The sequence below is a fragment of the Frankia sp. AvcI1 genome (assembly GCF_001420875.1).
Classification (GTDB): domain Bacteria; phylum Actinomycetota; class Actinomycetes; order Frankiales; family Frankiaceae; genus Frankia; species Frankia alni.
Genome location: NZ_LJFZ01000023.1, coordinates 1 through 57,671 on the forward strand (window position 1 = coordinate 1; position 57,671 = coordinate 57,671).

The 57,671-nt window shown below is 73.5% G+C and carries 37 protein-coding genes and 42 pseudogenes (1 of these 79 running past the window's edge); 31 read left to right on the plus strand and 48 right to left on the minus strand.

Translation table 11 applies throughout. The features are described 5' to 3' along the window. A partial coding sequence (locus UK94_RS60895; protein ID WP_235489098.1) for a winged helix-turn-helix domain-containing protein occupies positions 1-263 on the plus strand: 263 nt, incomplete at both ends. A gap of 1 nt (position 264) precedes the next feature. Further along, positions 265-685: pseudogene (locus tag UK94_RS60900) on the plus strand (FCD domain-containing protein); the annotation flags it as partial. Positions 686-3,289: 2,604 nt separating this feature from the next. Here UK94_RS60900 and UK94_RS21420 read toward each other — a convergent pair. The 11 genes and pseudogenes from UK94_RS21420 to UK94_RS60920 form a co-directional block, all read right to left on the minus strand. Next, complete coding sequence (locus UK94_RS21420; protein WP_055751344.1) at positions 3,290-3,625, minus strand: hypothetical protein; 336 nt, start codon at positions 3,623-3,625, stop codon at positions 3,290-3,292. 298 nt (positions 3,626-3,923) lie between these two features. Beyond that, entirely contained in the window at positions 3,924-5,387 is a 1,464-nt protein-coding gene (locus tag UK94_RS21425; RefSeq protein WP_235489101.1) for a dienelactone hydrolase family protein, read from the minus strand. A gap of 132 nt (positions 5,388-5,519) precedes the next feature. Then, entirely contained in the window at positions 5,520-5,714 is a 195-nt protein-coding gene (locus UK94_RS21430) for a (2Fe-2S)-binding protein (RefSeq protein ID WP_041939521.1), read from the minus strand. A gap of 283 nt (positions 5,715-5,997) precedes the next feature. Further along, the gene (locus tag UK94_RS21435; RefSeq protein ID WP_011605622.1) at positions 5,998-6,819 is read right to left on the minus strand and encodes a family 1 encapsulin nanocompartment shell protein; all 822 of its coding nucleotides are present in this window, start codon (positions 6,817-6,819) and stop codon (positions 5,998-6,000) included. Next, a complete protein-coding gene (locus UK94_RS21440; RefSeq protein WP_011605623.1) occupies positions 6,816-7,226 on the minus strand; it encodes a ferritin-like domain-containing protein in 411 nt (136 codons plus the stop codon). The genes UK94_RS21435 and UK94_RS21440 overlap by 4 nt, the downstream gene beginning before the upstream one ends. 96 nt (positions 7,227-7,322) lie before the next feature. Then, complete coding sequence (locus UK94_RS21445; protein ID WP_055751279.1) at positions 7,323-8,477, minus strand: OmpA family protein; 1,155 nt, start codon at positions 8,475-8,477, stop codon at positions 7,323-7,325. 267 nt (positions 8,478-8,744) lie between these two features. Next, positions 8,745-9,767, minus strand: a 1,023-nt coding sequence (locus UK94_RS21450) for a phosphatase PAP2 family protein (protein ID WP_235489104.1), incomplete at its 5' end; no start/stop codon positions are given. A 1-nt stretch (position 9,768) separates the two neighbouring features. Beyond that, a pseudogene (locus UK94_RS60905) lies at positions 9,769-10,007 on the minus strand (phosphatase PAP2 family protein); the annotation flags it as partial. A 743-nt stretch (positions 10,008-10,750) separates the two neighbouring features. Further along, on the minus strand, positions 10,751-11,420 hold a 670-nt coding region (locus UK94_RS60910; RefSeq protein WP_235489106.1), incomplete at its 5' end, for a L,D-transpeptidase. 1 nt (position 11,421) lies between these two features. Beyond that, a pseudogene (locus UK94_RS60915) lies at positions 11,422-11,779 on the minus strand (Ig-like domain-containing protein); the annotation flags it as partial. A gap of 1 nt (position 11,780) precedes the next feature. Continuing rightward, positions 11,781-12,160: pseudogene (locus tag UK94_RS60920) on the minus strand (hypothetical protein); the annotation flags it as partial. Between the two features lie 790 nt (positions 12,161-12,950). On the opposite strand from UK94_RS60920, the pseudogene UK94_RS60925 reads away from it, so the two are divergent. The 4 pseudogenes from UK94_RS60925 to pucL form a co-directional block, all read left to right on the plus strand. After that, positions 12,951-13,195, plus strand: a pseudogene (locus tag UK94_RS60925) (urate oxidase); the annotation flags it as partial. Position 13,196: 1 nt separating this feature from the next. Then, positions 13,197-13,292 (plus strand): annotated as a pseudogene (locus tag UK94_RS60930) (urate oxidase); the annotation flags it as partial. 1 nt (position 13,293) lies between these two features. After that, a pseudogene (locus UK94_RS60935) lies at positions 13,294-13,361 on the plus strand (hypothetical protein); the annotation flags it as partial. Between the two features lies 1 nt (position 13,362). Further along, positions 13,363-13,844 (plus strand): annotated as a pseudogene (gene pucL, locus UK94_RS60940) (urate oxidase); the annotation flags it as partial. A gap of 21 nt (positions 13,845-13,865) precedes the next feature. On the opposite strand, the gene UK94_RS21465 reads toward pucL, so the two are convergent. Continuing rightward, complete coding sequence (locus UK94_RS21465; protein ID WP_011605628.1) at positions 13,866-14,747, minus strand: SAM-dependent chlorinase/fluorinase; 882 nt, start codon at positions 14,745-14,747, stop codon at positions 13,866-13,868. Beyond that, on the minus strand, positions 14,744-15,394 hold the full coding sequence (locus UK94_RS60945; RefSeq protein ID WP_050997186.1) for a DUF3099 domain-containing protein: 651 nt from the start codon (positions 15,392-15,394) through the stop codon (positions 14,744-14,746). The genes UK94_RS21465 and UK94_RS60945 overlap by 4 nt, the downstream gene beginning before the upstream one ends. Before the next feature lie 256 nt (positions 15,395-15,650). Between UK94_RS60945 and UK94_RS21475 the strand changes: the two genes are divergently transcribed. The 5 genes and pseudogenes from UK94_RS21475 to UK94_RS21490 all read left to right on the plus strand — a co-directional run. Beyond that, positions 15,651-16,805 (plus strand): glycosyltransferase family 1 protein (locus tag UK94_RS21475; RefSeq protein WP_235489108.1); only part of this gene is annotated, 1,155 nt, incomplete at its 3' end. An 8-nt stretch (positions 16,806-16,813) separates the two neighbouring features. Beyond that, a partial coding sequence (locus UK94_RS60950) for a hypothetical protein (RefSeq protein ID WP_235489162.1) occupies positions 16,814-16,930 on the plus strand: 117 nt, incomplete at its 3' end. Position 16,931: 1 nt separating this feature from the next. Then, positions 16,932-18,169 (plus strand): annotated as a pseudogene (locus UK94_RS21480) (glycosyltransferase); the annotation flags it as partial. A 14-nt stretch (positions 18,170-18,183) separates the two neighbouring features. Continuing rightward, positions 18,184-19,032, plus strand: a complete 849-nt coding sequence (locus UK94_RS21485; RefSeq protein ID WP_011605632.1) for an SGNH/GDSL hydrolase family protein — start codon at positions 18,184-18,186, stop codon at positions 19,030-19,032. A gap of 29 nt (positions 19,033-19,061) precedes the next feature. After that, positions 19,062-19,856: a hypothetical protein gene (locus UK94_RS21490; protein ID WP_011605633.1), complete on the plus strand. Its 795-nt coding sequence runs from the start codon at positions 19,062-19,064 to the stop codon at positions 19,854-19,856. A gap of 15 nt (positions 19,857-19,871) precedes the next feature. On the opposite strand, the gene UK94_RS21495 is transcribed toward UK94_RS21490, so the two are convergent. From UK94_RS21495 to UK94_RS60960, 6 genes and pseudogenes are all read right to left on the minus strand, one after another. Further along, the gene (locus UK94_RS21495; protein WP_011605634.1) at positions 19,872-20,387 is read right to left on the minus strand and encodes a DUF3090 domain-containing protein; all 516 of its coding nucleotides are present in this window, start codon (positions 20,385-20,387) and stop codon (positions 19,872-19,874) included. Between the two features lie 16 nt (positions 20,388-20,403). After that, positions 20,404-20,712 (minus strand): annotated as a pseudogene (locus tag UK94_RS60955) (ferrochelatase); the annotation flags it as partial. A 1-nt stretch (position 20,713) separates the two neighbouring features. Continuing rightward, positions 20,714-21,579 (minus strand): annotated as a pseudogene (locus UK94_RS21500) (ferrochelatase); the annotation flags it as partial. Further along, entirely contained in the window at positions 21,576-21,881 is a 306-nt protein-coding gene (locus UK94_RS21505; protein WP_041939524.1) for a hypothetical protein, read from the minus strand. The pseudogene UK94_RS21500 and the gene UK94_RS21505, both read right to left, overlap by 4 nt. A 417-nt stretch (positions 21,882-22,298) precedes the next feature. Further along, the coding region (locus UK94_RS21510) for an SDR family oxidoreductase (RefSeq protein WP_235489112.1) at positions 22,299-22,877 on the minus strand (579 nt) is incomplete at its 5' end. A 1-nt stretch (position 22,878) separates the two neighbouring features. Continuing rightward, positions 22,879-23,015, minus strand: a pseudogene (locus tag UK94_RS60960) (SDR family NAD(P)-dependent oxidoreductase); the annotation flags it as partial. 222 nt (positions 23,016-23,237) lie between these two features. Between UK94_RS60960 and UK94_RS21515 the strand changes: the two are divergent. Then, positions 23,238-23,564 (plus strand): DUF167 domain-containing protein, encoded by a 327-nt coding sequence (locus UK94_RS21515; RefSeq protein ID WP_055751286.1) that lies wholly within the window; start codon positions 23,238-23,240, stop codon positions 23,562-23,564. Between the two features lie 3,579 nt (positions 23,565-27,143). Here the strand turns inward: UK94_RS21515 and fabI are convergent. The 5 genes and pseudogenes from fabI to UK94_RS60985 all read right to left on the minus strand — a co-directional run. Beyond that, entirely contained in the window at positions 27,144-27,917 is a 774-nt protein-coding gene (fabI, locus tag UK94_RS21525) for an enoyl-ACP reductase FabI (protein WP_011605641.1), read from the minus strand. Between the two features lie 177 nt (positions 27,918-28,094). Continuing rightward, the coding region (locus UK94_RS60970; RefSeq protein WP_235489114.1) for a cation:proton antiporter at positions 28,095-28,746 on the minus strand (652 nt) is incomplete at its 5' end. Between the two features lies 1 nt (position 28,747). Continuing rightward, positions 28,748-29,276: pseudogene (locus UK94_RS60975) on the minus strand (cation:proton antiporter); the annotation flags it as partial. 21 nt (positions 29,277-29,297) lie between these two features. Next, a partial coding sequence (locus UK94_RS60980) for a TrkA C-terminal domain-containing protein (protein WP_313949566.1) occupies positions 29,298-29,552 on the minus strand: 255 nt, incomplete at its 5' end. A 33-nt stretch (positions 29,553-29,585) separates the two neighbouring features. After that, positions 29,586-29,780, minus strand: a pseudogene (locus UK94_RS60985) (potassium transporter TrkA); the annotation flags it as partial. Positions 29,781-30,416: 636 nt separating this feature from the next. On the opposite strand from UK94_RS60985, the gene UK94_RS60990 reads away from it, so the two are divergent. Together UK94_RS60990 and UK94_RS21540 are read left to right on the plus strand one after the other, a co-directional pair. Beyond that, the coding region (locus UK94_RS60990) for a PGPGW domain-containing protein (protein WP_313949570.1) at positions 30,417-30,533 on the plus strand (117 nt) is incomplete at its 3' end. 1 nt (position 30,534) lies between these two features. Further along, a pseudogene (locus UK94_RS21540) lies at positions 30,535-30,947 on the plus strand (hypothetical protein); the annotation flags it as partial. A gap of 59 nt (positions 30,948-31,006) precedes the next feature. Here UK94_RS21540 and UK94_RS60995 read toward each other — a convergent pair. Further along, positions 31,007-31,202: pseudogene (locus tag UK94_RS60995) on the minus strand (hypothetical protein); the annotation flags it as partial. A gap of 573 nt (positions 31,203-31,775) precedes the next feature. Here UK94_RS60995 and UK94_RS61000 point away from each other — a divergent pair. The 12 genes and pseudogenes from UK94_RS61000 to UK94_RS21560 form a co-directional block, all read left to right on the plus strand. Then, positions 31,776-32,165, plus strand: a 390-nt coding sequence (locus UK94_RS61000; RefSeq protein WP_235489117.1) for a DUF5911 domain-containing protein, incomplete at its 3' end; no start/stop codon positions are given. A gap of 1 nt (position 32,166) precedes the next feature. After that, positions 32,167-32,429 (plus strand): annotated as a pseudogene (locus UK94_RS61005) (glycoside hydrolase family 15 protein); the annotation flags it as partial. A 1-nt stretch (position 32,430) separates the two neighbouring features. Then, a pseudogene (locus UK94_RS61010) lies at positions 32,431-32,847 on the plus strand (glycoside hydrolase family 15 protein); the annotation flags it as partial. Position 32,848: 1 nt separating this feature from the next. Continuing rightward, positions 32,849-32,970: pseudogene (locus UK94_RS61015) on the plus strand (hypothetical protein); the annotation flags it as partial. Position 32,971: 1 nt separating this feature from the next. After that, a pseudogene (locus UK94_RS61020) lies at positions 32,972-33,662 on the plus strand (glycoside hydrolase family 15 protein); the annotation flags it as partial. A 209-nt stretch (positions 33,663-33,871) separates the two neighbouring features. Further along, positions 33,872-34,066, plus strand: a 195-nt coding sequence (locus UK94_RS61025; RefSeq protein ID WP_235489123.1) for an FAD-dependent oxidoreductase, incomplete at its 3' end; no start/stop codon positions are given. A 1-nt stretch (position 34,067) separates the two neighbouring features. Then, a pseudogene (locus UK94_RS61030) lies at positions 34,068-34,546 on the plus strand (FAD-dependent oxidoreductase); the annotation flags it as partial. A 1-nt stretch (position 34,547) separates the two neighbouring features. Further along, positions 34,548-34,799 (plus strand): annotated as a pseudogene (locus UK94_RS61035) (FAD-dependent oxidoreductase); the annotation flags it as partial. A gap of 1 nt (position 34,800) precedes the next feature. After that, positions 34,801-34,845: pseudogene (locus tag UK94_RS61040) on the plus strand (hypothetical protein); the annotation flags it as partial. A 1-nt stretch (position 34,846) separates the two neighbouring features. Further along, positions 34,847-34,916, plus strand: a pseudogene (locus UK94_RS61045) (hypothetical protein); the annotation flags it as partial. Position 34,917: 1 nt separating this feature from the next. Beyond that, positions 34,918-35,155, plus strand: a pseudogene (locus UK94_RS61050) (L-2-hydroxyglutarate oxidase); the annotation flags it as partial. A gap of 214 nt (positions 35,156-35,369) precedes the next feature. Beyond that, a partial coding sequence (locus UK94_RS21560) for an aminotransferase class V-fold PLP-dependent enzyme (RefSeq protein ID WP_235489126.1) occupies positions 35,370-36,461 on the plus strand: 1,092 nt, incomplete at its 3' end. Between the two features lie 94 nt (positions 36,462-36,555). Here UK94_RS21560 and UK94_RS61055 read toward each other — a convergent pair. The 5 genes and pseudogenes from UK94_RS61055 to UK94_RS61075 form a co-directional block, all read right to left on the minus strand. Continuing rightward, positions 36,556-36,930: an HNH endonuclease signature motif containing protein gene (locus UK94_RS61055; protein WP_268761549.1), complete on the minus strand. Its 375-nt coding sequence runs from the start codon at positions 36,928-36,930 to the stop codon at positions 36,556-36,558. 9 nt (positions 36,931-36,939) lie between these two features. Further along, a pseudogene (locus tag UK94_RS61060) lies at positions 36,940-37,034 on the minus strand (hypothetical protein); the annotation flags it as partial. Between the two features lies 1 nt (position 37,035). Further along, positions 37,036-37,344, minus strand: a pseudogene (locus UK94_RS61065) (HNH endonuclease); the annotation flags it as partial. Between the two features lies 1 nt (position 37,345). Next, positions 37,346-37,543, minus strand: a pseudogene (locus UK94_RS61070) (HNH endonuclease); the annotation flags it as partial. A 1-nt stretch (position 37,544) separates the two neighbouring features. Then, a pseudogene (locus UK94_RS61075) lies at positions 37,545-37,800 on the minus strand (DUF222 domain-containing protein); the annotation flags it as partial. 441 nt (positions 37,801-38,241) lie between these two features. On the opposite strand from UK94_RS61075, the gene UK94_RS21570 reads away from it, so the two are divergent. The 3 genes and pseudogenes from UK94_RS21570 to UK94_RS61085 all read left to right on the plus strand — a co-directional run. After that, on the plus strand, positions 38,242-39,396 hold the full coding sequence (locus UK94_RS21570; protein WP_011605650.1) for a DUF5685 family protein: 1,155 nt from the start codon (positions 38,242-38,244) through the stop codon (positions 39,394-39,396). A 214-nt stretch (positions 39,397-39,610) separates the two neighbouring features. Next, on the plus strand, positions 39,611-39,998 hold a 388-nt coding region (locus UK94_RS61080; RefSeq protein WP_235489129.1), incomplete at its 3' end, for a response regulator. 1 nt (position 39,999) lies between these two features. Next, positions 40,000-40,291 (plus strand): annotated as a pseudogene (locus UK94_RS61085) (LuxR C-terminal-related transcriptional regulator); the annotation flags it as partial. Between the two features lie 5,256 nt (positions 40,292-45,547). Here the strand turns inward: UK94_RS61085 and UK94_RS61090 are convergent. The 8 genes and pseudogenes from UK94_RS61090 to UK94_RS21605 all read right to left on the minus strand — a co-directional run. Continuing rightward, positions 45,548-45,746: pyruvate kinase alpha/beta domain-containing protein (locus tag UK94_RS61090; RefSeq protein WP_313949567.1), on the minus strand; the 199-nt coding region annotated here is incomplete at its 5' end. A 1-nt stretch (position 45,747) separates the two neighbouring features. Next, positions 45,748-45,819: pseudogene (locus UK94_RS61095) on the minus strand (hypothetical protein); the annotation flags it as partial. 1 nt (position 45,820) lies between these two features. After that, a pseudogene (pyk, locus tag UK94_RS21590) lies at positions 45,821-46,963 on the minus strand (pyruvate kinase); the annotation flags it as partial. A 525-nt stretch (positions 46,964-47,488) separates the two neighbouring features. Further along, positions 47,489-48,352, minus strand: an 864-nt coding sequence (locus UK94_RS61100; RefSeq protein ID WP_235489131.1) for an ATP-binding cassette domain-containing protein, incomplete at its 5' end; no start/stop codon positions are given. Between the two features lie 25 nt (positions 48,353-48,377). Then, positions 48,378-48,815: pseudogene (locus UK94_RS61105) on the minus strand (ABC transporter transmembrane domain-containing protein); the annotation flags it as partial. 1 nt (position 48,816) lies between these two features. Then, positions 48,817-49,413, minus strand: a pseudogene (locus tag UK94_RS61110) (ABC transporter transmembrane domain-containing protein); the annotation flags it as partial. A 90-nt stretch (positions 49,414-49,503) separates the two neighbouring features. After that, positions 49,504-50,214: enoyl-CoA hydratase/isomerase family protein (locus tag UK94_RS21600; RefSeq protein ID WP_235489133.1), on the minus strand; the 711-nt coding region annotated here is incomplete at its 5' end. A gap of 188 nt (positions 50,215-50,402) precedes the next feature. Beyond that, positions 50,403-50,621 (minus strand): helix-turn-helix domain-containing protein, encoded by a 219-nt coding sequence (locus tag UK94_RS21605; protein ID WP_009399485.1) that lies wholly within the window; start codon positions 50,619-50,621, stop codon positions 50,403-50,405. A gap of 636 nt (positions 50,622-51,257) precedes the next feature. Between UK94_RS21605 and UK94_RS21610 the strand changes: the two genes are divergently transcribed. Both UK94_RS21610 and UK94_RS61115 read left to right on the plus strand, forming a co-directional pair. Continuing rightward, on the plus strand, positions 51,258-52,310 hold a 1,053-nt coding region (locus UK94_RS21610), incomplete at its 3' end, for a hypothetical protein (RefSeq protein ID WP_235489136.1). Position 52,311: 1 nt separating this feature from the next. After that, positions 52,312-52,832: pseudogene (locus tag UK94_RS61115) on the plus strand (hypothetical protein); the annotation flags it as partial. 57 nt (positions 52,833-52,889) lie between these two features. On the opposite strand, the gene UK94_RS21615 reads toward UK94_RS61115, so the two are convergent. The 10 genes and pseudogenes from UK94_RS21615 to UK94_RS21630 form a co-directional block, all read right to left on the minus strand. Beyond that, positions 52,890-53,684, minus strand: a 795-nt coding sequence (locus UK94_RS21615; protein WP_235489140.1) for a cation diffusion facilitator family transporter, incomplete at its 5' end; no start/stop codon positions are given. 1 nt (position 53,685) lies between these two features. Next, positions 53,686-53,852, minus strand: a pseudogene (locus tag UK94_RS61120) (cation transporter); the annotation flags it as partial. Positions 53,853-54,030: 178 nt separating this feature from the next. Continuing rightward, positions 54,031-54,236 (minus strand): annotated as a pseudogene (locus tag UK94_RS61125) (ABC transporter ATP-binding protein); the annotation flags it as partial. 1 nt (position 54,237) lies between these two features. Beyond that, positions 54,238-55,644: pseudogene (locus tag UK94_RS21620) on the minus strand (ABC-F family ATP-binding cassette domain-containing protein); the annotation flags it as partial. A 312-nt stretch (positions 55,645-55,956) separates the two neighbouring features. Next, positions 55,957-56,154: transglutaminase family protein (locus tag UK94_RS61130; RefSeq protein WP_235489141.1), on the minus strand; the 198-nt coding region annotated here is incomplete at its 5' end. 1 nt (position 56,155) lies between these two features. Continuing rightward, a pseudogene (locus UK94_RS61135) lies at positions 56,156-56,227 on the minus strand (hypothetical protein); the annotation flags it as partial. 1 nt (position 56,228) lies between these two features. Beyond that, positions 56,229-56,505 (minus strand): annotated as a pseudogene (locus tag UK94_RS61140) (transglutaminase family protein); the annotation flags it as partial. A gap of 51 nt (positions 56,506-56,556) precedes the next feature. Further along, positions 56,557-56,626 (minus strand): annotated as a pseudogene (locus UK94_RS74630) (hypothetical protein); the annotation flags it as partial. Between the two features lies 1 nt (position 56,627). After that, positions 56,628-56,802, minus strand: a pseudogene (locus tag UK94_RS61145) (transglutaminase N-terminal domain-containing protein); the annotation flags it as partial. Positions 56,803-56,980: 178 nt separating this feature from the next. After that, positions 56,981-57,671, minus strand: partial view of an alpha-E domain-containing protein gene (locus UK94_RS21630; protein ID WP_011605664.1) — the 3' portion only. It continues 257 nt past the right edge of the window; only the last 691 of its 948 coding nucleotides appear in the window; the start codon falls outside the window, past its right edge; it ends in the stop codon at positions 56,981-56,983.

Genomic DNA, 57,671 nt, shown 5'->3' on the forward strand with positions numbered 1-57,671 from the left:
CCGCCAGATCGTCCGCGGCGAACTCCACGAAGGCGACGCCCTGCCCCCCGAAGCCGTCCTCATGGAACAGTTCGGCGTCTCCCGCCCCACCCTGCGCGAAGCCTTCCGCGTCCTCGAATCCGAAGCCCTCATCAGCGTCCGCCGCGGCGCCCACGGCGGCGCCCGCGTCCACACCCCCAACGGCCACGTCGCCGCCCGCTACACCGCCCTCGTCCTCGAACACCAACACACCACCCTCGCCGACATCCACACCGCCCACACCCNCCTCGAACCCGCCGCCATCCGCCTACTCGCCACCACCGCCACCGACACCCACCTCACCCACCTCACCACCCACCTCACCACCACCGACCACGCCCTCGCCACCCCCCACCCCAACCCCACCGACATCCACACCCACCACCTCAACTTCCACACCCTCCTGCTCACCACCCCCGCCAACCACACCCTCACCATGATCAGCAGCATGCTCCGCCACATCCTCGACGCCACCACCCCCACCCCCGACACCCCCACCCCCGACCTCACCACCCTGCGCCACCAACACACCACCCACCACCAACTCCTCACCCACCTCACCAACCACGACCCCGACGCCGCCGAAACCCTCTGGCGCCACCACCTCACCACCACCCCCCACACCCCCCACCAACCCACCACCCCCCTCGACCTCCTCGGCGACTAGGCCGCGTAGCCGACCGTGATCAGGGGGTCCGGCCGGCCGGGTCCTCGCGACCCGCCCGGCTGTCCGGCTGCCCGCCCGCAGTCGGCGGAAGCCAGTCCCGTACCGGATCGATCCGGCCCGCCGGGACTCCGACCTGCACGAATGGCGACCGGATCGGCCGGACCCAGCGGCGGCAGGGACGTCGAGCGCATATACGGGAAATAATTCGCCCGCAATGCGACAGTGTTCGCGGTATCGTCGTGGAAGTTCAGACTCGGACCATGCGCCGGCGTTCAGCCGAAAGGGTTCTGATGGTCGATCTTGCCCGACTCAGCTTCGGCGCGGCCGCCGCGGAACGGGACATCCGCCGGGGGCTCGACTCCTATTTCATCGAGTCCTCCGCGTACAACCAGGTGAACTCGGGGATGAAGACGATCCTGGTCGCGAACCGGGGCGCCGGCAAGAGTGCGATCTTCAAGACCATGGCGCATCGGCAACGGGACGCGGGCCGCTCGGTGATCGAACTGGCCCCGGAGGACTACTCCTACGAGTTTCTCAGTTCCGCCATGACCCGGGAGCTCGACGGCTCGTGGGCGAAGCTGGGAGCCTACGCGACGGCGTGGAAATACCTGATCCTCGTGCTGATCATGAAGGAGCTGACCCGCCGCCACGGCCGNCTGCGCCGCGGCGCGGAGAGCCAGATCCACACCTACCTACGGGACCATCATGCGGGCGGCGCGACAAGCGCCTTCGACTCCTTCGTCTCCTATCTTCGCCGGATCGAGTCGGTGAAGATAGGCCGGTACGAGGCGGGTGTGCNCACCCGGGAGCTGCAGTACCTGTACAAACTCCAGGAGATCGAACATCTGCTGCCCCCGCTGGTCCGCCTGTGCGAACGCAGTCGGGTCACGGTGGTCGTCGACGAACTGGACCGCGGCTGGGANGCCTCCGAGGACGCCCAGGCATTCGTCGCCGGCCTGTTCCAGGCCTGCATGTCGATCAATGATCTCTCTCCGCACCTGCGGATCTGCATGTCGCTGCGGNAGGAGCTCTACGACAGCATCCCCGCGATCTACGACGACGCCCAGAAGTTCCGCGACCTCATCGAGGTCATCTCGTGGGACGAGGAAGGGCTCTGGAAGATGATAGCCGGCCGCATCCGGCACACGGTTCCCGACCTGAGGAGCCGCTCCGACGACGACTGCTGGGGAGCGGTCTTCACCCGGCCGGTGTGGTCCTTCCGGTACATGACCGACCGTTCCCTGTGTCGTCCCCGGGAAATCATCCAGTACTGCAGCCACGCGCTCGACCATGCTCGCACACACAGCTCGCGCAAGTCGGTCAGAATCGCCCCACGGGACATACAGGCGGTCGAATCGACATATTCGGCCGAGCGGTCGCGCGACATCGCGGCCGAGTACCGGTTCCAGCATCCCGGCCTGCTCGGCGTCTTCCAGACGTTCCGCGCCGGGCCGCCCGTCTGGAGCCGCGCGGAACTGGAACTGTTCCTGCTGGACCTGGCCACCGGGGCGGTCCATACGGCCCCGGAGGCCCGCTCCTGGGTCGACAGCCGGGAACCGGAGGTGATCCTCGAGGTGCTGTGGAACGTCGGTTTCCTCGTTCCCGCCGGGGACATCGCCGCCGATCGCGAGCAGGTGCCGGTCGGCGCCGCATCCCAGCAGGCGGCCGGAGCCGGCCAGGCCCGCCGGCCCCGGCGTCCGCGGCCCGCCCTGCACGGCGTCACCGAGTTCACGATCCATCCGATGTTCCACCGCTACGTCGTCGATCGGTGAGTCGTCCGATCGGTGAGTCGTCCGATCGGTGAGTCGTCCGATCGGTGAGTCGTCCCATCGGCGCGTCGTCCGATCGGTGAAAAGCCGGCGTCGGCGAATGGGCGGGCGCGACGGCGAGATGACGGTGCCGAGTGCCGACGGGAAGAAAAGGCCGGGGCGGCCGCACAACCGTTTTCACATCGCGCAGCCAACACCTCTGGTCCCGTCTTGTTGCTGGGGTTACCGTGGGCCGCATGCCATCGGCGGGTCTGGCCTGGCAGACCCTTTCCGACCCCGGGGCGCTCGCGCTCGTCGACGCCGACTCCGGCCGAGCCGCCGCGCTGGCCCGGCCTCATCCCACCGACCTGCCAATGGTTCAGATCGTCGACATCGAACGCCTCGCCTGGGGCTGGTTGGNGCCGGCGAGCCGGCCGCAGTCCGAGCGNCACCTACACGAGCAGGTCGCCGCCGATCCGCTGAACACGATGCGCGGGCTGTGCTGGCTGATGGCGATGTGGGTCGTGGCCGTGCATCTGCGCACCGGCCGCCAGCCGACCGTCCTCGTCGCGGAACTGCGCGTCCCGGGGATCTGGCAGGGACCCGAGACGCCGGCGAGCGCGGCGGTCTGGGCGGAGCTGGCGGATCGCATCCGGCTCGGCGTGCTCGCCGCGCTCACCAGCGACGGCGACGCCGACGCGCGGTTCGGGGAGGCCCTGCGCCACCCCGTGGGCATCGCGCCCATCCTGCTCGGCTACGCGCTGCGCATGCTCACGGATCTACACCGGCAGATGCTGGACCACGGCATCGATCCGCGCGAGATGGCGGGCACCCTGGCGCTGTACACCGTCGATCCTCAGGATCGCGCGACCGCCTGCTTCCGCCCGCTGACCTGACCGCCCGCCCGGCCGGCCGGGCCGAGGGACTCCGGCGGCGTCACCGCGGAGCGCGCCGGAGGAGTCTGGTCGGCCGCGTCGATGTAGACGACCCGGGTCGTCCCGCCGTGCCCGTGGATGGCGAGCAGGGTCTCCATCGTCGGATAGATCGCGATGGAGTCGTGCTCGGAGTCCCACCACAGCACGCAGGTGCCGTCGGGCGCCTGCGCCCCGAACGCCACCGCGCCCGTCCCGGACACCCCTGAGACGTCGACCTCACGCTCCAGCTCGAACCGCCGCACCTGGCGAGCAGACATCGCCACGACCTCCTTGCGGGGCACCGCACCGTACCCGTAGGCATCGCCCGTGATCCGGTTCGGTGGGCGACTCGGGCACCGGGTCCGGGTGAGGCGCCGACGCGACCGGATCAACTGGCCGGCGCTGCGCATCGTGACGCCCGCCGGCCGGTTGGCCAACGGTAGCCGGTGATGTCGGGGTGGGTCACCTGTATGCCTGCATAGCACCGTCCGGGTAGCCCGACCGGGGTAGTACCTCCGGGGAGGACACCGGTCACGCTCATACGCGGCGACGCCGGCCGTCTCCCCCGCGCGACGATCACGGACTCGACCGAACGGTCGCCAGCCGCGCGTCGCCCGCGTCCGGGGTCGTGAGATAGCGCGCGTAGCCGTCGTCTCCACGCAGGTGCAGGGAGAGGAAGGCCACGACGTAGCGGTTCGCGAGCCGGTGGGCGTCGGCAGGGGCGATCTGCGGCGGCCAGCAGGTGGCCGCGGAGGTCAGCGCGACCTGCATGCCCAGCGGGGCGGGGATCCCGGCGGCGCCGAGCAGCCCGGCCTGCCGGCAGATCTCGGTGAACGAGTTGTGCACGGCGCCGGTGATGGCGACGGTCATCCGCGGGTGGGAGTGGATCAGGAGGTTGAACGCCCGGTCGTTGTTCTCGGGAATCGGCACCGTCCTGTCCCCGGTGCCGCCGATGAGCAGCGTCGGCACCCGCACCTGGGCGAGTGACGCCGCGGGCAGCGGGGAGGTCGCCGCCGCGATCCCCACCGACGCCCGGATGCGCACGTCCGCCGGCATGGGCAGGTTGGCGATGCTCGACACGATCGCGGTGAAGCCGCCGAAGGAGAACCCGACGATGCCGATCTGGTCGGGACGGACCCGCGGGGCGTTCGGGCAGGACGTGGCGGTCAGCGCGTCGATGACCGCGGAGACGTCGCGGGGCCGGTCCGTGGCCAGGTTGAGCTGGCGCTCCTCCCGCCCGGCCGCGGCGTCGGCCATCGTGTCGCCGGGATGATCGGGGGCGGCGACGAGGAAGCCGTGACTGGCCAGCGCCTCCATCAGGAAGGCGGACTGGGTTCGGCTGCCGACACTGCCGTGGGAGAACACGACGAGGGGGAACGGGCCCGGAGCCGGGGCGGCGTCGGTCACGGCGCTCGCCGAGGGGAGCCCGACGTTTCCTGCCAACGGGTAGAACGCCGGCTGTCCGGGCCCGCCGAGGCCCGCCGGCCCCGCGGCCGCGACCTCGGGGCAGGCGCCACCGACACCGGGTTCGGCCGCCGCGCCCGACCCCCCGGCCGGGCCGTTCGCCCCAGTCGGGCCGTTCGCCCCAAGCAGGCCGCCAGCCCTCGCCGTGCCGGTTGTCCCCGCCGTCCCGGCCGTCGCGGGCGCCCCGGAAGGAGCCGAGTCGGAGCCGGAGGTGCCAGCCGTGTTCGCGCGGGCCGGATACCACAGCGAGGTCACGAGCACACGGCCCGGGCTGCTGGAGTTGACGATCCGCACCGTGCGGTAGCCGATCTTCCAGGGCCCGGGCAGGTCCGGGTCGGGCACGGCGGCGGCGGTGACGGCCGGCGCCGGGTCGGCCGGAGCTGCGGCGGCGGCGCCGGCGAGCGGCTCCTGGTCACTGCCGGGTGGCCCACCGCCCGCCATGGCCGGAGCCGCCGGGCCCACCAGGCAGCCCAGCAGGGCCAGCAGCGCCAGCAGAACGACGACCAGGGCCGTCGGGCGCCTCGCCGACGGTGCCGCGGTCCGGCGCGTCACCGCGTACCAGATCACGCTACGCATCATGGCCATGACACTACTGAGAGTGTCGGAACGTCGCCGACGCATCGCCTGCGCCGAGGGCGGGATGTGCCTCGACGCGCCGGTTTACAGGTGCGCGATTCCCGTCTCCGACAGGCGCGGGCGGCCCCGCGGCTAGCTCGCCCTGGCGATCAGACGGGCGCAGCGGGGGGCGACGGCATCCAGCAGGTCCTCGATCTCCTCGACGCAGCCGCCGCAGCCCGTGCCGGCGTCGCAGCGCGCGCCGATCTCGTCCACGTCGCGAGCACCGGCGGCGATCACTGTGCGCAGCGTCCGGTCGGACACCGCGAAGCAAGAACAGACGAGCACCGCACCTCACCAGCCCGAGGCGGNCAACCCACCCGGGGTTGGCCGGCAGTTGGCGGACCCTGCCGGGAGGCCGCGGCGCCGGCCCAGACGGACCGATGCCTTAGCTAAGGCTTCCCTAATTGCAGGGTGCCATGCCGCACCCCCTCGGCGCAAGACGGCCGTAACGCCCGCCACCACCGGGCCCGCCGGCCCCTCGCCCGCCGCCTACCGGGCCGTGCGGGGGGACGACCGGACCCGTGGTGNGGGGGACGAACGGGCCGTCCGTCCCCCGCACCACGGACGGTTACGCGCCGCCGCCGGCGGCCGGCACGAGCGCGACGGCCGCGTCGGGCTCGGTGACCCGGAAGGTGAAGCTCTCCTCCAGGTACAGGTCGACGGTGTCCGCCGTGTGCGACGCGTACCCGATCGAGAGATCCTGGCCCGACTCGAGCACGAAGTCGCCGCCACGCAGGCTGAGCACGACCGCGCCGGTGACCCCGGGGGCCTGCACGACGGGCCCGTCGAGGATGTGCTGGAGGTGGGTCAGCAGCAGGTAGCCACCGTGCTCGGCGGTCTCGATCACCGCGGTGTAGCTGTCCGGCTCGAGGGCGAGCGCGTACGGACCGGCGATGCCGGCGCGACGCAGCAGGGCGACGGCCTTGGCCACGGTGCGCGGGTAGGTGTCGGTCCCCGCCTCCAGCGTGAGTTGGGGATGCGACGACGCCTGGGTGATGCCGACCAGGCCGGCCTCCTGGTAGCCGTGGAAGACGACCGAGTTCTCGGTGACGGCGATGCGGCGGACAGCCTCCTCCAGCGGCGCGAGGTCGAGGTCGTCGGCGCCGCGGTCGGCGTCGGCGAGCTCGGCGCGATCGAGGGTGAAGCCGACGCGCAGCTCGATGACCGGCTGCACCTGCCGGACCCGGGCCTGCACCCCGGCGGCCGGCGGCGCGGACAGGGCCGCCACCCGGCCCAGTGCGGTGGCGGAGTACTCCCAGCCGTGCGGCCCGGCGAAGTCCACCACCTTGCGGGCGGCCAGGTTCGTCGTGAGGCGGGCCTTCGCCTCGTCGTCCACCGCCTTCCAGGCAGCGTCCGTCAGCGGGGCGTGGCCGCGCAGCAGATGATTCACTCGCCTACACCTTTCAGACTGCCGATTCCGAGGGAGCCGTCACCGGGCCCCGCCGCCTGCCGCTCCGTCACCGCGTCCGGGTCGCCGGAGCCGCCCCGGTCCATGGTCTCCTCCTCGACCTCGGTCACCGGCCCGGAGGTGAACAGGTAGGTCCGTAGCTGGGTGTCCAGCACGGGGTCGTGGCGACGCAGCCATTCCAGCGTCATCGCCGCGTGTTCCTTCTCCTCGTCCCGGTTGTGCGCCAGCACCTGGGCCAGTTCCGGGTCCGTCGCGGCGTCGACCCGCTGGTCGTACCAGTCGACCGCCTCCAGCTCCTCCATCAGCGAGACGATCGCCCGGTGCCGGTCGACCGTCTGCGCGGAGAGCTTGTCGGGCTGCTCGTGCAGCCCCATGCTTGAGTCGCCCATGGCGTCTGCCTACCACGCTGACCCGGTGTTACGCCGGCACGGGTGCGCCAGCCACACCCACCGTCACCNCCGTAGGCGCCGCCGTCGTCGCTGCCGTCAGCGCGACGGCAACGGGATGATCTCGATGCGGCGGTTGGCGGCGCGGCCCTGCGGGGTGCCGTTGCCCGCGACCGGTTCGCGGGAGCCGAACCCGGCGGCCCGCACGAGGTCGGCGGGGACACCCCGGCTGGTCAGGTAGTCGGCGGCGGCCTGGGCCCGGTTCAGCGACAACGCCTGGTTCAACGCCGACGGCCCCGAGGTGTCGGTGTAGCCACCGACGAGGACGGCGAGATCCCCCCCGCGCAGGACGGCGGCGACGGAGTCCAGACGGGCCTGCGCCGACGGGCTCAACCGCGCCCCGGACACCGGGAAGGTGACGGCAGGCCCGTCGAGGGCCGCCCGCAGGGCCGCGAGGGACCCCGACTGCCGCCTCGCCGCCGCGACGCGATCCGGCGTGACGGCGGCTCCGGACCCGGTGGCTGCGGATCCCGCGGCTGCGGGTCCGGCGGCTGCGGGTCCGGCGGCACGGGCGACGACCAGGTGGTCCGCCAGCGTGACGCCGGGGACGACCGCGGCGGTCGCGGCCAGCACCGCCGCGCCGAGCCGGCGGCGGGCGGCCTCGTCGGGAGCGCCGCCGGTGAGGGCGACGGTCGAGCCGGACACCGTCGCGGAGTGCTCCCCCGCCACTGCGCGTAGCGCGACGGCGAGGGCGGAGACGGCCTCGACCGGCGGCTCGGCGACCGCCGGGTCGACGAGCACCTGACCGCGCACCGTGCCGCCGGCGGCGTCGGCGACGGCGGCCAGCAGGGCTGCGCGGCTCGCCTCGTCGGGCACGGTCGCGGTGACCGACAGGCCCCGTCCTGCGACGGCGAGCACCAGCGGCCTCGGCGGCTGGGTGGCGATGAGCACGTCGTCGCCGAGGCGGGCCGACGTGGTCCCGGAGACCGCGGCCGAGGCTCGCGCCTGCTCCGCGGCCGCCGCGTTGGGGAAGCGCCCGGTGACGATCGCCTCCCGCCCCTCGATGCGCACCTGGGCGTGCACGCCGCCGGCCGCCCGGACGGCCGCCGTCGCCCGGGCGCCCAGGTCGTCCTGGATGGGCCCGCGACGCAGCGCGAAGGCGATCAGGGCGAGCAGCAGCCAGGCCAGCACCAGCGACACGACGAACGCGACCGGTCGAGGACGGTGCAGCCGCGCGGCCAGGGACGGGGACATCGATCGGACTCCGAGCGGGATCGGACCGGACGCGCAACCCGGGGGCGGTGCCGAAGGGTCGGAGTGCATCTCACGGGGCGCGGCCCGGGCAGGCGAGGCAGGGAGGTGTGCGGCCGACGCCGGCCGCGGCACAACCTTCGCACATCGCCCACCCAGGCAACACACCGGGGGTCACAAAGCACCCATCCTGGACACCTCACCCCGGCGTCGCCCCACCGGCCGCCGGTGGCCTGCCGGCACCGCGCGGCTCCCCGGCCCGGACGAGGATCAGACCGCGCGCGCCCCGTCCGGACGGACGGCCCGGTCCGACCGCAGGGAGATCTCGGGCGCGGCGGGGGCCGGCACGGGGGGCACGGGCGCCGCCGACGGCGGGCCCTGCCGACCGGTGACCGGCGCCGCCCGTGTCGAAGAGGCGGGTTCCGCCGGCGGGGTGGGCGGGGCCGCGGTCGGTTCCACCGGCGGTTCGAGCGGCTCGGGTGAGAGGGGCGACGCGGCGCCCGCGGCGGCGCCCGGACCAGCGGCGGGATCGCGGCCGACAGACGGATCGCGATCGGCGGACGGATCCCGACCGGTCACCAGATCACGACCGGCCGACAGACCACGACCGGCCGACGGACCGCGACCGGCCGACGATTCGACGACGACGGACGGCACCGCACCAGCCGGCGACGTCGGATCCGCCCGGGGGTGCGCCGCCCCAGCCGCCGTCGAGGCGGCGAGCGTGACCGGCTCCGCCGTGCCCGATCCACCGGCGTCCGCCACGGCGGCCGGGGACGCCGATCCGGCCGGCCAGGGCGACTCCCGCTGCGGCACCGGTGCGGCGCCGACCGCGGTTGCCCGGACCCGCCGCCGCCAGGCGAACACCAGCGCGACGGAACCGGCGGCGACGCCGAGGACCATCCAGCCGGCCACCGCGTCGAGCAGGTAGTGGTTGGCGGTCGACATGACGACGAAGAACGTGGCCGCCGGGTAGAGCACCCCCAGGATCCTGGTCACCGTCCGGCGCCCGAAGCGCACGAGCAGGAACCCGCACCACAACGACCAGGCGCAGTGCAGCGACGGCAGCGCCGCGTACTGGTTGGTGATGCCTTCCAGACCGTTCGGGGCGGCACTGGCGGTCCCGGTCCACCAGCCCCAGCCCGCGAAGTGCGACATGGTGTCGGTGTACGAGGTGCCGGTGAGCAGGCGGGGCGGCGCCGTCGGGAACAGGAAGAACCCGACGAGGCAGATCAGCGTGGTCGCCACGAGCGTCCAGCGCGCCTGCGCATAGTGCCGGGTGTGCCGGCGGTGNGTCCACACCAACATTCCCGGCGTGACCACGAAGTGCAACGTCGCGTAGTAGTAGCAACACACGACTGCCAGCACCGGGACGCTCTGCAACCACCGGTTGAGGCTGAGCTCGACGTCGAGGTGCAGGAAGGTCTCGAACCGCAGCAGATCGTGGCCCATCCGCATCGCCTCGCCCACCGATGCGTCGGCGACGGACCGGGTGCCGGTGTACGAGTAGTACAGGATGGCCAACATCAGCAGNTCGACCCACCAGACCGGCAGACCGGTGGTCTGGTTGCGCAAGCGCCTCACGATGCACCTCTCGAACGTCGCACTCTTCCCAACCGTCGCGTTCTCTCCGAAGGGCGTGCCCTTCCCGCAGGAGAGGCCCTTCCCGAAGGGCGCAGTCCTCCTGGGCGTCGCGGCGAGCCCGAAGGTACCGCTCCGCCCGGATGTCGCGATCTTCCCCGACCGTCACGACGGCCGCGGTCAGCGCGCCGGGCACGGCCGGCACGCAAGCCGCGAACGCCGGCCCCAGCCGGTCGCGGCCCGCCGGGGCGCCGCGCCAGCGCGCACTTCATGCTTCCACTCAACAGCATGGGCCGGTGGACGCCGTCACGGGCCGATGCGTGACCGGGTTCGGCGCGACATTCACTGNCTTGTTACGTCCCCGTCGTCCGTCGTCCGCGGCCTCCCGGCCTGGTCCGGCCACGACGAGGGGCGCTGCGCGCCCCCCGGACCACGCCACACCGGTGGGCTCGCCGGGCGCCCCACACCACCAGCGCACCTCGCACCACCGACGCACCCCACACCACCAACGAACGTCACATCTGCAACGAGCCCCACAACACGGACGAACCCACCAGCGACGCCGGACCCAGCAGCGACGCGCCGGACCCAGCAAAGGCGTCACCCCGGCGAGGGCGACGACCGGAACCACCGCAACGCCGACGACCGGTCACGACCCCGTGGGGGGTGACCGGTCGGCGTCGAGGCGGAGTGGATCAGGCACCGCCGGCCGCTGCGGCACCGGGCGCACCGGGAACCGCGGTGCTCGCCGCCGGCGGGATCGTCGGTGCCGCCGTCTCGAGCTGGTCCGACACGGGCAGGGCGCTGCCCGCCTTCCAGACCGACCACGGTACCGACCAGAAGTTTCCGAGCTGGCTCGTGTCCGGCGGGCGGCCGGTGTTGACGATGTCGACGATGTCACCAAGACGGCTGATTCCGTAGAACCACTGGGCGTCGGCCGGGGAGGCGTTCACGCAGCCGTGGGAGACGTTCGTCCGCCCCTGGGAGGCCACGGACCAGGGCGCGGAGTGCACGTACTGCCCGCCGCTGGTGTAGTTCACCGCCCACTGCACCTTTTCGTAGTAGTAGTCCGGGTTGCCCTTGGGGATGCCCACCGTCGCCGAATCCATAATCACCTCGGGCGACTTGCCGAGAACGTTGTGGGGGCCGTCCATCGACGGCGACGAGGGCTTGCCGAGGCTCACCGGCATCGTGCGCAGCAACTGACCGTTGCGGAACACCTGCATCACGTGGGTGGCCGCGTCAACCCTGGAAATCTGCGCGGAGCCGACGACGAAGTCCATCGCCCGGTCCTTCACGCCGAGGCGTCCCCCGCCCGCGTCGTACCCGGCGAGGTTCGCCTCCACATGGACCTTCGTTCCCGGCNTCCAGTACTGCTGCGGGCGCCAGACGACGACCCGGTTCGAGATCCAGTTCCAGGCACCGAGGACGGGCGGGTCGGTGCGCACGGACAGCATGCGCTGCACGGCGGCGCGGTCCGGCGCGGCGGCGCTGAAGGTCAGGCTGATCGGCGCGCCGACCCCGACCGTCTGCCCGGCGACCGGATCCCAGGAGACCTTGAACGACTTCTCCGGCACTCCCGTGACGAAACTCGTACGCACCGACTTGGTCCCGACGATCCCCGCCGCGGGGCTGGTGGTGGCGGCGACCTGGTAGCGGGAGTCGGAGAACAGGCCACCCGCGGACGTCCACGTGCGCCGGTCGGCTGAGAACGTCCCGAGCAGNACCCCCGGCTCGGTCTTCTCCGACGCGCTCGCCTCTCGGGCGACGCTCACGTCGGCCAGCGGGGCGTTGGCGTGGACGACGACGTGATCGGTGAGGGTAACGCCCCTGGTGTCGTCGCCCGGGGTGACGGTCACGCTCGCCGCGGGATCCGGCGCGGCGACGCCCGCCGGCTTCGACGAGCCGCCGCCGGGCGAGCAGGCGGCGACGGTCAGCGCCGTGACGAACGCGAGCGCCCCACCCATCCACCGGCCACGCCGATACCCGAAAGTGCCGGCCGGCCGCCGACTCGGACGACTCGGGCCCCACCCACGAGAAACACGTGAGGGAATCATTACCGAGCGAGACATGTAATGCCCTCTTCCGAAGAACGCGACCGGCATCGTCGCCGGACGGAAGCCTAGGTCTGAACGGTACCCAGGGGTCGGCACCTCGTCCCGTCGATCACCGGACTGGCCNGTGTCAGTCGCCCGACCATCACTCCGCGTGGAACAGATAAATACGGAGGGTAGCAACCTCCGGGTATTCCCCATAAACCCCTCCCCTTTCCCCTCTTCCGACGCGCGGTCACCGGATGAGGTTGCCCCCCGGGATGACAATTCGCCGATCCGCCGAAAGCGACGACCTGTACNCATCGCGCCACCAAAGACGGCGCAACCGGTCACACCGAGAGAGGGTTTTCCGCAACTCACGGACGACCGGGCGGGACAGCCGGTCGACACCAACCCAGGAGCATCCCGGATCATTGCGATGTCGATGGAATTCCGGCGGGAACCGCGGATTCGTTGGGCAGCCTGTGATCGAAAGCTCACGGAACCGGGGGCGGTGGGGCCGGCGGCGATCTGCACCCACCTCCGGCCACCACGGGCCCGTGGGCGGACCGTCAGAGGATCATCGGCGGCCCTGGCACGGGTGGCCGGCGGCCGGGCGGCGCGCGCCCGGCGGGCGGAAACGGCCACGAAACCCACGGGCGGCGCGCGCCGTCACACCGCTGCCCCAGGATGGGNGGGGCCGCGGGCGGGGCGTCCCGGGGCACCGTCGGGCCGCGCGGGCCGCGCGGGCGTGGCGCTGCGTGCCGGGCCGTGCCGGGCCCGGCACGGGGACCGGGCCAGACTCGTCGGTGAGCGGCCCTCACCGCGAGGGAACGCACGTCCCCGTGACCAGGGAGGCTCGATGGCGATCGTGCTCGGACCGAACCAGTTCGGCAAGGCGGAGATCCGTCTCGTCCACGTGGACCGCACGGGTCCGGCGCATCACCTCACCGATCTGAACGTATCCACCGCGCTTCGCGGCGACTTCGCCGCGGCCCATCTGACCGGCGACAACTCCCATGTCCTCACCACCGATGCGCAGAAGAACACCGTCTACGCCTTCGCCCGGGAGCATGGAATCGGCCAGATCGAGGATTTCGCGATCCGNCTGGGCCGACATTTCGTTGATTCCTTCCCGTGGATCGACGGGGCCCGGATAGAGATCGAGCAGTACCACTGGAATCGGATCCCGGTCGGCGGGGTGNCGCACGACCACGCGTTCAGTCGGGCGGGTGGGGAAAGACGGACGACGGTCGTGACGGTGGACGGCGACNCCGCGTTCGTCGTTTCCGGACTCGCCGGGCTGGTCGTGCTCAAGTCGACCGGTTCGGAGTTCTGGGGGTTTCCCCGCGACCCCTACACGACGCTGGCCGAGACCACCGACCGCATCCTCGCGACCGAGGTGACGGCCCGCTGGCGTTACATCGGGGCCGGTCATGACTTCGGGCCGTTGTTCGACGGCGTCCGCGAGACCCTGATGGGCACCTTCGCCGACGTCCACAGCCTGGCGCTGCAGCAGACGCTCTACCGGATGGGTGAAGCCGCCCTGACCGCCTTCCCCCAGGTCGCCGAGGTCCGGATGTCGATGCCGAACAAGCACCACTTCCTGGTCGACCTCGAACCGTTCGGGCTGGACAACCCGGACATCGTCTACCAGGCACCGGACCGTCCCTACGGGCGGATCGAGGCGGCGGTGCTGCGCGACGACGCGCCCGACCCCGGCCCGAGCTGGCAGGCCGTCCCCGGCTTCTGCTGACCCGCCGACGGCCCACGCCGCTCAGGCTCCGGCGCCCGCCCGACGCAGCGCGAGCCGGTCCGCCGGGGCGACGGCCAGGGTGCGAGCCGCGTCGCCGTCGCGGACCGCGATCGCGCCCATGCCCGCGGCGTCCACGTAGAGCACCAGCTCGCCGGGCGCCACCGACCCGAACGTCACCCCCACCGCCAGCTCGATGCCACCGGCCGCATCGAGGGACTGTTCGCCGCCGCGGGATCGGCCGGCGCCGGGAGAGGGGCCAGGAGAGGGGCCGGCGCCGGGGGTGGCGGCCCAGACCAGCGCCCGACCGGGCGGTCGCAGCCCGGCGTCGGCGAGCAACGGCCCCGCGGCCGCGAGCTGCACGTTGCCGAAGGTGTCGACGAGCAGCACCTCGGCCTCAAGCACCCCGTCCGACCGCAGCCGGGCGTGCGGGGCGGGCAGGCGGACGAGCGTCGCCGGGTCGAGTGGCGCACCGAGCGCGGTCAGCTCCGTCCCCCGGGCGAGCTCGGCGGCGGCGGGCGCGAACACGTCGCGACCGTGGAACGTGGCGGGCGCCGCGGCCGGCACCGGCAGCGTCACCGCCGCCTGGACGCCGCCGAGCCGCTCGGCCGCCGCGATCAGCAGGCCGTTGTCGGGCCCGACGAGATCCCCACCGGCCGCGCGCACCGCCACCGCTCGGCGCACCGTGCCCACCCCCGGGTCCACCACCGCGAGGTGCACCCCGCGCGGCAGCGAGCCGACGGTCTGGGCGAGTACCGCCGCCGCGCGGCGCACGTCGCCCGGCGGCACGAGATGGGTGACGTCGATGATGCGGGCCGTCGGCACCGCCCGCAGGATCACCCCGTGGCACGCCGCGACGAAACCGTCCGCGAGCCCGTAGTCCGTGGTGAAGCTGACGAACGTCACCGCGCCGGGGCGTCGACCACGGGCTCGGGATCAGCCTGCGCGGAGGATTCTGCGAACCCGGACGGCTCGTCGACGGGGAACGCCGAACCGGACACTGACGAACCGGACGCTGACGAACCGGACGCTGACGAACCGGACATCGACGAACCGGTGGGCGACGAACCGGTGGGCGACGAACCGGTGGGCGACGAACCGGTGGGCGACGAACCGGTGGGCGGGGGATCCGCCGCCGGATGCCCGGGCGCCGCATCCGCCGTCGCGGACCCCCCGCCGGCCGGCGCCGTCGAGGGGCGGCCGTGAACCCAGCCCTCGTCGTCGACCCAGCCATCGCTGTCGACCACGCGGTGGGGATCGGCGGTCAGCGCCGCCGGGGCGTCCTGCACCGCCCGCACCGGATCGAAGGTGGCGGGTCGGTCCCGCTCGGGAGGCGGGCCACCATTGGCGACGACGACCGCCACCCAGGGCAGGATGACGGCGATCGCGACGGCGACGAATCGCAGCCAGCCGTGGAAGGCCACCACGGCGAGCACGAAGCAGACGACCCGGAAGAACATCGAGGCCAGGTAGCGCAGCTCCCGGCGGTGGATGTCGGACTGCCGCGACCGGCCGGCGGACGTGATGAGCACCGTCTCCCGGCGTTTGAACATCACCTGGTCACCTCGATGGTTCTCCCTGTCGGTTCGTCCCCGCCCTGCCCCTCCCAATATCCTCCTCACCGGGTCGCGGGGAAAACGGCCGCGATCGGGCTTCCACCCCGCCACAGGGCCTGGACAGCCCGGNCCACCCGGACCGCAGCCGCTCGGCCCCGGGCGCCGCGGCCGGCACGAAGCTGTGCGGGAACGTTCACGTATCGGTCGGCTGGCCGTCCGCGGGACGGCTCCGTGCCCTGCCACCGTGCTCGGTGTGCGCGTAGCCGTGATCACCGAGTCGTTCCTCCCCCACGTCGACGGGGTGACGAACACGGTGTGCCGAGTTCTGGAGCATCTACGCGACCGCGGCCACGAGGCGATGGTCGTCGCCCCGGCCCCGGCACCGGCCGCCCGGCGCACCGCCCCCCGCGCGCACGCCGACGCACCCGTGCTGTGGGCACCCTCGGCGCCGATGCCCGGCTACCCGGCGTTCCGCTTCGCCGTCCCGTGGCCCGCGCTGCCCGCGGCGCTGCGCGAGTTCGACCCGGACGTCGTCCATCTCGCGGCCCCGGCCGGGCTCGGCGCGCAGGCGGTGTTCGCGGCCCGGCGGCTCGACGTGCCGAGCGTCGCCGTCTACCAGACCGACATCGCGGCATTCGCGGCCCGCTACGGGCTGGCCACCGCCGAGCGCACGATCTGGCGCTGGCTCGCCACCGTGCACCGGCTCGCGGCGCGCACGCTCGCGCCGTCCTGGGATTCGGTCGACGCCCTGTTGCGCCGGGGGGTGCAGCGGGTCGCCCGGTGGAGCCGGGGCGTGGATCTCGAACGGTTCGATCCGGGGCACCGCGACGCCGACCTGCGCCGCCAGTTGGCCCCGGGCGGCGAGCTGCTCGTCGGCTACGTCGGCCGGCTCGCCCGGGAGAAGCGGGTGGACCTGCTGGGTGCGGTCGCCGACCTGCCGGGCACCCGGCTCGTCGTCGTCGGCGACGGCCCGTCCCGACCGGCCCTCACCCGTTCGCTGCCGGACGCCGCCTTCCTGGGCTTCCGCAGCGGCCGCGAGCTGTCCGCCGCGGTGGCGAGCCTGGACGTGTTCGTGCACACCGGCGTGCACGAGACGTTCTGCCAGGCCGCCCAGGAGGCCAAGGCCAGCGGGGTACCGGTGGTCGCCCCGGCGGCCGGCGGGCTGCTCGACGTCGTCGAGCACGGCCGCACCGGCCTGCACTACGCCCCCGGGGATCCGGTGGCGCTGCGCACCCAGGTCGCCGCGCTGGTCGGCGACCCGCAGCGGCGGGTCGCCATGGCGCTGGCCGCGCGGGAGTCCGTCGCCGGCTGCGGCTGGAGCGCGGTCGGCGACGAGCTGCTCGGCCACTACCGCGATGTTCTCGGCACCGGTGGCGGACAGACCGCACGTCACGGCGGACACGACAGGNGGACACCATGAAGATCGTGCAGGCGGCGAACTTCGTCGCGCCGGCCTCCGGCGGAATCCGGACGACGCTGCGCCACCTCGCCGCGGGTTACACGGCCGCCGGTCACGAGGTCGTCCAGATCGTGNCCGGGGAGCGCGACGAGGTCGAGCGGCGCCCCGACGCGCTGGTGCTGCGGGTCCGGGCACCCCGCCTGCCCGGCACCGGCTATCGGGTCATCACCCAGCCGTGGCGGGTGGCGGCCCTGCTCGACCGGGAGCAACCCGACCGGTTGGAGGTCCACGACCGGGCGACGCTGCGTCCGCTGGGCGGCTGGGCGCGCCGGCACGGCGTGCCGTCCCTGGTCGTCAGCCACGAGCGGCTCGACCGGCTGCTCGGCACCTGGACGCCGCCGGCGCTGCGGGGCGTGCTGCCCGTGACAGCGGCGGCGGACCGGGCGAACGCCTCGCTCGCCGGCGGGTTCGACACGGTCGTCACGACGACGGCGTGGGCCGCGGCCGAGTTTGTCCGGCTCGGCACGCCGAATCTGCGCCACATCCCGCTCGGCGTCGAACTCGACCGGTTCCACCCCGACCACCGCGACCGCACGCTGCGCCGGGCGTTCGCCCGGGACCGGGAGGCACTACTGGTCGTGGCCAGCCGGCTGGCGCCGGAGAAGCGGGTGGACACCGCCGTCGACGCCGTCGCCGAGCTCGTCCGCCGGCGGGTTCCGGTCCGCCTGGTGATCGCCGGCGACGGCGCGCACCGCGGCCGGCTGGAACGACGGGCCGCGGGGCTGCCCGTGACCTTTCTCGGCTTCGTCGCCGACCGCGAACGGCTCGCCGGCCTGCTCGCCAGCGCCGACCTCGCGCTCGCCCCGGGACCGGTCGAGACGTTCGGGCTGGCCGCCCTGGAGGCCCTCGCCAGCGGCACGCCGGTGGTGGTCAACCATGCCAGCGCGCTGGCCGAGCTGGTGGTGCCGGGGGTGGGCGCGATCGCCGCCGGCAGCGGGTTCACGTTCGCCGACGCGGTCGTCGACCTGCTGTCGATGCCGCCGGCAGGGGAGGTCGAGCGCCGCGCGGCGGCGCGGGCCCGGGCCGAGCAGTTCACCTGGTCGGCCACGGTCGCCGGCTTTCTCGGTTGCCACGCCGAGTCGCCGACAGCCAGCCCAGACCAACCGGGTCAGGCCACCCGACAGGCGCAGGCGGCCCACGGGGGGCAGACGGCGCGGGCAGCCCACGGGGCGCAGGCAGCCGAGGCAGCCCACGCGGCGCAGGGGGCCCACGCCGCCCACGCGGCCGAACCAGCTGACGCGGTTGGGCCCGCCGGCACTGCTGCGGTTGCCGCACCGGCCCCGGGGCCGCCGGCGCCGCCGCTGGCCGCCTGAAGCCGGCACCACCGGTGGCCGCGAACCGGTCAGGCCGGCGCCCCCCACCGGCGACACGCTTCGTCGCGTTGGGCGACAGCATCACCGTCGGGCTGGGTGACGGAGTCACCATGGGGCGCGAGCACCGCCGCACCGCCACCCATGGTCGAGGGTTCGCCGCCCGGCTCGCCGAACGCCTCGGACCGCCCGGCGCCGTCGACTACACCAACCTCGCCACGACCGGCGCGACGGCCCGCGACGTGCGCACCCGCCAGCTACCGGTCGCGCTCACCCGCGACCCGCAGGTGGCCACCGTCGTCGCGGGCATGAACGACGTGCTCAAGCGGACGTTCGACCCGCTGCAGGTGCGTCAGGACCTGGTCTGGACGGTGAGCCGGCTGCGTGCCGGCGGGGCGGTCGTGCTCACCGCGACCCTGCCCGACCCCGGCCGGTTGCTGCCGCTGCCGGCACCGCTGGCCCGCGTGCTCGCCTACCGGGTCGGACGGCTCAACGCCGCCGTGCGCGCCACCGCCCGGGCCGATCCCGGGGTGCTCGTCGTCGACCTCGGCCGTCATCCGGCCGTGCGCCACCGGTCCAGCTTCGACGTCGACCGGGTCCATCCGGGGCCGCACGGGCACCGGCTGATCGCGCAGGCGTTCGCCCTCCGGCTCGCCCAGGCCGGGTTACCACTTGTCGGCGCGCCGTCCGGGCCGGGTGCCGCAGGTGACCTCGACGCCGAGGTCACGGCCCCGGGTACGCTCCGGCACTCCTACTGGCTGCTCAGCGTCGGCCTGCCCTGGCTCGCCGGGCGGTGCCTCCCCGGCGGGGACCGGAACGCCTATCACACGGAAAATCGGCTCGTGAGCCACCCTCGGCGCGCCTGAGAGCCCCTCGATTGCCTACGGTAGGCAATGTGCTTCCCGCCCTGTCAGCCTCGCCCCGGTCCGGCGTCCTCACCGGCTGGGGCAACGCATGGCTTGCCGGGCTCGTCGGACTGGACGACGTCATCACGCAGGTGCACCGCGCGCTCGGCGGCGAGTCGGCGCCGCACACCCTCGGCGACGAGCCGCTCGTCCTCGGTCTGGGTGCCCTGCGCACGGCCGGCGCGCAGCGGCTGCGCCTCATCCTGCCCGCCCCGGGTGACGTCGCCGGCCTGCCCGGCCCGGCGGAGGTGAACCGCGACGCGATCACTGCGGGTGAGGCCGTCCTCGTCGTCGGGCCGACCCCGCCGCTGTTGCTCGTCCCCAGCGTGGTCGTGCACGGTCCGGCGCTGGAGGGCCGGCTGGAGTCGGTGCACTGGCGGGTGCTGCCGGCGGCCAGGGTGCCCCCGCCCGGCGCCGGGCTGCGCGCCGCCGAGCACGACCTCAGCGACGCGATCCGCACGACGACGGCCGCCCTGGTGCACCTGGACATCGCCAGCGCCCGCCCCGAGGTGCTCGCTCTGCTGCGTGACCGGGGCGAGGAGGAACCGGGGCCGGGGCTCGGTCCGGGCCATCCGTCGGCCGCCCACGCCCTGCTCGCCCGCGCGGAACGGCTGTCGACCCTGCTGGACCTGGCGGCCCGCGACGACGGCGCCGCGGTGACGGCCCACGAGATCGCGCGGCGGTCGGCGGCCCTGCGCAGCCTGTCCGCGGCGGTGCGGCGCGCCTACGAGGCCGCCTATGACGCGTTCGACCCCTCCTGCGCGACGGTGCCGCCACCGCACTGAACCGGCGGCGCCGGCTCAGTTCAGCCGGGGGCAGAAGTGGCCCGCGGGATCGTCGGGGCGACCGCACAGGACGCACGCCGGGCGACCGGCGGCGACGATCGTGCGGGCCCGCTCGATGAAGGCTCGGGCCTGCCGGATCGACAGGCCGACCCGCAGCGAGTCGAGCTCGTCCTCGCTCTCGGGCAGCCGGATCTCGCCGGGCGAGATCCCGGCGGCCTCGACGAACACCCGATGGCCGTCCCAGGAGACGGTGAGCTGCCCCAGGTGGAAGTCCTCCTGAAACGGCGCGTCCAGCGGGGCGAGATCGATCTCGACGTCGGAGGCGGCCGGAAGCGGTATCCCCTGGGTCTGGCCGACCTGGCCGAGCAGCGTGTTCAGCCCCTCGGCGAGTGCTGTGACCTCGGTTTTCTCCAGGCCCACGGTCACGACCTGCCCCCGGCCGGCGGCCTGCAGGAAGAAGACCCTGTCACCGGGTTGGCCCACCGTTCCCACCACGAACCGCTCCGGGGATTCGAACACGTAGCGCTGCATATCTCCGATCGCTCCGTTACCTTCGTTCGCCTCGTCGTCCGGTGCTGGTTGCGTCGTTCCCCATCAGTATCGCCGCATCCCCACGACGTCCAGTCGCCGCGGCGTCCGTGACGGCGCGCGACGCATGCTGCGGCGACTGCCGCGGCGGCACGCAGCAGTGCGCGGCGCAGCTCTGCGGCCACGGTCCGAACTCGGTCAGCGCCCGGCGGGGCAGGTCCGGATTCCGGACCTCCTCGACGAGCTCCCGCACCATCGCGACGAACCGCGGGTCGGTGCCCACCGTGCCGGCGCGCGCGACCGGCAGCCCGACCTGCGCCGCCCGCTGNGCGGCGAGCACGTCGAGATCGTAGGCGACCTCCATGTGATCGCTGACGAAACCGAGCGGCACGACGACGGCGCCCACCGCCCCGGCGCCGGCGAGCTCGACCAGCCGGTCGCCCACGTCCGGTTCCAGCCAGGGCACCGCCGGCGGTCCGCTGCGGCTGCAGTAGGCCAGTTCGACGGGATGGCGGACCCCGGTCACGCGCTCGACCCCGGCGGCGATCACTTCCGCCACGGCGCGGAGCTGGCGCGGGTAGGCGTCGCCGCGGGGACCGCTCGCCCGCGCCTGCGACAGCGGCAGGGAGTGCGCGGTGAACACCAGGTGGGCGTCGGTACGTGCCTTCTCGGGCAGCTCGGCCAGCGCGGCGACGCACCGGTCGACCATCGGTTCCACGAAGCCGGGATGGTCGAAGAACAGACGCAGCTTGACCAGCTCCGGGACGGCGAGGGCCGGCGGGAGCGCGGCGAGTGCCGCGGCCAGGTTCTCCCGGTACTGGCGGCAGCCCGAGTACGACGAGAACGCCGAGGTGACGAAGCAGGCCGCCCGGCGGACCCCGGCGGCAGCCATCTCGGCGACCGTGTCGGTCAGGTAGGGCGCCCAGTTGCGGTTGCCCCAGTAGACGGGCAGGCCGGGCAACTCCGCCCGCAGCGCCTCGGCCAGCGCACGGTTCTGGTCGTTGAGCGGGCTGCGTCCACCGAACATCCGGTACTGCTCTGCGACGACCTCGAGCCGCGACCGCGGGACGTCCCGCCCGGCCGTCACGTTACGCAGAAACGGCAGCACGTCGTCGGGGCCCTCGGGGCCGCCGAAGGACACGAGCAGCAGCGCGTCGACGGCGCCGGCCGGCTGCGACGCGGGCGTCGCGGTCATCGAGGCACGCGGTTGGCGAGGTCGGCCGGATAGGTCGGGAAGTAGCGGCCGATGGTCGACAGCTCGAACTCCGTCAGGATCGCTCCCGCCGGTTCCCGGGCCAGCAGGTACTCGAACGACGCGCGGACCAGGGCGATCATGCCCGGCACGTCGCCGACGTCCGTCCCGCTCGCCGCGAGCACCGCGTCGTCGACGGTGACCCGGAACGAGAAGGAGAGCCCGGGGACGCCCGGCGAGGTCTCCTCGGCGACCTCCACGTCGAAGTCGCGGCCACCACGCGGTTCCACCCGGATCACGCTCATCGGACCCACCCCTTCGTGGCTGCGGCGACCTCGACGCCACCACCCGGGAGGCGGGCGGTGGGCCAGGACCGGCGCCGTGTGACGCCGGCCGCCGCGCACGGCCACGGCTCGACGGCGCGCGGCAAGGCTCCGCCGACCACGATATCCGTCGGCGACGATCCTCACCCACCCGCGGGCGTGACCGACGGGTGCCGGCGGGAGCGCGGCCCGCGCGGGCCGGCGCCTGGGTTCGACGGCCATGCGGTTCGGTGCGGGCCTGACGAGGTGGTCCTCTCGGCGGCCGGGGCACCGTTCGCGAGGTGCGTGCGGCCTGTGACGAGTGACGAGAGGCCTACGGCGTAGCGCGAGGGGCTCAGGGGCTCAGGGGCTCAGGGGCGGCCGGGACCTGCGCCCGGCCGCGGTCAACCAGTCCGCGAGTCAGTGCCCCATGCTCAGGCCGCCGTCGACCGGGATCAACGCGCCGCTGATGTACCCGGCCGCGGGCGAGGCCAGGAAGGCGACGAGGGCGGCGACGTCCGCCGGCTCGCCCATCCGCCCGCCGGGCACCTGGGCGGTGAGGGCCGCCCGCTGGGCCTCGGTCAGGGCGTCGGTCATGTCTGTGCGGATCGGGCCGGGGGCGACGACGTTGGCGGTGATGTTGCGGGGCGCCAGCTCCCGGGCGAGGGAGCGGGCGAAACCGATCAGGCCGGCCTTGGAGGCGGCGTAGTTGGACTGTCCGGGCCCGCCGGTGGACGCGACGACGGAGGAGACGAAGATGAGTCGCCCGCGGCGCAGCCGCATCATCGGCCGCGCCGCCCGCTTGGCCACCCGGTAGGCGCCGAGCAGGTTCGTGTCGACGACCTCCTGGAAGGCGTCCTCGCTCATGGTGGCCAGCAGGGTGTCACGCACGATGCCCGCGTTGGACACGACGATCTCGACCGGGCCGAACTCGGCCTCGACCTCCGCGAACGCCTTGTCGACGCTCTCGGTGTTGGCGACGTCCATCCGGACGCCGAGNATGCCCTCGGGGGCGGAACCACCGCGGCTGGCGACCGCGACCCGGTCCCCCGCGGCGGCGAGCGCGACCGCGCAGGCGGCGCCGATGCCGCGGTTACCACCCGTCACCAGGGCCACGCGACCCTCGTTTTCGACCATGGCCGGATAGTAGCCGGCCGACAGACCGCTTCCGGACCGTCCCGGCCGACGACACACACATCCCGGAGGACCGCGGGGAACTGTCACCTCCGCGGTCACCCCTTGGTGGCACTGCACCCGCGTCGGCACCACTGGCACGCGGTGTCCGGATCCGCTCTCCTTCGTCACGCCGCGGCACTCTCGTGCGGTGCGGCGGTGCGGCGGTGCGGCACGATAGCAGTCATGCGGGTGACGATCCGGGTCCACCCGGGCGCCGGGCGGGCCGCCGTGGGGGGGCGCTGGACGGATCCGCGGGCGGGTTCGATGGTGATCGTCCGGGTGACCGAACGGGCCGTCGACGGTCGGGCGACCGAGGCCGCCCTGCGTGCCCTGGCCGGGGCGCTCGGCCTGCGCCGAACCCAGGTGCGGCTCGTCCGCGGGGCCACGAGCCGGGTCAAGACCTTCGAGCTCACGACTCCCGCGGCGGACGAACCGGCCCTCCGGGCCCGCCTCGACCGCCTGCTCGCCGGTGACGACCTCGACGGGACGGCCAGCGCCACGACGGGCTGACGGGTCCTGCCCGGCCACGCGACCGATCCGGGGCGTCGCCGGTGGGGCGGGCGGCAGAGCCGGAATGTCGCCGCGGAGCCGGAATGTCGCCGGGGAGCCTGAATGTCGCCGGCGGAGCCGGGGCGTCGCCGGTGGGGCGCGCACCGGCGCCGTGGGGTGCGTGGACTCCGGCCAGCGGCACCGCAACCGCCCACGGATGCTGAAATGGTGCGACCACCATGAAACAGGACGCCGGACGCGGGCCTGCCGCGCGTAGTGGACGTGTGTCGCAGATCCGGCCGGCGGCACAACCTCTGGCCTACACCGCACGTCCGGACATGGGGAGGTCGGTGTCGTGGGACGAAGGCCGGTCATGCGCAGACCGGAAGTGCGACCGGCGGACGCCATGCGGACGCACACGGGTCGGGGGGAGCTGACCATGGGACCAGACATCCCGGATGTCCCTGCCGCCGCGGACGTCCGCGGCACCGCAGGGGTCCCGGACACCGCAGAGGTCCCCGACACGGCGGAGATCCCCGACACGGCGGAGATCCCCAACACGGCAGAGGTCCCCGACGACCGGAACATCGCCCTGCCGGCCGCCGCACAACGACCGGGCCAGAAGGACGGCGCGACGGCCCCGGCCCGCCCGCCCCGGCGATCCGGCTCGCCCATCCAGCACGATCGAGACGAGGACTCCATGGTGACGTCGCCGGCCGCCGCCCGCCGCCCCCGGCCCGCCGACGCCGAGGCCGGGAAGCCCGCGGGGCCAGCCATGGCGCCGGGCGCCCTGGTGCCGGCCACGCCCCACGGGCCGTCCGGGCACGGCAGACCGGACCTGCCTGCCCGCAGCGCGCCGGAACCGGTCACGCCGGGCCCGCCCGGTGGGGTGCTCGATCTCGCCGCGCTGGCCGCGGTGGAACGTCGGCTGCGGGCCACCGCCACCGCGGTCGTCGAGGACGGCGTGCGCTCCGGACGGCGCTCGCCGGCCGCCGCCCGCAGCGAGCGGGCGGGTGTGGCCGCGGCCTCGAGCATCGCGACCGTCCTGTGGTTCGACGCACTCCGCGCCGAGGACCGGGTCAGCGTGACGCCCCGGGCCGCCGCCCTGGTCCACGCCGTCCATCACGTGCTCGAGGACGCGAGGGTGGGCGTCGACCCGATCGGCGCGCCGGCGGTGGGCGATCCGCCGGCCGGTTGGCTGCGGCCCGACAGCGTGCCGCCCCCGGCGGACTCCCGCCCCCTGCGCGTGCTGGGCGCCGGCAACGTCGGGCCGAGCGGAACGGTGTGGGCGGCGCTGGCCCGGCGTTACGCCGGCGAGCGCTTCGACCACACCCCGCGGGGACGCCAGATCTGCCTGATCGACTACGCCGAGCTACGCGACCCGGCCGTCTGGGAGACGATCGCCGACGAGCGGGCCGCCCACCTCGGCGAGCTGTTCTGGGTGGTGATGGTGACCGGGACCGGAGTGTCCGCCGCCACCGGCGGCCCCGGCGGGATCGGCGGGCCGGCCCGCGCGGCGCGGCTGTTCGAGGCGGCCGGCTGGCAGGTCCTGACCGTGCGCTACGGTCGCCGGCTCGAGGCGCTGTTCCGGGCGCCCGGCGGCCACGCGCTGCGGTCCCGCCTCGACCTGCTCACCCCGGCCGAGTTCCAGGACCTGCTGCACGCCCGCGGTGCGGACCTGCGCCGCCGCCTCGCCGGGCCGGGCACGGCCGGGGCNGGCATCAGCCGGTTGTTGGACACCCTCACCGACGAGCAGATCCTCGCCTGTCTGGGTGATCTGGGCGGGCACGACATCCCGCTGCTGATCGACGCCTTCGACGAGGTGGCCGCGGACCGTCCCACGGTGCTGTTCGCCTACACCGGCGACCTGCTCGCACCGGAGGACGACCCGTATCCCGCCGCGGACACCGGTCGCCGCGAACCGCCCGGGCCGGCGGCCACGCAGCTCGCCTCCCGCAACGGGGCCGGTGCGACGGTCGACGCCGACGGGGCGCTCGTCGCCCTGCCGCAGGATCCGGCGGCGGGGCGGCTCGCCCGCCACGTCGCGCGCTATCTCGACCGTGCTCCGGTGCCGCTGCGCGGTCCCGCCCCGGTGCCCGCGCACGCCGCCCGCCGCTTCCCGGAACGGATCTCCACCCAGGAGGCGTTCGGGGACCTGCTGCGGGATCTGCCGCGGCTTGCCCCGCAGGCGGCGGCCGCGGTGGTCACGATCAGCACCCGGGCCGCCGATCCCGTGCTCGCCGGGTGGCTGGCCGCCACCCGAGAGCCGGCCGCCACCCGAGAGCCGGCCGACGTCGGAGCACCCGCCGCCGGAAAGCCCGCCGAGGTCGGCACGGCGTCGCGCGATGGCAGCACCGACGGCGCCGGCAGGGCCGAGGGGGCGATCACCGGGCCGGCCGGTGGTGGATCGCCGGCGAACGGGATGCCCGCGGCGGCGAACGACCGCGTGCACGCTGGCAGCAGCGTGGACGTCGGCGCGGCCGGTGGCAGCGACGCGGGTGTCGCCAGCGGGGCGGGTGTCGCCAGCGGGGCGGGCAGCGCGACCGACCTGATGCGGCCGGGCGGCGCGGACGATGGCGATGGCGATGGCGACGGCGACGGCGACGGCGATGGCGTTGCCCCGGCGGGGCGGCACGTGGCCGGCGGCCTGTCGGCGGCGGCCTTCGGTGGGGTTCTCGGCTCGCTGGGGGTGGCCTGGAGCCGGCAGGGTTTGCCGCTGCTGCCGATCGGAGTCGCCGACGAGGTGTCGGCGGGTCGGGTGCTGCCCGGCTGGCTCGCCAGCGCCAGCGCCGACGCCCGCTCCGTACTGGCGGTGGCCGACACCGGACTCGATCCGGTCACCCGCGCCCTGGCGTGGAACGGCGGCGACGGTGCCCCGGCCGGGATCGCGGCGACCTGGGTCCCGGCGTTCGCTCACGATCTCGCGTGGTGCCTGTTGGCGGGGCTCGGCCGGCTGGCCCGACTCGACGGTGGGTCCAGCCTGATCCAGCTCTCCGCCCGACCGGTGGACCAGCGGCTCGCCGAACTCCCGGTGGACGCGGACGGCTGGCGCCGCCGTCGCGCCCTGGTGCTCGCCGGCGGCTACCGGTTGCACGAGGGCGGCCCNGCAGCCGCGATTACCCTGGTCGGTGTCGGCCCGGTCATGCCGGAGGTGCTGCGCGCCGCGGCGGAGTTGCGCGCCGGGCTCGGTCACGAGGTGAGCGTGGTCTGCCTGACCTCGCCTGGAGCCGTCTTCCAGGCGCTGCAGGCCCGCCGCGGGCTGGCCGAGGGGTCGGACGCGCTGCTCGCCGAGCTCTTCCCGGCCGACCGGCGCGCTCCCATGGTCACCGTGGTCGACGGCGATCCGCGGACGCTGAGTTTTCTGGCGGGCGTGCACGGCGATCCGATCTCGACCCTCGGCTCGGCCGCGCCGCCGCCGGACGCCGCCGGGGCGGCGGCCCGGCCGGGAGCCGTACCCGTCACGGTGGACGTGATCGTCGGAACGGCGTTGGATCTGCTCGACGAGGCGGCGAACGCGCGCTGACCGGCGGCGGGCGCACCGGCGGCGGGCCGACCTGGGGCACGGCCACCCGGCGGTCGGCCCGGCGCGGGCGGTGCGCGTCAGACGCCGACCGCGTGGACGCCGCCGTCGACGTGGACGATCTCGCCGGTGGTCGCCGGGAACCAGTCCGACAGCAGCGCCACACACGCCTGGGCCGCGGGGGTCGTGTCGTGGACGCTCCAGCCCAGCGGCGCCCGACCGTCCCAGACGTCCTCGAACTGGCTGAATCCCGGAATGCTCTTGGCCGCCATCGTGCGCAGCGGGCCGGCCGCCACCAGGTTCACCCGGACGCCGCGCGGGCCGAGATCGCGGGCGAGGTAACGGGCCGTGGACGCCAGTCCCGCCTTGGCGACACCCATCCAGTCGTAGGAGGGCCAGGCGACGGAGGCGTCGAAGTCGAGGCCCACCACCGACGCCCGCTCCCCGAACAGGGGCAGGGCCGCCCGGGTCAGGGAGGCCAGCGACCAGGTCGACACCTGCAGGGCGGTGCCGACCTCCGACCACGCGGCCTCGACGAACGGTTTGCCACCGAGGACCGACTCGGGGGCGAAACCGATCGCGTGCAGCACCCCGTCCAGGCCGTCGACGTGTTCGAGCACCCGCCCGGCGAGACCGGCCAGCTGCTCCTCGTCGGTGACGTCCAGCTCGACGACGGGCGCCTCGCTGGGCAGGCGCTTGGCAATGCGCCGCGTCAGCGACAGGCCACGTCCGAATCCGGAGAGAACCACCTGCGCGCCCTGTTCCTGCGCGATGCGGGCAACGCTGAACGCGATCGATGCTTCCGTGAGAACACCGGTGACGAGAACGCGCTTACCTTCGAGAAGTCCGCTCATGGGCCGCATCCTGCCAAACATGGCCGCCCATGTGGGCACACCCGGGCCCGGAAGTCTGCCCCCGTTCCGGTCGGGCGACGCCGCGGCCGTCGAACGACACACGGCGGGCCCATCCGATATCCCGAGAACGTGGATCAACCGTTGCGAACGCGTCGATGCGGCGCCGCGGGCCGGTGATCAGGATCGGCTCAGCCGGCCGCGGGCGCTGCGGGTCACCGGCTCGACGAAACGGGCGGCCAGCGGGCCGATAATCGCCATGAGCAGCACATAGCAGGCGGCGAGGGGCCCCAGTTTCGGTTCGATGCCGGCCGCCACGGCCAGACCGGCGATCACGATCGAGAACTCGCCGCGCGCGACGAGGGCCGCGCCCGCCCGGAACCGGCCCATCGTCCCGATCCCGGCGGAGCGGGCCGCCCACCACCCCGTCATGACCTTTGTCACGACTCCGGCGAGCGCCAGCAGCGACCCGGCGAGCAGTGCCGGGGGAATGTCGGCGGGGGCCGTCTGCATGCCGAAGAAGACGAAGAAGACGGCCGCGAACAGGTCCCGCAACGGCCGGAGCACCTCCTGCGCCCCCTCGGCCACGGGCCCGGACAGGGCGATGCCGACGAGGAACGCGCCGACGGCGGAGGACACCTGCATCCGCTGGGCGAGGCCGGCCACGAGCAGCGCCAGCCCGAGCGCCCGCAGCAGCAGGACCTCGTCGTCGCGGTCCGCCGACGGGTTGAACACCAGGCGGGTCACCTTGTCGCTGTGCCGCAGCGCGACGTAGAGGACGGCCACGAGCAGGCCGAGGGCGATCGCCACCGTCAGCGACCCGCGGGCGAAGNTGTGGTGGGCCAGCAGCGCGGTCAGGATCGGTAGGTACACGGCCATCGCCAGGTCCTCGAGCACGAGGACGGACAGCACGACCGGCGTCTCCCGGTTACCGAGCCGCCCGAGGTCGCCGAGGACCTTCGCGATGATCCCGGACGAGGAGATCGCCGTCACTCCGCCGAGAACCACGGCGGCCGTCGGACCCCAGCCCAGGATGAACGCCGCCACGACGCCCGGCGTGGCGTTCAGGACGAGGTCGAGGACCCCCGCGCGGGCCTGTTTACGCAGGCCGGACAGCAGCTCGCCGGCGGTGTACTCCAAGCCGAGGGTGAGCAGCAGCAGGACGACGCCGATCTCGGCACCGACGCCGATGAACTCCTCACTGGCACCGAGCGGCAGCAACCCGCCGTGGCCGAAGGCCAGGCCACCGACGAGATAGAGCGGAATGGGAGAGATCCCGACGCGCAGCGCCAGATGTCCGAGGATGCCAAGGGAGAACAGAACTCCCCCGAGCTCGAGGAAGGTCGTCGCGGTGGAATGCACTCGATCNGGCCAGCCCGCTCGTCAGCCGGAGTGGAGCAACGCGGCCACGGACGCCGTGTTCTCCGGGGTCCCGACGACGACCACGATGTCCCCGGCCTCGAACCGGAAGTCCGGCCGGGGGGAGGCGTGGACGATCTGGTCGCGGACGACGGCGACGATGGAGGCGCCCGTGCGGGTGCGGGCCTGGGTGTCTCCCAGCGGGCGGCCCGCGAAGGGCGAATCGGGCAGAATCGCGATCTGCTCGCCGACCAGCCCGGCGAACGCGCTGCTGATGTCNGCCAGCTTCTCGACGATGTGCGGCGCGCCCANCAGCTCCGAGAGCGCGTCGCTCTCCTCCGCCGTGAGCGCGATGGAGTCCCGGGAGGAGTCGGGATCGTCGGGATCGTAGATGACCAGATCACGCCGCCCGTGATGATGGGACACGACCCCCAGCCGACGGCCGCTGCGCGTCTGGAAGTCGTGCCGCAACCCGATGCCGGGGAGCGCGGTCTCCTCGATCTCCACAACAACCCTTTCCGCGCCTTGTTGGCCCGCTCGTCCNCAGGAAGCTCCTGGTGAGCCGCCTTATGNCACCCTAACGAACGATCCGGAGACGCCCCTGGTTCGCGGCGTCGGCACCGAAACGCGAAAGCCTCGGTAACCCGGCGACAGGTGGTCGTCACAGGATGCCCCCGTCCGGAACCGGGCAGTCGACGCGTCATCAGCGCCGATCGCGTTCTGGGCCGCGACCCGTCCGACGGGCAGGGGCATCGGGCCGGTCCCCTCCCGGCGACGTCGCGAAGCGCCGCGGCGAGAAGGCGGTCCAGGTCACGGAGCCGGTCTCGGCAACTCGGGCCACGATTGTGGTGCCCGGCGCGTTGCTAGGGGGTGACGACGTCGATGACGCCCGGCCGACATCCGCCCGGACGCCACGACCGGAGCCGGCGCCGGCAACCGCCGCCGGCTACCACCGCAGCCAGCAACCACCGCGTCAGGGAAACCACCACCGCCGCCATCAGCCACGCCACCAGGAACTACTGCCACCAGGAACCACTACCGCCAGCAACCACCATGGAGCCGTGGGGACCTGCGCGCACCCCGTCCCGCCCGCNCACCGTCCCACCCGCCCGGTCCCACCCCGTCCAGGGAGAGTCGCCGCCCGTGCTGACCCAAAGCGCTCGACTGCTGCGCAGGATCGCCCTCACCGTGCTGGGGATCGTGGTCCTCGGCGTCGGCATCGCGATGCTCGTCCTGCCCGGCCCGGGCTTCCTCGTGGTCNCCCTCGGGTTCTTCATCCTGAGCCTGGAGTACGAGTGGGCGCGCAGCCGCTTCGAGCGGGCCCGGCGCAAGGCCGCCGACCTCGCCGACCAGGCGGCCGCCAACCGGTTCTCCTCGGCGTTCACGATCCTGTTCGGGCTCGGCATGATCGCCGCGGGCATCGCCTGGATCGTCGTCGACAGCCTGCCCGCCTCCTCGCCCTGGACCGGTGGGAGTCTGATCTTCAGCGGACTCGTCGTGCTGGCGACGATGATCGTCAGCCTTTGGCAGGCCAAGCAGGCGCGGGACGCCGGTCTGCCGACCCCCGCCGAACTCCTCGAAGAGCGCGAGCAGGAGGAGCAGGCGGGCGCCGAGTCCGACGAGGAGACGCGGGAGCGCGCCGACGAGGAGACGGGGGGCGTGCCACGGGGGTGACGCAGGACCCGGCCAGCCGCCCCGGCTGATCCTCGCCGCCCGACCCCGGTTCGAGGGTGTTACTGGCCCTGGGTCTCCTGGCTCATGCCCATCACGCCCGGCTGGTCGTGGACGCACCGGTACACGGCCGCGCGGTCGGCGGTCGACGCCTTCGCGACGTCGTAGCGCAGCGGATAGGCCCTGCTGACGGCCAGGTTGTTGCGGTCCTTCGGTTCCTGGATCGCGCGGCCCACCGAGGGGCACGCGGCGCGCACGNCCTCCTTCTGCGCCGCCGTCGCCTCCGGCGTGAAGTAGACCACAGCCTCCTGCTTGGGGGGTGGCCCGCTCAGCGTCGCGTAGATCCCGAACACGATCAGGCCCACGGCGGCGAGGGCGATCGCCACCACCGCCGTGCGGCGCCGCGGATCGACCAGGTACCGCACGGCACGGGTGGTGGCGGTGGGCGACGAAGAGGCCACGTCGTGAGTCCTGTCACATCGGGGAAGGAATTCTGGTCCGGATTACGGGTGGACCACCACGAAGTCCGGACCCCCAAACTAGCCGGNCGGCGCAGTCCGTAAGGTGAACGCCTTTGTGAGGCTCGGCGACCTCCGCCACGTGTGACCGCCTCCCCCGCCCGGCCCACCTGCCGGCCGGGGGCGCGCGCCCAACCCGGGCACGCGCAGCGGCACACCGTCGACCGGCGGCGCCCGCCCACGATCGGGCCCAACGACGGGTCACCCGCGATGGGCCACATCCGATGACGCCGGCGACGGCGTTCATCCCACATCCGGCGATCATCACGTCCGATGATCGCGACCAGCGAACCATGGGAGCGAGGAACAGGTCGTGCCATCCCTGATCGAGGACTACGCGCTGATCGGCGACACCCACTCTGCGGCACTCGTGGCGCGCACGGGCTCGATCGACTGGCTGTGCCTGCCCCGGTTCGACTCGCCGTCCTGCTTCGCCGCGTTGCTCGGCGACGCCGACGACGGGCACTGGCAGATCGCCCCGGTCGAGCCGGTCCTCGGCGTCAGCCGCCGCTACCGCGGCGACACCCTGGTGCTGGAGACGGACATGACCACCGCCTCCGGCACCGTGCGCATCGTCGACGCGATGTTCCCCCACGCCGGCACCCACACGGTGCTGCGCCTCGTCGAGTGTCTCGAGGGCGCCGTCCACATGCGCTCGGAAACCCGCTTCCGTTTCGACTACGGCTCGATCGTGCCGTGGGTGNGCCGCGTCGACGAGCACACCATGTCGGCCGTTGCCGGCCCGGACGCCGTCACCCTGCGCACCACCGCCCCGATGGAGGGGCACGACATGGCCACCTACGCCGACTTCCACGTCGCGGCCGGCCAGTCGGTGCCCTTCTCCCTGACCTGGACGCCGTCGCACCAGACGCCGCCGCCGGTCCACGACGTCCGCCGCATGATCACCCTCACCGAGGCGTGGTGGTCGGACTGGATGGCCGGCTGCACCTACGACGGTCAGTGGCAGNCCGCCGTGCGCCGCTCCCTGATCACCCTCAAGGCCCTGACCTACGCCCCGACCGGTGGCATCGTCGCCGCCGTCACCACGTCGCTGCCGGAGCACATCGGCGGGGTGCGCAACTGGGACTACCGGTACTGCTGGCTGCGCGACGCGACCATCACCCTGCTCGCCCTGCTCGACGCCGGGTTCACCAGCGAGGCGACCGCCTGGCGGGAATGGCTGCTGCGCGCGGTCGCGGGCGACCCGTCCCGGGTACAGATCATGTACGGCGTCGGGGGGGAACGCCGCCTGCCCGAGTACGAGGTGCCCTGGCTCGCCGGCTACGAGAACTCCTCCCCCGTTCGGGTCGGCAACGCCGCCGTCGACCAGTTCCAGCTCGACGTCTACGGCGAGGTCCTCGACGCCCTGCACGTCGCCCGGGTCGNGGTCGCCAACCGGCGGCCGTCCGTGCCCGGCCTGGTCCTGCCCGGCGGGCAGGCGCTCGCCGACCAGCACGGCGACGACTCCTGGCCGCTGCAGACCAAGCTGATGGACTTCCTGGAGACCGNCTGGCGCAAGACCGACGAGGGCATCTGGGAGGTCCGCGGGCCACGCCGGCACTTCGTCCACTCGAAGGTGATGGCCTGGGTCGCGGCCGACCGGGCCGTTCGTGGCATCGTGGAGTCCGGCCTGCCCGGTCCCGTGGAACGCTGGTCCGCGCTGCGCGACGAGATCCACACCGAGGTCTGCGCGAGAGGCTTCGACCCGGACCGCAACACCTTCACCCAGTTCTACGGCTCCCGCGAGCTCGACGCGGCGCTGCTGTACATGCCGCTGGTCGGCTTCCTGCCGGCGACCGATCCCCGGGTCGTCGGCACGGTCGCGTCGATCGAACGGGAGCTGATGGAGGACGGTTTCGTCCTGCGCTACCCGACCGCCGAGGACGGCGCGGTCGACGGGCTGCCCGCCGGCGAGGGCGCGTTCCTCGCCTGCACTTTCTGGCTCGCCGACAACTACGCGCTGTCCGGACGGGTGCATGAGGCCCAGGAGCTGTTCGAACGCCTGCTGTCGCTGCGCAACGACGTCGGCCTGCTCGCCGAGGAGTACGACCCCCGGCTCGGGCGGATGACCGGCAACTTCCCGCAGGCGTTCAGCCACGTGCCGCTGGTCAACACGGCGCGCACGCTCACCGACGCGCTGCGCGGGGTGCCCCGCTCGCGCACCGACCGCGCGCACCCGCCGGGCCACTTCTTCGGCTGAGCCAACCCGGCGGCGGCGTGGGCGGCGCAGGCACGACCTGGCGGCGGCACGGCGGCGGCGTGGTTGGCGCAGGTCGTGCCATGCCGGGTCCACCGCACGGCCGCCGCACGGACTATCAGTTCGTCACACAGCGTGCATGCCGATACTTGTTCCGTACTGTCGGCGTGGCGGGAGACTCCAGCCGATCGACGAGGAGCAGGGGGCGGGGCGTGGCAGGTCGGATCGCGGTGATCGGCGGCGGCATACTCGGACTGGCGGTGGCCCGGCGTCTTGGCCAGGTCGAACCGGGAGCGACGGTGACCGTGTTCGAGAAGGAGCCCGACGTCGCCCGGCATCAGACCGGACGCAACAGCGGCGTCGTCCACGCCGGCCTCTACTACGTACCGGGCTCGCTGAAGGCCACCNTGTGCCGGCGCGGCGTCGGCCTGCTGCGCGAGTTCTGCGACACCCACGACATCCGCTACGACGAGTGCGGCAAGGTCGTCGTCGCGGTCGACGACAGCGAACTGGAACGGTTGGCCGCGATCGAGAAGCGCGCGCAGGCCAACGGAGTCCCCCGGACCCGCATGCTCGACGCCACCGAGCTGCGGACGATCGAGCCGCACGCCCGGGGAGTCGCCGCCCTGCACTCCCCCACCACCGCGATCGTCGACTATCCCGGGGTCGCGCAGGCGCTCCGCAAGGAGATCATCGCCGCGGGCGGCTCGGTGCGCACCGGTGCCGAGGTGATCGGTGTCGACGAGCGGCCGGACGGGGTGCACCTGCGCCTGACCGTCGCCGGCTCCGCCAGCGCCCGGCCCAACGGCACTCACGAGGTGGCCGCCCAGGACGGCGGGCGGGTCTCGGTCGTCTCCGAGCGCGTCGGTCCGTTCGACCTGCTGATCNCCTGCGCGGGGCTGCAGTCGGACCTGGTGGCGACCTTCACCGGCGAAGACCCGTCGCCTCAGATCGTCCCCTTCCGAGGCGACTACTGGCTGCTGCGCCCACAGCGGCGGGACCTGGTCCGCGGGCTGATCTATCCGGTGCCGGATCCGCGATACCCCTTCCTCGGCATCCACCTCACCAAACGGATTGACGGAGAGGTCCTCGTCGGGCCCAACGCGGTGCTCGCCACCGCCCGCGAGGGCTACACGGTCGNCACCGTCCAGGCCAGCGATCTGCGTCGGACCCTCGCCTGGCCGGGNTTCCACAAGATGGCCAGGACGCACTGGAAGACCGGCGCCAAGGAGATCCTGCACACCGTCAGCAAGCGTGNGTTCGTCGCAGAAGCCCGGCGCTACGTACCCGAGCTACGGACCACCGACGTGGTGCGTGGGCCGGCAGGGGTGCGGGCCCAGGCTGTGGCCCGGGATGGCAACCTCGTCGACGACTTCGTCCTGTCGCACACCGGGCGGGTCCTCCATGTACGCAACGCGCCGTCGCCGGGTGCGACCGCATCGCTCGCGATCGCGGAGCACATCGTCAGCAAGGTCGTTCCCGAACCGGCGAGCTGACGCCTGCGACTCGGCGGCACGACACGGCGACATTGCTGTCCGGACGCCGGGGACCCGCATCCCCGGGGTTCGGACGCTCGACGGATGCGATCCNGGTCCGGTGAGTGTGACGCCGGACCGCCAGGGTCGTGATGTTCTCGCCGACGCCGAAAAGGACCACGGTGCGGGTCTCGAGCTGGCCCGACGTTGGCGCGCCGCACGGTCGGCCTCGGCCGTGACCCACCTGGACGCGGCCGCCGCCGCCAGGCCCAGCCAGGCGACCCTCGACGTTCAGATCGCCCACCTGCAGCGCGAAGGCGAGCATGGTGCGTACGTCGCCGAGATGGAAGCGGGCGAGGCGCTGCACTCCGCGCGGGCGGCACTCGCCGATCTCCTCGGACCCGGCCTCAGCCCTGACGATGTCACCTTTCACCATTCGGCGAGCACCGCCTTCGCCGCGCTGCTCGCCGCCTGGCCTCTGCCTCCGGGCGCCAGAATCGGAGTTCTCCCGAGCGAGTACGGCTCCAACATGTTCGTGCTCGAGGCCCGGGCGCGGCAGGCCCCACTCGAGTTGATCGATCTGCCCGTCGACCCGCAGGGTGTCATCGACCTCGACGTCCTCGACAGAATGGGGATCACCAGCCCCGGGGCTGCCCGTCCGCTCGCGCTCACCGAGCTGGATCTCGTCGTCTTTCCCCATGTCCCCAGCCAAAGCGGCATCGTGCAGCCGGCTGCCGAGATCGGTAGCCGCTGTGCCGCCGCCGGGGTACCGCTCATCCTCGACGTCGCCCAGTCCCTCGGCCAGATCGGTGTCTCCGACATCCAAGCCAGCGCCTACGTGGGGACATCGCGCAAGTGGCTGTGCGGCCCGCGGGGCACCGGCTTCCTCGCTGTGCGGGGGGACCTGGCCGAGCGCATCAACGTCGCGGTTCCGAGTCTCTACAGCATGGGTCGGGGCAGGGACGGGCGGCCGGTTCCCCTACCCGGCCTGGCTCGGCTCGGCATCGGTGAAGCCTCGATAGCCTCCCGGGTCGGTCTCGCGCAGGCGCTTTCCGAGCTGCTCGTCAGCGATCCCCCGCTCGTGTTCGCCCGGATCGTGTACCTCGCCTCCTGTGGGCGCCGCGTCCTGGACGGTGCCGGCGGATGGCGGGTGCGCGAGCGGCCGGACTCGCCGACCGGCATCGTCACGCTGGAACCACCACCCGGCGTGGACCTCGTGGCAGTCCATGATCGTCTCTACCGGCAGGATGCGATCCTCACCAGCGCCATCCCGGTCCAGCGGAGCCGTGATCTCGCGGGGCCGGTCCTGCGGGTGAGCGCCCACGTGNACAACGATCCGGGCGAGTTCGAGCGGCTCGCCGCAGCNCTGAGCCGCGAGGACGGCAACTCCCCGTCNCGCGCCTGAAACGGACATGCACGCTTCAGGCGGCACCCGGCGTGGCCGGCCCCGCGGGGGGCGGGACATCCAGATAGGGCTCTGGCAGTACTCGGTAGGTTCGTCCCTCCGGGCTGGTCCAGAGGAAGACGCCGGGCGTCGGCTGCTCGCACTTCCAGTCGGCGGCGGGAGGCTGCGTGCGGCCGCGGACGGTAGGCTCCGCCGGCGGGCGGCCCGGGCCGGCACCGCCAGCGTGCCTGCGCCGGGTCCGACGCCGACGGCGGCTCTCCGCGTGCTTCAGGTGATGGTGCCGGGCGCAGGCTGGGCCGAGATTTTCCTCCTCCGTGCGGCCGCCTTCGCCGTGTGGTTTCGTGTGGTCGATCTCGCAGTTGATCGCGGGCTTTCCGCAGCCCGGAAAGATGCACTGGCNGTTTCTCGCACGCACGGCCCGCGCCAGGCCGGGTGAGGGGAAGCGCCGATCCCCGACCTCGACGACCTGGCCGTTCCGCGGATCGGTGAGCATCCNCCGCCAGGTCGACTGCGAGTCGGCGGCGAGCTCGCGGGCGAGATCCGCCGGGATCGGGCCGTATCCGGCAAGCTCGCCCGGCTCGTCCGAGAGCCCCATCAGGGTCGAGATCGGCACCACGACCTGCACCTCGGGGCGGATGCTGTGGCGGTCCTGTCCCATCAACAGCTCGTAGAGGACGTCAGCCCGGCGCTCATCGAGCGTGCGCTTGTCTTCCGGATCGGTGCCCGAGAGACGGGCGAACACATCGACGCGGTGGTACACCGCCACCATCCGCTCGGCGGAGAGCAGCGCCCGCAACGTGCCCATNCCGTCCTCGCCGTCGGTGATCCGCACGCAGCGTCCCCGCACCGCATGACGATGCCGGCGGTTCGCCCCCTGCGGATCGACCTTCAACACCCGGCGCCGTACCGCGGCGCGGAAAGTCGCATGGCTGGCCCGGCCTCCCTGCTCGAGGGCTGCCCGCTCGACGGCGCCGGCCTGCACAGCGTTCAGCGCCGCGGTCTGGNGGGCGAGGCTCTCCACCCGCAGCAGGTCGATCTCGCCTTCGTGTAGGGCACGCAGACTCGCCGGCAGCCGGGTGCACACCTCGACCGCCAGCGTCAGCCTACGGGTGCCGAGAGCCGGCGCGACTCCCAGCTCGGCGGCCAGCTCCTCGCCCGCGAACTCACTGAAAGGTCGGTCTTCCGACTCGCCCTCCAGCCGCGGACGGTGCTCGACGAACCGAGCTCGCACCGCGAGTTGCTGTGCCTGCAGTCGCGCGATCTGCCGTTCGAGTCGGACATCGAACNGCAGGCATTCGTCCGCGCTCAGCTCGTCGACGACCCGGTCGAACACGCGCATCGCGCTGTGGCCGGGCGGGGTCCGCGCCNCGGCCTCCCCCTGGCTGGCGGCCGGCCGACTCACGTCGCGCTCGCCTGGCAGGTCTGCTGGCATCGTCGCACCATCGCTTCCTCGACGACGTATGACACCACCCCGTCAGGCTTCCGGCCGGGCGAGGGAGCTCGATCCCGTTTCGAACTCGTGTTCGATCGTACGCTATCGTCGTCCGCATGAGAACGATCCTTCCGGCGTCCGGCCGGCCTCCGCGCCGACGACCCGCCTCGCTCGGCAGTCCCGCCCCTGCGGGCCCACTGTCGCAAGCCAGACAGGGCGACTCGAGCCGCGCGCACCTGTCGCCACCTGCTCTTCTGAGAGGGTGCGTCCATGTTCGGAGTGGTTCGCCCCTGCCGGCACCAGCTGTCCGACGACCTGCACGCGGCGTGGATGTCGCATCTCTGCGGGTTGTGCCTGGCCCTGCGCGACCATCACGGTCAGTGGGCCCGCGTCACCACGAACGTGGACGCGGTTCTCGTGTCGGTGCTGGTCGCCGCGCAGCCCGGCAGGCCGACAGAACGCCGCCGGGCAGGGCCGTGTCCGCTTCGCGGGATGCGCCGGATCGAGGTGGCGGCATCCGCCGAGGCGGGCCCGCGGCTGGCGGCCGCAGTGTCCCTGGCCGCCGGCGCGATCGCCGTGGGTGACCACATCGCGGACGGCGACGGTCTTCTGCGCCGCCGCCCCGCGGCCGCGATCGCGCAGCGGGTGGCCGACCGGGCCGCGGCAGCCGCCGAGCGCACCGGCTCCGGGGTCGGGCTCGGTGTCGCCCTGCTGGAACGTGCGGCGGCGGAGCAACGCGCCCGGGAGGGCGCCAGCGCCCGGGGCGGGGCGGCGCTGTTGGACGCGCTGGCCCCCACCGAGACCGCGGTTTCCGCAGTTCTCGCGCACACCGCCGTCGTGGCCGGGTGCGACGACAACCGCGCGCCGCTCGCGGCGGTGGGACGATACTTCGGCCGCGTCGTCCATCTGCTCGACGCCGTCACCGATCAGCTCGACGACGCCCGGACGGGATCGTGGAACCCGCTGACAGCGACGGGAACCAGCCCGGCCGAGGCCCGCCTCCTGTGCGAGGACGGCCGGCGGGACCTGCGGCACGCGTTGGCCGAAGTGCGGTTCACCGACTCGGTCGATGCCCGACTCGCCCGTCTCCTCTTCGGCGACGGGCTCGACCATGCCGTCGACCGGACCTTCGCGTCCACCGCACAGTCGCCGGGGCCCGGGCGGCCCGGCCAGCCGCCGGATGATCGCCCCGACCGCCGGTCGCCACAGCGCCGACGGACGGGCTCGGCCTGCCTGGTCGCCGCCGGGATGTTCCTGACCTGCCGGATGTGCGGCGAATACACGTCGCCGCTGGACGGGCAGCGAAAGGAGGGTCTGTGCAGCCGTGGCTGCGACCTCGACGGTGCCTGCGACTGCTGCGACTGCTGCGAGTCCTGCGGCGAGTGCGCGGAGTGCGACTGTTGCGGATGCGACTGTAACTGCTGAGAGTGCCCGATGTTTCGACCTCGTTGCGCATGACGGAACCTGGTCGTGACGTCCGGTAGGGATCTGCTGAAATGGTGAACGTCGCGCGAGCGGAGTCCCCGACGCTCCTCGCGGCCGGGGACGCCCCCACGTCCCCACTGGCGGGCACCGACGCCCGTACGGCCGTGTCGAGGTCTGTCATGGCTCGCAAGTCCGGGAGAACGACTGGACCACCATGAACGCAGAGGACGACACGACGGTTTCCGACATCATCACGGTTGCGGCGGTCGACGATCACCCGATCGTGCTGCGCGGTCTCGCTGACCTGCTGCACGACGTGAAGGACTTCGACCTGATCGACACGGCCTGTTCCCTCGACGCGCTGCTCGCTGGGCCCGGGCGACACGCACAGGTGGTCCTGCTGGATCTGGACCTCGGTGACGGCACCGAGCCTCCGGACAACCTCCGGCGGCTGCTGTCCGACGAACGGGCCGTGGTGGTGTTCAGCGCCGCGGCGTCACCGGCCACTGTCCGGGACGCGATGCGCGCCGGTGCCTCAGGCTTCGTTCCGAAGACCGACGACGTCGAGGATCTGGCAACCGCGATCCGGGCGGCCGCCGCCGNCACCGGATGGATCTCTCCACAGCTTGCCTTCCTCCTCCTCACCGACGACTCTCCCGACAAGCCGGACCTGTCGCCGAAGGAGATCGAGGCGCTGCGCCTGTACGCGACAGGGATGCCGTTGAAGACCGTGGCACGGAAGATGAACGTCTCCCCGGAGACGGCCAAGCAGTACATCGACCGGGTCCGCCAGAAGTACCGCCGGGTCGGCCGAGACGCGGCGACGAAGGTCGACCTGTTCAAGCGGGCGATCGAGGATGGTCATCTCGATCGCCGGGCAGAGGGGATGGCCTGACCGAGGCGTCAGACCGCTGAAACCAGCGACCTGCAGGTCGGCGTTTCGCCCGCCACGACCGAGGCGACCAGATTCCGACCGGCTCGAGAAAGCGCAGTGGGCGCCGACACCCCCATGTCAGCGCCCACCACCCCGGCACACACCGAATCCCCGTATCCGATGCGCGCCCTCGCGCCACCCCCCGCGTGGCGTGAGGGCGCGCGATCCGGTCAAGTGCGGAACATCTCCGGCACGTCCCCCGACCGAGCCTCGCTGCTCCCCCCGTATGCCCTTGACCTCGTTCATCGTGCCCGATGTCGCGGTTGCCGTCATGACCCCAAATCCACCGAACCGGACGTCCCCCCATTGGGGGTCACACCCCCCTCGATCGGGCACCGCCATCCCCGGGACCAGGACGAGACACCCGNCCGCCGATCAACGCCGGGGCTCGCCGCCGCCGGCCACGGGCCGACGCGTGAACCGCGCAACCACTCCAGCCACCAGAACAACGAACCCACAGCAAGCGATCACCCACAATCCGGGGCCGACCGTGGTTGCCGTCCGCAGCCCGCTGTTGACGAACGGACCTCCCCGGTAAAGCTGNACGAGGTCGACCGCGGCGGTCAGCAGGACCATGAGGCCCGTCATGGTGGCGAGCATGCGCCCCCACTCCCTGCGTCCGGCGGCGAGGAGAAGGCCCGCGACCACGGCGAGGATGCCGAGTAGCACCGTCAATCTCCCATGCTGGTCGGGATCGGTTCCCCGCACGGTGAACTCCACGAACCCGTAGGCTCGCACCGTCGCCCACCGCATCCCTGACGCAATGATCACAGCGACGCCGGCNCAGACGGCCAGCGGACCGGGTAGCCAGGCGCAGCGGGACGCGAGCCGATGCGACCACGAGTGCTCGGCTGGTCCGGCCGTCCGCGATGACGCCGACGCCGACGCCGCGACCACCGAGGGCACGTCCCACGGATGTGCCCGAGACGCTGTGGGCGATGACCGCACCTCCGGCGCGGCGCCGCCAACTGCCACGCCGACCTGGGGCGTCACCAGGGAGACCGTGCCGGATCCCGCTCGTGACCAGGCGGGGTCCGCCGTCGCCGCAGCCCGCGCCCGCCACGCTCGCAGCTCGGCGGCGACCGCGGCTCTACGGCCGTCTTCCTCTGGTCCTTCCGGTACCTCCGGCGGGCGTGGGCCGGCCGCGGGTAGTGCCGTCCCACCGTCCCGGGCGTCGCCCCCCGCACCCCCGGCGGCGACGGATGAACCACCACCCCCCGGGCGGGCCCACGGACTCTGCTGTTGACCGGTCACCCACGCCACCACCGTCCGACACCACGGGAGGGGTCTGACGACCGCCCCGCACGGTCGTATCACGCGTGGGAGCCGCCCGCATGGTCGCGAGACAGAACCACCCAAACCGGGCGGGTCATCACCGGCCACCTCCTCCCGCCGCCACCGTGCGCCGCTCCAGCAGGACGGCGCCGATCAGGGCGAGGATGCCGGACAAAAGCGTGACCATGACCCCGTTCTGCGGATGGATGGAGATCACGTCCGCCGAGATGGCCCGAAAGGACGCGAGCGTCGGCGGTCCGTAGGCCCGATCGAGCCCGGCAATCACCACGATCAGGATCGCGACCACGCGGGCGACCAGGACATCTGCAGCACTACCGCCGATCGGCCGGCGCACGAGCCGCGCCGCACCCACGATCCCCAGGAGTACGGCCAGGACGAGGACCACTCGGCCGTCCCCGACGACGATGCCGTTGAAGGTCCGAGTCTCGTCCGCGCTGGACATCTCGCTCCAGGGCAGGACGCTGCCGATGACGCTACCCACCGCACCGACGATCATGGCCAGCGCGGCCGCCGGTCGTGTGCGGTCCGGCGCCGTCGCGGGCCCGGTCACGGTCTGGCCGGCCGCCTCGAGCTGGTGCGGCGGCTCACCGGCGCCCGGCCGGCCGGGCCGCTGCCCCCGTTCCCGTACCGTGCGGTGGCCGGGACCCAGGGACGGCCGGTTCGGGTCGGCGGGCTCGCCGGGCCGGGGCACCTCATGTTCCGGCNCCACGCCCGGCCCAGCCACGGCATCGTGACCGTGCAGGCGGGGCGAAGCGACGGAGCCGGCGCGGCCGCCTTCAAAGTCCGGCGACACGTCCAACGTCTTTGACGCGTCAGACCTCTCGTACACGCCAGTCGCCTCGTACACGCCAGTCGCCTCGGAGACGTCCGGGGCCGGGTGCTGTCCCGGATCCGCGAGACGCCAGCCGTCGTCGGTCGCCGCGAACCGCTTCGCAGCCTCGCCGTGGCCGTCACTCCCGCGATCGCGACGCAACCCGACGCGCATGGTCGGCGGATCGAGCGCCGATTGTGCGGTCGACAGCTGGGCCGTGCCGGCGCCGGCATGGCTCCCGGGGGCGCTTCCAGCTGCCGGCTCGGTCCTGTCGCCGGTGCCGCGGGCCGGTGCGCGGTGCGGTTCCGGTGTACTCTGGCGGCCTGGCCTGGCGACGTCCGCGCCCCCGGCGCGGGCCGAGGCGTCTCGGGCGGGCGGCAACGCCACGGGCAGCTCCCCGCCGCGTTCTGTGCGTCTCGGTAGCGGCTCGGAACCCCGGGAGGCGGCCGGGTTCTGATCGGGCCCGCGGCCGCGGGGAGGCCCGGCCGGCCGGCCGGCCGGCGGGCGATCCGCGGCGTCGCGTTCCCCGGACGGCCAGCCCACTCCGGCGTCGACGGGCCGGACGGACGATCGTGGCGCCTCGCGCTCGAACCACGTGGGCCGAGGTGCGGCGTCTGCCGGCGCGGAGGCGGCCTGAGGCGGCGAGGACGGAGCTGCGGCGGGCGGAGCGACATCGGTCCTCGTCGGCGATACAGGCGACGGTAGCGGCGTGGGCGGCGCGGGCGCGACGACGTTCGGATGCCCCGCGTCTGCCGCCACGTCGGCGGCGGGTCGCGGCGGCGGGGCGACGCGCGGCGGCGTAGCGGTTCGCGGCGGTGTAGCGGTTCGCGGCGGTGTAGCGGTTCGCAGCGGGTCAGCCTGCTGGCTGACGGCCGGTCGGGCCTGCGGCGTCCACGGCTGCTGATCGACGGGGCGCGACGCCTGGTTCTGGCCCGACCCGGGTGCCGGGCTGGAGCCCGGCCCGCCAGCCCGCGAGCCGGGCGGGGGGGCCGGCGGGACTGGTGCCCGCGTCCCCGCGGCGGATCCCGGCGACGCGCCGGGAGCGGACCGGCTCGCCCCGGGGGGTGGCACAGAGAGGTCGCGGTCCACGTCCCGGTCGACGCGCGACGGCTTCGGGGCCCCACCGTCCTTGCCCTGTGGCCGCGGAGCAGCACCGGCCGCGGAGGTCGACCCGTCCGGTGCACGGTTGTCGGCCGAGCCAGCCTGACCCGTGATCGCCGATCGCGCTCGAGATCCGTCGCCCGCGCTCCCCGCCGGTTCGGCCGCGCCACCTCCTGCTGATCCGGCCGCGCCGCCTGCATCGGCCCGCCCAGTACGGGTCGCCGCCCCCGGCGATGCTCTGCCGGGATCCCCGGACGACACCGGCGCACCGGCCGGCCCGCTCGAGACGCCCGAGACGCCGGACGCACCCGACCGGGCCGGTGACCGCCCGGGCCACTGCCCCGCCGCAGGCGCTACCCGGGCGGTGGGCTGCCCGGAGGGCGGACGGGGCGCACCGGCGCCGGGCCGGGCGGTCGGCCGCTCGCCGGCAGATCCGCCCGGCGGCGTCCCGGCGGCGCTCGGACGTGCGCCGGCGTTTCCCGCCGACGGCCCCGCAGCGTTCGGCGGGAGGCCGGCCCGGTCCTGGCCGGGGGGGCCAGCGGGCGCACCGGCCGCCGACTGCCGGCCACGCGCGACCGAATCGGGTGTCATGCGGACGGGGCCGGCGCCACCCGGTCCGCGGTTGTCACGAAGGGGAGACGGATTCTGTCGCGCCGGCGGGGCGCCGGTGGGCTGGGACCGGTTCGGCGCGAGCGGCGGGCGGATCGGGCCACGGGCGCCGTCGGCGGTTCGCGTGCCCCCTTCCGGAGGACGGGACGCACCGGGCCGGTCACCGGCGCCGGACCCGCTGCCCGCCGAACCGGCCGAACCGGCCGAACCCGCCGAACCTGACCCTGCTGAACCTGGCGTCCCCACCGAACCAGACGAGGCGCCCGAACCAGACCGTCCGGGCGGAGCAGCGGTCGAGGAGGCACCGGCCGCGCGCGCGCTCTGGGGCGGAGCGGGCAGGCCGGCGGCGGGGCGGGCGCCGGCGGACGAGGCGGAGGCGGGCCGGGCGGGCGGTTCGGAGGCGACGCGGCCCGCGGGTGCGGCACGAGGCGGAGTACGCGAATCCGGGGACGCCGAGGTGCCGGCACCCGAGTGGTCGTCGGCCGCGACGGATCGGGACCGGCCGTCTGCCTGGGGCTGTCCAGCGGACCGAGACTGGCCCGCGGACCGGGCCTGCCCAGCGGACTGCGACAGATCAGCCGACCCAGGTTGCCCGGAGGGCCGGGGCTNCCCCCCGGAGGGCCGGGGCTGCCCGGAGGGTCGGGGCTGCCCAGCAGACCGGGGCTGCTCGGTGGACGGCGACCGCCCGGTGGACCGGGACTGCCGGGACTGCTCGGCGGACGGAGACTGCTCTGCGGGCCGGGACTGCTCTGCGGGCCGGGACTGGTCGGCGGGCCGGGACTGGTCGGCGGGCCGGGACTGCGACCCGCGACCGGGCGGGCTCGGGTCGGCCGCCGGCGTGCCCGCGGGTGCCTGATCGTCCGGCCCGCTCCCCTGCTCGACCATGCAACCACTCCCTGACCATGCGCCCTTGTCCGACTGGCTGCCGCCCGATCCGATCCAGACCCGCGTCGACGGATCCCCCGCGGTCCCGGTCGGCGGGTTGGGACGCGGCCGNCATCATCATGACAGCCGCCAGGCGCCTGTCGGACGGGCACGGCCGATCGCTGAGCAGCGAGGTCGGCGCCCGCGGCCGAGGCGACCGGTGCCTGCGCGGAACTCGATCCGGATACGCGTGGGAGGTCCGGGAATCCCCGACTCCGGCGCCGTGGGTCGGCGCGGGCGCGGGCGCGGACGCCGGGCCCGCCACCGCACCCAGGCGAGGGGTGTGCGGTGGTCCGGGGGCGGCGTCCGCTCGAGGTGGCGGGGCGCCCGACCGTCGGTCGGCGCGGGTGGGGCCCCGCGGCAACCGCCCGCCGGTCAGGCGTCGGGTCACGTCAGGTCGAGGTCAGGTCAGGTGGAGCCGGGTGAAGAACGACACGACACGACGTCGCGTCCTCACGACTGCACGTGTGCGGCCGTCAGACCGCCTCGCCGATGCGGTGGACCCGCATCGTGTTGGTCATTCCGGCGACGCCGGGCGGGGTGCCGGCGACGACGACGACGAGCTCACCGGGCCGGCAGCGGCCGATCTGGAGTAGGGCGGAGTCGACCTGGCGGACCATCTCGTCGGTGCTCTCCGCGAACGGCACGAGGAAGGTCTCCACGCCCCAGAACAGCNCCATCTGGTTGCGCACGGCGGGGATGGGCGTGAAGGCCAGCACCGGGACCTCGCTGCGGTACCGGGCCAGCCNCCGGGCCGTGTCACCGCTGAGGGTGTGGGCGACGAGGTAGCGGGCGCCGACGGCGTGTCCGACGGAGGCGGCCGCCTGGGCGATCGCCCCGCCGAGGGTCCTCGGCTCGGTGCGCAGTGGCGGGATCCGCCCGAGGTCGGCCTCGGCCGTCTCGATGATCCGCGCCATGGTGGACACCGACTCGATCGGATAGGCCCCGACGCTCGTCTCGGCCGAGAGCATGATCGCGTCGGCACCGTCGAGGACCGCGTTCGCGCAGTCACTGGCCTCGGCGCGGGTCGGCCTCGGCGCGCTGACCATGGACTCGAGCACCTGAGTGGCGACGATCACGGGCTTCGCCCGCTCCCGGGCCTGGCCGACGGCCCGCTTCTGCACCAGCGGCACGTCCTCGAGGGGCAGCTCGACGCCGAGGTCGCCGCGGGCGATCATCAGCCCGTCGAAGGCCTCGATGATGCCGTCGAGGGCGGCGACCGCCTGCGGCTTCTCGATCTTGGCATGGACCGGGACGCGGGTGCCGACCTCATCCATGATCGCGTGCACCGACTTGACGTCGGCAGCGCTGCGCACGAAGGACAGCGCGATCATGTCGACACCGAGTTCGAGGGCGTAGCGCAGGTCGTCGGCATCCTTCTCGCTCAGCGCCGGCACGGTGAGCGCAGCCCCGGGGATGTTCATCCCCTTGTGGTCGCTGACCGGGCCGCCGATGACGACGGTGGTGTGGACGTCGGTGTCGGTGACGCCGTCGATCTGCAGGACGAGGCGGCCGTCGTCCACGAGGATGCGGTCTCCGGCGGAGACGTCGGCGGGCAGGCCCGAGTACGTGGTGCCGACCTGGTGCTGGTCGCCGGGCACGTCCCGGATGGTGACGGTGAACCGCTGGCCCGGCAGCAGGGTGACGCCACCGTCGGCGAAGGTGCCGAGGCGGATCTTCGGGCCCTGCAGGTCGGCGAGGATGCCGACGCTGCGCTCGGCGGCCTCGGCCGCCTCCCGCACCCGGGCGTAGGTGACGGCGTGCTGTTCGTGTGTTCCGTGGGAGAAGTTTAGGCGGGCAATGTCCATTCCGGCGTCGACGAGGGCCCGGACCTTCTCTGGCGAGCTGGTGGCCGGGCCGAGGGTACAAACAATCTTGGCTCTACGTGGCACAGACAAAGCCTAAGTACTGATCGTCGGTCATTGCACACGGGGGCCGCCGAGAGACGCGCGTCGCGCACCCGGCAGTAGTCAGATCAGGTCGATCAGGTACATGCTGCGCGTGGTCGCTCGGCGGCGTACCGTCCGACTCGTCCCCCGCGCCACCCCCGTCCGTCGGCGCGCGTGATACGGGAAAGACGGCAAGGGTGCCGACGTTCCTGGGAGCCGCTCCACCCGGACGCGGAAGTCGGTATGACACGGTCGAGCACCCCCGGAGTCGGGCATGAATCGAAATCCCGCTATTCACCGTCAGCCGTCCGGCGACATCGACATCGCCGTGGTCGACGTCACCACCGCNCCCGACCCCGGTCCCGCCGCCGCGGCTCCGCGTCCCGGGTCCGCACCCGCGCAGTCCACCGCGCTCGCCCCGGCACCGCCACGTTCGGTGGAACCCGGTACCTGACCGAACGGGTTACCCCGCCGCCTCCCCCGGCCGAGGGCGCCCGGGTCCGCGGCGCGGCCCGGCCCCGGTCCGGCTCAGGCCGGGACCGCGGCCGCGGAGTCGGCGGAGTCGGCGGAGTCGGCGGACTGTGCCGGCTCCGCGGCGGGGCGGAACTGGGTCCGGTACAGCTCGGCGTACAGGCCGCCGCGCGCCAGCAACTCGTCGTGGGTGCCGCTCTGCACGATGCGACCGCCGTCGACGACGAGGATGCGGTCGGCCTCCCGCACCGTGGACAGTCGGTGCGCGATCACCAGCGAGGTCCGCCCGGCCAACGCTGCGCCCAGCGCCTGTTGCACCGCGGCCTCGGACTCGCTGTCGAGATGCGCGGTCGCCTCGTCCAGCACGACGATGCCCGGCGCGCGCAGCAGCAGCCGGGCGATCGCGAGCCGCTGCTTCTCCCCGCCGGACAGCCGGTGCCCGCGGTCGCCGACGACGGTCTCCAGCCCGTCCGGCAGCGCGCGCACCAGTTCCCCGATCCGGGCGGCGTCCAGCGCGGACCACATCTGCTCGTCGGTGGCGTCCGGCCGGGCGAAGGCCAGGTTGGCCCGCACCGTGTCGTGGAACAGGTGGGAGTCCTGGGTGACCACGCCGACCGCGGCGCGCAGTGACTGCAGGCTCAGGTCTCGCACGTCGTGCCCGCCGACCCGGACCGCGCCGGACCGGACGTCGTACATCCGCGGGATCAGCTGACTGATCGTCGTCTTGCCGGCACCGGACGGTCCGACCAGCGCGATCATCTGGCCGGGATCCGCCCGGAAGGTGATGTCGTGCAGCACCGGCGCGGGGATCCTGGTGTCGAGAACCGCGACGGATTCCAGGGAGGCCAGGGAAACCTCGTCCGCGGCGGGGTACCGGAATCCGACGTGGTCGAACTCCACGGCCGCCGCCTCCGCCGGCAGNTCGACGGCATCGGGCCGGTCGACNATCGCCGGTTCGAGGTCGAGAACCTCGAAGACCCGCTCGAACGACACGAGTGCGGTCATGACGTCGACGTGCACGTTCGACAACTGGGTGAGCGGCCCGTAGAGCCGGCCGAGATACGCGCTGAGCGCGACCAGGGTGCCGACCTCGAGATCTCCCCGGGCCGCGAGCCGACCGCCGAAGCCGTAGACGATCGCGGTCGCCAGCGAGGCGACGAGGCTGAGCGAGACGAAGAATATTCGGCCGTACATGGCCTGGGTGACCCCGATGTCGCGTACCTGCCGGGCCCGGCCGCGGAAGTTGACCTCCTCGCGTTCCGGGGACCCGTAGAGCTGGGCCAGCATCGCGCCCGAAACGTTGAATCGTTCGGTCATGGTGTTGTGCATGTCCGCGTTCAGCCCGTACCGTTCCCGGGTCAGCCGGGCGAGCCGCGGCGCGAACNCACGAGCGGGAAAAATGAAAACCGGTAGTAACACCAGTGACACAACAGTGATCTGCCATGACAGTACGAGCATCGCGGCGAGCACGAACCCGACCGAGAGCACATTCGACAGCACTGCGGACAGCGTGTTGGTGAACGCCGACTGCGCGCCGAGCACGTCGTTGTTCAACCGGCTGGTGAGCGCCCCGGTCTGGGTACGGGTGAAGAACGCCAGCGGTTGGCGTTGCACGTGCCGGAAGATCTGGCTGCGCATCTCGTAGATCAGGCCTTCGCCGATACGGGCCGAGAACCAGCGCTGGGCGAGGGACAGGCCGGCGTCGAGGACGGCCAGGGCGGCGACGATCGCCGCCAGCACCTCGACGTAGCCCACCCGGTGACGCTCGATCCCGCCGTCGATGATCTCCTTGAGGATCAGTGGGACGACCGCGCCGAGCGCGGCACTGACCGCGATGAGGAGAAGAAACCAGCCAAGCTGGCCACGCCAGGGCCGGGCGAAGGCCGCGATGCGGCGCAGCGTCCCCGGCCGCACCGAGGTCCTCGCCGCCGATCGGTCCCGGGTGACCGATCGCATGAAGGCCCCGCTGTCCGAACCCGGCCNCATTCCGCCTCCCACCCCCGTTGCTTGCACTGTAATCATGTAAGCAAGGCGCGGGTCGGAGTCATTCCCGCCGGAGGGACGACGGCCTGTCAGCCCGCGGCGACGCCCCCCGAGGCGTCCAGCAGGTCGACGAGCGTGCGCGCCCACGCCTCACCCTCGGCGTCAGGAAGATCGCGATGGTCGGCACCGGCACCGGCACCGGCCGCAGCCGCGGCCCGCGTCGGGCCCGCCGCTCGCGTCGAAACCACCGGCGGGAAGGCCGGGCGGGCGCCGCGCAGGAGCGCCTTGACCTCGGCGGCGACGGCACGGGATGCGGCGAGCAGGCCCGCGACCACCGTGTCGACCTCGTCGTCCAGACGCGGGCCGGGTACCAGCCGCTGGGCCAGCCCGAGCCGGGCGGCCTCGGCCGCGCCAAGCGGGCGCCCGCCGGTCAGGCACAGGTCGAGGGCACGAGACCAGCCCACGATGTCGGCCAGGCGGGTCAGCGCACCCGCCGCGGGCAGCAGGCCACCGTGCGCCCAGACCGGGCGCAGTCCCGCGTCAGCGGCGAAGATCCGCAGGTCGCAGGCGACGGCGAGAGCGGTGCCCACGTCCCCGGTGACCTCCGCGACCGCGGCGATGCTGATGAGGTCGGCGCGCATGGTCAGCCGATCGAGCGCCGCCCGCCAGACCCGGTACCCCTCGATCAGGGCGGCCGGATCCGCGTGCGCGGGCGACGAGGGAAAGGACAATGAGAACGGTGCGTAGCCGGCCGCGCCCGGTGAAAGCACCGGGGTGCCGGCGCCCGAGGAGGCCTGACCNCCCACGCGCAGGACGACGACCCGGACGTCGCCGCCCATGCGCCGCTGGGCGTCGTCAAGGGCGGAACCGAGGCCCCCCAGGGACCCGGGATCTCCGGGTCCGGACAGCCGGATGGTCGCGACCGGTCCGACGACCTCCACCCGCAGTCCGGCCGCCGCCGATTCGGCGGCGGCCGGCACCGCCATGATCAGGCGCTCTTCTTCTTGGTGCCCCGGGTCGCACCGCCACGGCCACGCAGGGTCGTGCCGGACTCCGACAGGATCCGGTGGACGAAACCGTACGAACGGCCAGAGGACTCGGCGAGCAGACGGATGCTCTGCCCACCTTCGTACTTCTTCCGAAGTTCGGCAGCGAGCTTGTCCCGCTCGGCGCCGGTGATCCGGGTTCCTTTCCTAAGCTCGGCCAACGTGGCCCCCTCCGTGTTCGATGATCTGCGAACCGATCTTCACTCAGCTCGAGTGAACGCGCCACTCGAAGCAGATGTGATCCATCACACGCGGCGCGCCGGTGCGTGACCGTGCCCTCGCNCTTCCATCTCCACGCCGACGCCAGCGCCGACATAGCCCGGGTCGCACCCGCCCGCAGGCACGCTGGGTGTCCACGGCCGACCATGCACGGTGACCAGTGTCCCCAATCCCCTGCGCACGGCCTAACAACGGCAACGGCGCGTCGCCACGAACATCGTCACCCGCATGATCGGCGATCTTCCCTCAACGCAATACCGCAGGTACAACCAACAGTCGATCACTGTACCTAGCGCGTCGACGGACCGCGAACGCCGCAGATCAAACCGACTGATTACTCACACCCCGCGGCGNCCCGTACGCGGCCGAGGCCGGCCGCCAGACCGCCGCCGCGCGGTGCCCGCCGCCCCGCGACGACGGCCCGAGCGTGGGTTCGCGCACCCGGGACCCGCGCGCCGATCGGCCCTGGACCGCCGCCGGCGGGAGACTCGTTACCGTGCAGGGGTGGCCCGTGAAGTGGTGATCGCCGGTTCGGCGCCGGGTACGTCCCGGCACGCGGCGACCGGTGAGGCGAGGCCGTGAGCGTCACCGGCAGTGCGTCGGAGCGGACGGGCGTCCCGGCGGCCGCGCGCGGATCGGCGGACCGGCGGGCCGGCGCGCGCACCACGGCGCTCGGGCCGGCGGTGCGCGCGGAACTCGCCGAGGCCGGGATCTGGCTGGTCCTGGTCGCGTTCGGGCTCGCCGGCACCGCCGTGCTGGCAGGCACCGACGTCGATCTCGGCCTGACGAGCCCCCCGTGGCACGACGGCTGGCAGCCGCGGCTGGACCCCGTCGTCGTCGTCCCGCTCGCGGTCGCCGCAGTCATGATCGCGGTCACGGCCTGGTGGGCGTCGACGATCCGGCCCGGCGGCGCCACACAGCCCGACAGCACCACACAGCCCGGCGGCACCCAGCCCGCCGACCCCGTCATGGGAACCGCCACCACCCCGACCGACACCACTCCGACCGCCGCGCCACCGGTCACCACCCGCGCAGCCCCGGCCGCGCGGTCGGTGGCGTTCCGACTGCCCTGGAGCACTCTGCTGCTGCTGGGCTATGTGGGCTCGTTGGCGTGGAGCCTCGCGCTTGCCCTGGTCGCCCCCGGGGATCTCGCCGCCGGTCTGCGCGCACCGGCGGACCTGCTCGAGGCGGCCGGCGCGGTCGGCGACGACCCGCGCGGCCTGCTCGCCGCCTACACGACGACGACGCCACACGCGGCCGCCGGCGCGGTCGCCGTGCTGCCGGCGCACCCGCCGGGGCCGGTGCTCGCCACCTGGCTGCTCACCCGGGCGGGGTTGCACGGCGCCGTGACGATCGGCGTGCTGTTCACCGCGCTCGGCGCGCTGACCGTCCCGGTGGTGTGCGTCGCCGTGCGCTCGCTGTGCCACGAGACCGCGGCCCGCCGCCTGGTTCCCGTCCTCGTCCTGGCGCCGTGGAGCGGATGGATGGCGGCCTCCCCGGACGCCGTCACCGCCACGCTCGCCGCGCTGGCAGTCGCCGTCGGCGTGGTCGGCTGCGAGCCGGCGCGCCGGTCGGTCTGGTGGGCGCTGGCGAGCGGACTGCTGCTGGGTCTGGCGGCGCTGTTCGGCTACNCCCCGGTGTGGCTGGGGGTCGCGGTCGCAGCCGCCTACTTCGTTCGGCGCCGGCCGCTGCTCAACGTCATCACCGGGCTCGGCGCGCTGCTGCCACTGTGGCTGTTCTACGCCTGGGGCTTCTCCTGGCCGGACGGGCTGACCCTGGCCAGCGCGCCGCGGCCGTCGGCCGGAGCCGCGCTGGCCTGGCTCTTCCTGGACCTGACCGTGCTGGTTCTCGCCACCGGTCCCGTCGCCGTCCGCGCCGCGCGCCGGCTACGCCTGACGCCGGGCTGGCCGTTCCTGGTCGGCGCCACGGCCACCGTGCTGTTCGCGGTGCCGCTGGGCCTCGCCGAGGGCGGGGCGGAACGGAGCTGGCTGCCGGTGTTTCCCTGGCTGCTGGTCGCGGCGGTGGCACCCCGGCCCCGACCGGCCCGGCCGGGCGACCGGTTGCAGGCCGGCAGCCTGCCGGTCATCCTCGTGTCGCTGGGTGCGATCGGGACCCTCGCCCTGCGACTCTGCCTCGGCGGCCCCCAGGCCTGACCCGCGCCCGCCGACGGCCGCGACCGGCTCCGAGCCCGACGGCGCCGGCGGACGGCGTCAGGCAGGTGCGGAGGTCGCCTCGGTGCCGCTCGTGGCCGGTCGGGGCAGCGCGTCGCGGGGGATGTCCGGCTCCAGGAAGATCCGCATCGGGACCGTCAGGGACGCCCGCAGCGCCTCCTCGGCGCCGTCGATGGTCGCGGCGACCTCCCGCATCGTCGCCGTCGGCGCAATCCCGATCTTGGCGGCGACGAGCAACTCGTCCGGGCCCAGGTGCAGGGTCCGCAGGTGGATGACCTTCGTCACCCCGGGTGCGGCGGCGAGCGTGCCGCGGATCGTCGCGACGGCCTGCGGGGTCGCGGCCTCCCCGACAAGCATGCCGTACGCCTCGGTCGCGACGAGCACCGCGACGACGAGCAGCAGGATGCCGATGGCCAGGGTGCCGGCGCCGTCCCAGATGGGATCGTCGAGCAGCAGGGTCAGCCCGACGCCGAGCAGAGCGAAGATCAGCCCCAGCTCGGCGGCGAGGTCCTCGAGCAGGACGATCGGCAGCTCCGGGGCGCGCGCCTCCCGGATGAACTGCCACCAGGAGCGGTCTCCTCTGGTCTTGCTCGACTCGCGGACCGCGGTGGACAGCGAGTAGGACTCGAGCCCGACGGCGATCACCAGGATGACGACGGCGATGAGGCCGCTTTCCAGCTCGTGCGGATGGCGCAGCTTCTCGACTCCCTCGTAGACGGAGAACAGCCCGCCGACGCTGAACAGCACGATGGCGACGAGGAAGGCGGCGATGTACCGCGCGCGGCCGTACCCGAAGGGGTGCTCCTCGTCCGGCGGGCTGGCCGACTTGCGCTGNCCGAGCAGCAGCAGACCCTGGTTGCCGGAGTCGGCGACCGAGTGAATGGATTCGGCGAGCATCGACGACGACTGCGTGAGCAGGAACGCCACGAACTTCGTCACCGCGATGCCCAGATTGGCGGCCAGCGCCGCCAGAACCGCCTTGGTGCCGCCCTGCGTACTCACAAAGACTCTCCACTTCGGGTCAGGCCGGTGTCCCCTCCGACCTGACGTCCCAGTCTGGCAAGTCCGACCCGCCGGCCGTGCGGCGGGTGCGCGCGGGCCCGGTGGCGCGGACGCCCCGACCTCGCGGCCGCCCGGACGCCGCGACCGGCCGCCCGGCGGGCATCACGCCAGGGTGACCTCACGCCAGGGTGATGAGCTCCATCAGATCGGGTGACCAGTTGTCCTCGACGCCGTCGGGAAGCATCAGCACCTTCTGCGGATCGAGCGCCTCGACCGCGCCCGGGTCGTGCGTGACGAGCACCACGGAGCCCTTGTAGGTGGTCAGCGCGGCGAGCACCTCGTCCCGGGAGGCGGGGTCGAGGTTGTTCGTCGGCTCGTCGAGCANCAGCACGTTCGCCGAGCTGCACACCAGGCCGGCCAACGCCAGGCGGGTCTTCTCGCCGCCGGAGAGCGTCTGCGCGCGCTGCTCGACGGTGTCACCGCTGAACAGGAACGCGCCGAGGATGCGCCGCAGCTCCACGTCGGAGGTGCCCGGTGCGGCGGCCCGCATGTTGTCGAGCACGGAGCGGTCGGTGTCCAGCGTCTCGTGCTCCTGCGCGTAGTAACCCAGCCGCAGGCCGTGCCCCGGATGCACCTCGCCGGTGTCGGCGCGCTCCTGACCGGCGAGGATGCGCAGCAACGTCGTCTTGCCGGCGCCGTTGAGCCCGAGGACGACCACCCTCGACCCCCGGTCGATCGCCAGGTCGACGTCGGTGAACACCTCCAGCGAACCGTAGGACTTCGACAGGCCGCTGGCGGTCAACGGGGTGCGCCCGCAGGGTGCCGGGTCCGGGAAGCGCAGCTTCGCCACCCGGTCGGCGACGCGGACGTCGGCGAGGCCGGCGGCCAGCCGCTCGGCGCGGCGGTCCATCTGGTGGGCGGCGCGGGCCTTGGTCGCCTTCGCCCGCATCTTGTCGGCCTGCGCCTTCAGTGAGTCGATCTTCTTCTCGGCGTTGGCGCGTTCCCGCTTACGGCGCCGCTCGTCGAGCTCCCGCTGGTTGAGGTAGGTCTTCCAGTTGACGTTGTAGACGTCGAGGGCGGCGCGGTTGGCGTCGAGGTGGAAGACCTTGTTGACGCACCGGTCGAGCAGGTCGACGTCGTGGCTGACGACGACGAGGCCGCCGTTGTGCGCACGCAGGAAGTCACGCAGCCAGACGATGGAGTCGGCGTCGAGGTGGTTCGTCGGCTCGTCGAGCAGCAGCGTCGCATCCGAGCTGCCGGACCCGGCGAACAGGATCCGGGCCAGCTCGACCCGGCGGCGCTGCCCGCCGGAGAGCGTGCCGATGGGCTGGGCGAGCACCCGGTCGGCCAGGCCCAGCGACGAGCAGATCCGCGCCGCCTCCGCCTCGGCGGCGTACCCGCCGAGGGTGCCGAAGCGCTCCTCCAGGCTGCCGTAGCGGCGAATCGCCGCGTCCCGCGCCTTCGCGTCGACCAGCTCGGCCATCTCCAGCTGCAGCTTCTCCATCTCGCGCAGCAGCACGTCGAGGCCGCGGGCGGACAACACCCGGTCGCGGGCGGTGTCGGTCGGGTCGCCGGCGCGCGGGTCCTGCGGGAGGTAGCCCAGCTCCCCGCGGACGTCGACGCCGCCGGCGAACGGAATGCCCTCCCGCGCCAGCACCTTCAGCAGCGTCGTCTTACCCGCGCCGTTGCGCCCGACCAGACCGATCCGGTCGCCCTGCTGCACCCGGAAGGAGACGGGCTCGATCAGGGTGCGGGCTCCGGCGCGCAGTTCGAGCTCGGACACGATGATCATTGAGGTTGGGCCTCTTTCGGGGGCGACGCCGTGGTGACGTCAGACGGCTACGGACGGCGGTGGAAACGCCACCGGGGCGGGACATCATCCGATCACGACACGGCGATGCGCATGCCGTCCAGACTACGGTGCCGTTCCTGCGGGACGACGTCCCCACGTGGCGACGTCCTCACGCCCCGACGCCCCGCACGCCCTGACGCCCCGCACACCCCGACGCCCCGCACACCACGACGCCTCCCCACCGCGACGTCTCCCCACCGCGACGCCCTCGGGCCGCGACACCCTCGGGCCGCGGGGTCGCCGCCGGCGGGGTCAGGCCAGGCGGGTCACGGCGACGGTGACACCGAGGGAGGTCGAGGTGCCGCCGGAGAAGACGCCGCGCACGGGCGGGACGTCGTTGTAGTCGCGACCGCGGGCGACGACCACGTGCTGCTCGCCGGCGGGGACCGCGTTGGTCGGGTCGAAGCCCCACCACCGGCCGAGCCAGCCCTCCACCCAGGCGTGCGACTGNCCCTCGACGGTCTCGCCGACCTCCGCCGTGGCGGAGGGGTGCTGGTAGCCGGAGACGTAGCGCGCCGGCATGNCCGCCGCCCGCATCAGGACCAGGGCGAGGTGCGCGAAGTCCTGGCAGACGCCCTCGCCGCGGCGCCACGCCTCCACCGCGGAGGTGTGCACACCGGTGGTGCCGGTCCGGTAGGCGAGCCGCTCGCGGACCCAGTCGCCGACGGCGGGGATGAACTCCCGCGGCCCGTGGCGGGCGGCCAGGTCGCGGGCGGCGGCGGCGAGCTCGGGGTGCTCCGGGGTGGACGCCGAGGGGCGCAGGTACTCGACGAACTCGTCCGCGACCGGGTCGGCGCCCAGCCGCTCCCAGGTGGGGACGTCGGTCGGGGGGTGCGGTGCCGCGGCGGTCTNCACGATCGACCGGCCGGTGACGACGAGCTCGGTGTGGGGGGTGTGCAGGTCGAACGCGGTGACCTGGGTGNCCCAGTAGTCCCAGTAGCGGTAGGTGGTCGCCGCCGGTTCGGTGCGGACCGTGGCCTCCAGCGTGAGCTGGGACGCGGCGGTCTGCGGGATGATCCTGACCTCGTTGTAGGAGGACAGCACGGGGCTGGCGTAGCGGTAGCCCGTCGAGTGCTCGATGCGGATCTGCCAGCTCACCAGGAGTCCCCTCGGGTGGGTCGGGTGGGCCGGGTCGGGCCCATCGAGCGGGTCGGGCTCGCCGGCCGCCCCCGGCGCGGCGCCGGGGCCCGCCGCGTCCACCGGGCCGCGCCGTCGCCCCTGGCCGGGCGGACCACCCGGGTGGGACTGGCCGGGCGGGTCAGCCGCGACGGCCGGTTCACGCCGGCACCTCCATCGCCCAGGACCGCGGCGCCTCCCGGGCGAAGTAGCGGGCCGTCACCTCGGCGCTGACCGACGAGCAGGTGCTCTGCAGGGAGGCGAGCAGGTCCGGCATGTTCTCCACGAGTTCGGCGACGCTGTGGAACTCCAGCTCCGTGCGGGTCCGCCCGACGGTGCGCCGGGCGGCGTCGTCCACGGTGGACCGGGGTCGGCCGCGGCCCCCGTCGAGTTCGGCGAGGATGTCCTCGGCCAGCGCCAGCGACCAGTACACCGAGCGCGGGAACAGCCGGTCGAGCAGCAGGAACTCGGCGACCCGGGCGGCGTCGACGGCGCGCCGGTAGGTCCGCAGGTACGCCTCGTGCGCGCCGCAGGAGCGCAGCAGGCTGATCCAGCTCTGCGAGTGCGGGTCGTCGCTGATGCTCGACGACAGCAGCCGGGAGGTCATGTCGACGCGTTCCAGGCTGCGGCCGAGCACCAGGAACCGCCAGCCGTCGTCGCGGGCGAGGGTGGCGTCGACGAGCCCGGCGAGCATCGCGGTGCGCTCGCGGACGTAGCGGAAGAACACGTGCGGGCCGAGCCGGCGGGCCAGCTCCTCGGTGTGCGGCAGGTCGTTCCAGGTGGCGTTGAGGCATTCCCAGACGTCGCTGGAGACGACCACGCGCGCGCTGCGGGCGTTCTCCCGGGCCGCC

Bases quoted from the DNA above. Each gene is read 5' to 3' on its own strand.
- UK94_RS21420 (WP_055751344.1), bottom strand. From the start codon at position 3,625: ATGTCTGCTCGCCAGGTGCGGCGGTTCGAGCTGGAGCGTGAGGTCGAC.
- UK94_RS21425 (WP_235489101.1), bottom strand. From the start codon at position 5,387: ATGCGTAGCGTGATCTGGTACGCGGTGACGCGCCGGACCGCGGCACCG.
- UK94_RS21440 (WP_011605623.1), bottom strand. From the start codon at position 7,226: ATGGGCGACTCAAGCATGGGGCTGCACGAGCAGCCCGACAAGCTCTCC.
- UK94_RS21445 (WP_055751279.1), bottom strand. From the start codon at position 8,477: ATGTCCCCGTCCCTGGCCGCGCGGCTGCACCGTCCTCGACCGGTCGCG.
- UK94_RS60945 (WP_050997186.1), bottom strand. From the start codon at position 15,394: ATGTTCAAACGCCGGGAGACGGTGCTCATCACGTCCGCCGGCCGGTCG.
- UK94_RS21495 (WP_011605634.1), bottom strand. From the start codon at position 20,387: ATGCAGCGCTACGTGTTCGAATCCCCGGAGCGGTTCGTGGTGGGAACG.
- UK94_RS21505 (WP_041939524.1), bottom strand. From the start codon at position 21,881: ATGAGCGTGATCCGGGTGGAACCGCGTGGTGGCCGCGACTTCGACGTG.
- UK94_RS21515 (WP_055751286.1), top strand. From the start codon at position 23,238: ATGCGGGTGACGATCCGGGTCCACCCGGGCGCCGGGCGGGCCGCCGTG.
- fabI (WP_011605641.1), bottom strand. From the start codon at position 27,917: ATGAGCGGACTTCTCGAAGGTAAGCGCGTTCTCGTCACCGGTGTTCTC.
- UK94_RS21570 (WP_011605650.1), top strand. From the start codon at position 38,242: ATGTTCGGAGTGGTTCGCCCCTGCCGGCACCAGCTGTCCGACGACCTG.